A 50,463-nucleotide genomic window follows, 5' to 3' on the forward strand; every position below is an offset into this window, starting at 1 on the left:
ATCACTACCTGCGCCACCACACGAGGTGGTCTCCACGGGCGCTCGCCGACGGCGGCATCGAGTGGACCAGCCCGCTCGGGCACGTGTACGTCACCGAGCCCGAACCCCGACGACGACACCACGCCATCCACGACCCCCAGCCCCCACCCGAACCCCCACCCTTCTGAGACAACCCAACCCCCACCATCCCCCACGCGCGCCTTTGCGCGGGTGCCACGGATCTGCTGTGCTGGGCGGATGGCGATCACCCTCATGCGACCCACGCTCGAGCTGTTCGACAGCTGGTCGGCCGCGATCGACGAGTTCGGCGGCGTGCATGTGGACGGATCGGGGCTGACGCCGCCGACGTCGGGAGACCGGGCGACGTGCGAGAAGCTCGTCGCCAAGGCCGCGGAGATCGCGGACACCTCGCGCGTCCTCCCGGGCGGTCTCGTGCACAACGACCTCTACTGGATCGTCGACGAGGGCGACGTTGTGGGCTTCGTGTCGTTCCGGCATGCTCTGAACGACTACCTGCGCCGGGTCGGCGGGCACATCGGCTATTCGGTCCGCCCCTCCCGCCGGCGGCGCGGCTACGCGTCGCGGGGGCTCGCTCTCGCGCTCGAGCGTGCGCGCGAGATCGGCCTCGATCGGGTGATGCTCACGTGCGATGACGACAACGTGGGCTCCGCGCGGACGATCGAGGGCGCCGGGGGCGTGCTCGAGGATGTCTCGGACCAGTCGGCGCACGGCCATCCGCTGCTGCGCCGGTACTGGATCGAGCTGTAGGGCGGAGTCTTCCCGCCAACGAGAAGCCCCGGCGAACCGGGCCTTCACGAAGTGGCTCGGATGGGCGTCGATCCCGCCCATGGCTCGCGACTTGACAAGATTTCTGTCCGTCGTTGGACAGTTCCCCTCGCTGCGGACATGTACTGGGTATCGGCGGCCTGAAGGGACTCTCTGATGAATGACGGCGAACTCGGAACGCGGCTGCGTGAGGCGGCGCCGCGCGTGACCGTTCCTCTCGGCCTTTCCTCTCATCGTGAACGCATTCTCCAGGAGGCGCGGCAGCGGCGCGGGCACGGGCTGCGGCTGTGGTCGGCCGGCCTCGCGGCGTCTGCGCTCCTTGTCGGCGGTGGCTCGGTCGCGTTTGGCGGCGATGGCAATCTCACACCGTGGGGCTGGGTCGCAGACCAGGTCTTCTCTTTTGAGAGTGCCACTGGGTCGATCTGTGTTCAGGGCATCCGCGTCATGCGGGAAGGGTCGGGCGACGACGATCCACTCCTCGCCGAGGCGAAGGCATTCATCAGCGATCTCGACCTGGAGTCTCTCGATACGTCCCGAGCGGAAGAACGGATCCGCAGCGGCCGGGAACGTCTCGGCCGGGTGGTTTCGGACGGAGACATCAAGCAGCTGGCGATCCACGACGTCGTGGCGGACCTGCTCTGGGCGCACCTGGATGACCGAGCAGAGAACCTGGACCCCGAGAAGGAGTTCTACCTGAGTTCGGTCACTGAGGCGTGCGAGTGATGGAGATGCGGCGCCTCAGACGGCACAAGGAGTTCGAAGCCATAATTCGCGACAACGAGGAAGACCTGCTCCGGTACTTCCAGCGGCGCATCCTGAACGGCGAAGATGCCGCTGAAGCGTTCGGCGAGCTGCTCCTGCAGGCCTGGAAGCTCCGGCGACGGATGCCGGTGGAACCGGTGCCGGCCCGCATGTGGCTGTTCGCCACCGCCCGCAACGTCATGCTCAACTCTCGGCGATCGCTCGCGCGTCGATCCGCGGCCGTGGCGCGCCTTGCGGACGAGATGCGTGCGAACGCCGTGGCAGAGAGGCAGGACGAAGGGTCGGTCGCGGTTCGTGCGGCTCTTGAGTCGTTGCCTGAGGAAGACGCGGAGTTGGTTCGTCTCGTCTATTGGGATGGGCTCCGCTCCCACGAGGCGGCCGCAGTACTCGGCATCAACCCGTCAACGGCGCGATCGAGGCTCTCGAAGTCGAGACAGCGGCTGCGCGTCGAACTTGGCCCGCCGGAAAGCTCCGCGGCGCTGTCCGGTGCGGCGCGCGATGGGCACCCGTTCCAGCGCTGAGCGCCACGAGACGGAGACAACGGCCGGGGGGGGGGGGCACCGTCGTCCTCTGGGCGTTGAGGGCCGGCTCCTTCCCCGGTCGTTGAGCGAGTGGAACGAGACGAAACGCGCTGCTCCGCCCTGGGGTCACTCGGCGAGATGCGCCGCCACTTCGCTGGGACCGACAGCTCCGGCCGGGGATCAGCTACGACCTGGCTGTATGTGGTCAGCAGCGCGCGGATGTCCGCCGAGCGGTCGGCAAGTTCCATGCTCGCGCACGGCTGTCCGGGAGCGCTCTCAAATCCACGGTGTCGCTGGGCGAGGAGCGCCCACTGCAACGAAGTTTGTCCACTCAGGGACGAGTCCGCCCAGCAACACGATCATGAAGACCCCCGTCACGTGGCGATCGATCGCGCGGAGCAGTTCAAACGCCCCGTGCTGTTCTCCCCGGACGCTGGTGTCGAGCCGAAGCGGGAGAGTTTGGATCGAGACATCTTCAAACGGCACGCGCGCGCGTAGTCGCGCGATCTTCAGGCCGTTGTGCACCTCTAACCCATGTGCGAGGAACTCATAGCCATCCTCAACGATCGGATCTCCCTCGATGGGATGTCCTGGTTGGAAGCGCATGATCAATGTGAGGGCCTCTCGGTCCCGGGTGGTCAAGCGCACCTGGAGCGCGGCGCGATGCTTGTCATCAAGATCCAGCTTGTGCAACAGAGGCAGCGCAAAAGCACGTGGGTCGGAGGCCATGAACGGCTGCACCGACCTGATCCGCGCGAGAACGTCGTCGGGAACGCTCGCCAACGTGGTGCGGGCCAGCTCGTCCCAGCGAGACTCAGTCTTGGCCATCGGGAAGTAGAGCTTGCTGGCAGCATTGGAGTGGGGCCGCGCGCCATCGAGGTGGGCAACCTCCCACGCGAGACCGTCGAGCGCCGAGCGGTAGTTATGGACCGCGTCGCCGTACCTCAGCGCCCAATCGTCAATCGGCGGTTCGGAAGGAAGCGCGGCGCGGAGGAGTGCGGTCTTCCGATCCGTGCTGAACTCTGCTCGGGTGTGAGGCGAGCCCGATTCTCTCCATGCGACGAAGTCTTGGTGGGTCTCAGCCGCCAACTTGTTTGCTCGCGCAAGCTTGAGCATGGGTGTGCGTGAGATCTGCTCGCCGGGGACGATGAACCTGGTTTGGGCCACGGGGGCACCTTATCGCTGGAGGCGCCGGGCTGATCGCGAGCGAAGTGGGGAGGAACCAGCCCTCAACGCCCGGAGGTGGAACCCGCCCTCACCAGGGCAAAGCAAAACCCCCGCGATGTAGAAGCTACGCGAGGGTTTCTGGGACCGTTGTAACGACGGTCCTTGTGGCTCCGACGGGCGTCGATCCCGTGACCTCACGATTTTCAGTCGTGCGCTCTACCAACTGAGCTACAGAGCCGAGCTGCAGAAAAACTGCCGCTTCCTATACGAAAGGCCTTCTCGAAAGAAGGCCCGTCGCTTGGAGCGACCCTGACGGGACTTGAACCCGCGACCTCCGCCGTGACAGGGCGGCACGCTAACCAACTGCGCTACAGGGCCATGAATGTGCTTTCGCACACGATTTTCAATTGTATCAGCTTGAGTGACCCCAACGGGATTCGAACCCGTGCTACCGCCGTGAAAGGGCGGCGTCCTAGGCCGCTAAACGATGGGGCCGCGGTGTGAACCCGGGGCTCACGCTTGCCGACGATCAAGCATACGCAGACGCTCTCCGAAAATCCAAACCGCGCCCGCGCGCCGGGCGTGCCGCGCCGCCGATCCGGGTGAGGATGGCTCTGTTCCGCGCCCCGAAGCGGATCTTTCATAGTGCCAGAAGTGAACGATGTTGCTACTGTTGCGGATGTGATTGGCCGGAGAAGGGTGTGATGGAAGCCGAGAAGAATCTCGCGGAAGAGTGCGGCTGCGCGCCCACCGCCGCTGAGCGACGCATTCTCTGGAACCCCATCTCGCGGCGGAACGCCCTCGTGATGGGCGCGCTCGGCGTCGCCGCCATCGGCGCGGCGACCGCCACGAGCCCCTTCGGCCCCGGTGTCTCCGGCGCGTTCGCCGCGTCGTACAACCCCGACGACTACCCCTCGTGGGAGGACGTCGAGGCAGCCCGCAACAACGAGGCCGCCAAGGCGGCCGAGGTGCAGCGCATCGAGGGCCTCATCGCCGGTCTCAAGCAGCGCGTCGCCGAGACCCAGGCGGCCGCGAAGGCCGCGGCCGACGCCTACTACGCCGCACAGCAGGCCTTCTACGAGGCGGCCTACCGCGCCGACGAGCTCCAGAAGCAGGCTGACGAGCAGGCTGAGAAAGCCGATGCCGCCGCGCTGACCGCGGCCCGCCTCGCCGCGCAGCTCTCGCGCTCGGGCGGAGACGACACCTCGCTCGAGCTCCTCTTCGCCGGCTCGGCCGAGAACGCCGACCAGCTCCTCACGCAGCTCGGCCAGATGGACAAGCTCATCGAGCGCAACGAGTCCGTCTACGCGGAGGCCGCGTCAGCCCGTGACTCCGCGCAGTCGCTGAGCGATCAGGCCGAGGTGGCCCGCGCCGAGCGCGACCGCCTGCAGAAGATCGCCGAGGAGAAGATGGTCGCCGCCCAGGAGGCGCAGCAGGCCGCCGAGGCCGCGCTCGCCGACCAGGAGGAGAACCTCATCACCCTCGAGGCGCAGCTCGCGGCCCTCAAGGACACGACGAGCAAGACCGTCCAGGAGTACCAGGAGGGCGTCGAGGCCAAGCGGAAGTACGAGGAGCAGCTCCGCCGCGAGGCCGAGGAGCGCGCCCGCAAGGAAGCCGAGCGGCAGCGCGAGCTCCTCCGCCAGCAGCAGCTCGAGCAGCAGCGCCAGCTCGAGCAGCAGCAGCAACAGCAGCAGAACAGCGGCGGCGGCGGTGGTGGTGGAGGCGGCGGCCAGCAGGCACCCGCCGACAACGGCGGCGGGGGCGGCACGACCCAGCCCGGAACGGGCGGATGGGTGCGCCCCAACAACGGCACGCGCACGTCGGGCTACGGCCCGCGCTACCAGATCTGCGGTTCGAGCTACTGCTCGTCGTCCTTCCACGCGGGGGTCGACCTCGCCGCCGGCTGCGGCGCGGGCATCTACGCGGCGCACTCGGGCACGGTCGTCTACGCCGGCTACAACGGCGGCTACGGCAACTACATCCACATCGACAACGGCGACGGCACGGGCACGGGCTACGCGCACATCGTCGACGGCGGCGTCCTCGTCGGCTACGGACAGTGGGTCGAGGCCGGCCAGCTCATCGCCCTCGAGGGCAACACGGGCAACTCGTTCGGCTGCCACCTCCACTTCGAGGTCTACGTCAACGGCGCGACGGTGAACCCGATCGACTTCATGGCGGCGCGCGGCATCTGGGTCTGACCGCCGGATACGCGAAGGGCGCCTGCCGGCCGGCAGGCGCCCTTCGCGTATCCGCAGCGCGGGATCAGGAGCGGGAGTCGGGCAGCTCGCCCTCGCCCTGCGTGCGCGTCTGGCCCTCGTGCTCCTCGAAGCGCTCGAACGCCTCCTTGACGAGGCGCTCGGCCTCGGCGGCGTTCGCCCACTCGTCGACCTTGACCCACTTGTTGGGCTCGAGGTCCTTGTAGTGCTCGAAGAAGTGCTCGATCTCCTTGCGGGTGTACTCCGGGAGGTCGTCGACGTCCTGGATGTGGTCCCAGCGCGGGTCCTTCGCGAGCACGGCCACGACCTTGTCGTCGCCACCGGCCTCGTCGCTCATCTTGAGCACGGCCACGGGGCGGACCTTGGCGCTCACGCCCGGGTAGATCGCGTGGTCGAGCAGCACGAGCACGTCGAGCGGGTCGCCGTCCTCGCCGAGGGTGTTGTCGAAGAACCCGTAGTCGGTCGGGTAGCCGAAGGTCGTGTAGAGCACGCGGTCGAGGTACACGCGCCCCGTGCCGTGGTCGACCTCGTACTTCACGCGGCTGCCGCGCGGGATCTCGATGACTGCGTCGTACGCGCCCATGCGAGTGGTGTCCTCTCGTAAGGAAATCTGACGTCAGCAAGCGTAGCCGCGCCCGCGAGCCGCGACGAAGCGGGGTGCGCGGGGAGGGCGATCCGCCGTCGGCGGACTACCGTTGACGCGTGCTCGATCCCGCCATCGCCGCCGTCCGCCTCGCCGTGCGCACCGCGCTCGCTCCGCTGGAGGGATCGGCCGCGACCGTCCTCGTCGCCCTGTCCGGCGGCGCCGACTCGCTCGCGCTCGCAGCGGCCGCCGCCTTCGAGGCCCCGCGGCTCGGCCTCCGCGTCGCGAGCGTCACGGTCGACCACGGGCTGCAGGATGAGTCGGCGGAGGTCGCCGCGCGAGCCGCCGAGCAGGCGCGGATGGCCGGAGTGACGGATGCCCGGATCGTGCGCGTCGAGGTGGGCGCGGAGGGCGGCCCCGAGGCCGCCGCCCGGACGGCCCGGTACGCGGCTCTGCGCGAGGCCGCGGCGGAGACCGGCGCCGTCGCCGTGCTCCTCGGCCACACCCTCGACGACCAGGCCGAGACCGTCCTCCTCGGGCTCGCGCGCGGCGCGGGCGCGGGGAGCCTCGCGGGCATGGCCCCGCGCCGCGACGAGCGCGGACTGGCCTGGATCCGCCCGCTCCTGGCCATCCGACGCGAGCAGACCCACGGCTTCTGCGAGGCCTCGGGGCTCGAGCCGTGGCACGATCCGCACAACGCCGACGCGCGCTTCTCGCGGGTGCGGGTGCGGCGCGCGGTCCTCCCCGTGCTCGAGGCCGAGCTGGGCCCGGGCGTCGCGCTCGCGCTCGCCCGCACGGCCGAGCAGCTGCGCGAGGACAACGAGGCCTTCGCCGAGATGATCGACGAGACGATCGAGGACATCGTCGAGCACATCGAGGCGGGCATCGCGATCTCGGTGCCCGCGCTCGTCGCCAACCCGCCCGCGCTCCGGCACCGGATCATCCGCCACGTCGCGCAGAGCGAGTTCGGCGCGAGCCTCACGCGCACGCAGACCCTCGAGGTCGCGCGGCTCGTCTCCGACTGGCAGGGCCAGGGGCCGATCGACCTCCCGGGCTTCGTCGCCGACCGGCGCGGAGCGCTCATCGCGTTCACGGCCCGCAGCACGGAGCAGGGGAGCGAGGAGCAGGGGAGCGCGGGGTGAGCGGACCGCGTGACACCGAGCCCCTCCCGGTCGGGCCGGCGCTCGCGTTCGCGGCAGGCCTCGCGCGGACGACGGGCGGGGCCTTCGTCGCCTCGGGGATCGTCTTCGTCGTCGTGCTCGTCGCGGGCATCATCGGCGAGGAGGCGTACTCCCTCCCGTCGGTGTTCGACGCGATGCTCCGCGCGCTCATGGGCGGCGTCCTCGTCGTCACGGGCGCCGCGCTCCTCGTCGAGCTGCTCCGCGGCATCGCCGAGCGGAGGATGCGGCTGCGCGCGGCCGAGCGCCGGCACGCACAGCCGCGCGCGCCGCGCGTGCCGGTCGTCGAGGCGCGGCGCCTCCGCGAGGATCCGTACGGCGGCATCATGGTGCTCGCCTGGTTCGCCGTCGTCCTCGGCCCCGTCACGGCGCTCGTCGACCTCGTCTCGGGCTTCGACTACGACGGCATCGCCCTGCTCGCCGGAGTGGGGATCACCCTCGCCGCCGTCGGGCTCTTCGCGCTGCGCGGCTGGCTCGGCCGGCGCTGGGAGGCGCGGGTGAAGCGCCTGCCGGGGCCCGGCGGCGGCGCGCGGATGGCCCATCCGCAGCCTGCGGGCGCCAAGCGGCGCGAAGGACGGTGGGCTGCAGCGGGCTTCGCGCTGCAGCTCGGCGCCTACGTGTTCTTCGCCGGCGTCCTGCTGCGTCAGCCGTGCCGCGACTGCGACCCCGTCGACTACGGCGGCGGCCCGATCGAGGGCGTCATCGATGCGCTGGTGAGCGTCGGCGGGGTGCTGATCCTCATCCCGATCGCCCTCCTGCTGCTCTCGACGGTTCCGTTCCTCGTCCGCACCGCGGTCCTCGAGCGGCGGACGCTCCGTGCCGCGCGCGAGGGCGCCCTCTCGCCGTCCGCGGACGTCGACGCGCAGCTGACCGGAGCCGGCGCGCTCTCGCACCTCGCGTCGGGCCTCACCGTGATCGGCTTCCTGCTCGTCATCCTCGGCGCGACCCCGTGGACCGTGCTCGCGAACGACTCGGCGGGCGACGACGACATCGCGGCGCTCGCGGCCTTCCAGCCGCTCCTCGCCCCCGGCTGGGCGCTCATCGCCGCCGGGCTCGCGGCGGGCATCGCCGGGGTCGTCGAGACGCGTGCGCGCAGGGCCGCGATCCACCGCGCGCTCCCGCGCTACGACGTCGGGGTCGCAGCGGAGGAGTCGTAGGATGGCCTCCATGCGTGCTGCCGACATCTCCGGTGACCTCGACCGCGTTCTCGTGACCGAGGAGGAGATCCAGGCCAAGCTCCGCGAGCTCGCCGCCCAGGTCGAGAAGGACTACGAGGGCAAGAAGCTCCTCCTCGTCGGCGTGCTCAAGGGCGCCGTCATGGTGATGGCCGACTTCATGCGCTGCCTCACGCGCGAGGTCGTCATGGACTGGATGGCGGTGTCGAGCTACGGCACGAGCACGAAGTCGAGCGGCGTCGTGCAGATCCGGAAGGACCTCGACACCGACCTCGAGGGCTACCACGTGCTCATCGTCGAGGACATCATCGACTCCGGCCTCACCCTCAGCTGGCTGCTCAGCAACTTCGCCTCACGCGGCGCCGAGTCGATCGAGGTGCTCGCGCTCCTGCGCAAGCCCGACGCGGCCAAGGTCGAGATCGACTGCCGCTACCTCGGGTTCGACATCCCCAACGAGTTCGTCGTCGGCTACGGCCTCGACTACGCCGAGCACTACCGCAACCTGCGCGACGTCGCCGTGCTCGCGCCGCACGTCTACGCCTGACGTACGCCGTGGGCGAATCCCAGTCGGCGCATAGACGCGCCGGGGTAGCCTGAGACGACTACGCGCTCGTCGCGTCGACGGGAGGAAGTCACCCCAGGTATGGACGTCAAGAAGCTCACTCGCAACCCGCTGATCTACATCCTGCTGGTCGGCGTGCTGCTGATCGTCGGGTTCTCGCTCGTGTCCAACCTGGGCGCCCCGCGCCAGGTGTCCACGCAGGAGGGGCTCGAGCTGCTGGACGGCGACACCGTCAGCAAGGTGCTCATCACGGATGGCGACCAGCGCGTCGACATGACCCTCACGAAGGCCTACGAGGGCGCCACGGACGTGCAGTTCTACTACGTCTCGGCGCGTGCCGAGGAGGTCGTCGACGCGGTCGAGGCGGCGGCTCCCGCCGACGGCTACGACGACGCCGTGCCGCGCGCGACGATCTGGGACAGCCTGCTGTCGCTGGCCATCCCGATCCTCCTGCTCGGCCTGCTCTTCTGGTTCCTCATGTCGAGCGCCCAGGGCGGCGGTCGCGGCGTCATGCAGTTCGGCAAGTCGCGTGCGAAGCTCATGAGCAAGGAGCACCCCGACGTCACGTTCGGCGACGTCGCGGGCGCCGACGAGGCCATCGAGGAGCTCCAGGAGATCAAGGAGTTCCTCAAGGACCCGGCGCGCTTCCAGGCCGTGGGCGCGCGCATCCCGAAGGGCGTGCTGCTGTACGGCCCTCCCGGCACCGGCAAGACGCTGCTCGCGCGCGCGGTCGCGGGCGAGGCGGGCGTGCCGTTCTACTCGATCTCGGGCTCGGACTTCGTCGAGATGTTCGTCGGCGTCGGCGCGAGCCGCGTGCGCGACCTCTTCAACCAGGCCAAGGAGAACTCGCCGGCGATCATCTTCATCGACGAGATCGACGCCGTCGGCCGGCACCGCGGCGCCGGCATGGGCGGAGGCCACGACGAGCGCGAGCAGACGCTCAACCAGATGCTCGTCGAGATGGACGGCTTCGACCCCAAGGTCAACGTCATCGTCATCGCGGCGACGAACCGCCCCGACATCCTCGACCCGGCCCTGCTGCGCCCCGGCCGCTTCGACCGCCAGATCGGCGTGGACGCGCCCGACCTCAAGGGCCGCCTGCGGATCCTCCAGGTGCACAGCCGCGGCAAGCCGCTCGCCGACAACGTCGACCTCGAGGTCGTCGCGCGCAAGACGCCCGGCTTCACGGGCGCCGACCTCGCGAACGTGCTCAACGAGGCGGCCCTCCTCACGGCGCGCTCGAACGCCCAGCTCATCGACGACCGCGCGATGGACGAGGCGATCGACCGCGTCATCGCGGGCCCCCAGCGCCGCACGCGCGTCATGAAGGACAAGGAGAAGCTCATCACGGCGTACCACGAGGGCGGCCACGCTCTCGCCGCCGCGGCGATGAACCACTCCGACCCCGTCACGAAGATCACGATCCTGCCGCGCGGCAAGGCCCTCGGCTACACGATGGTGCTGCCCCTCGAGGACAAGTACTCCGTGACGCGCAACGAGCTCCAGGACCAGCTCGCGTACGCCATGGGCGGCCGCGTCGCCGAGGAGATCGTCTTCCACGACCCCACGACCGGCGCATCCAACGACATCGAGAAGGCGACGAGCATCGCCCGCAAGATGGTCACGGAGTACGGCATGACGACCGCCGTCGGCCCCGTCAAGCTCGGCAGCGGCAGCGGCGAGGTCTTCATGGGCCGCGACATGGGTCACGGCCGCGACTACTCGGAGCGCATCGCCGAGCACATCGACGAGGAGGTGCGCGCGCTCATCGAGCTCGCGCACAACGAGGCGTACGAGGTGCTCAACGCGAACCGCGACATCCTCGACAAGCTCGCCCTGGCCCTCCTCGAGCACGAGACGCTCGATCACGTCCAGATCGAGGAGATCTTCAAGGACATCAAGAAGCTGCCCGAGCGCCCCCAGTGGCTCTCGTCGAGCGATCGACCGGTGTCGGCGCTGCCGCCCATCGATGTCCCGCGCAAGCGCCAGCACGACGGGATCGCCGCGTCGACGACGGCCGAGAGCTCGCCGTCGCAGCCCGCGACCCGGCCGGCGTCCGGTCACGCGCGGCCCGCGACGGCCTGAGGACGCGACGCGTGACCGTCGATCGGGAGCGCGTCGCGGCGCTCACCCGCGAGCTGCTCGTCGCGATCGGGGAGGACCCCGATCGCGCGGGTCTGCGGCAGACCCCGCAGCGCGTCGCCGACGCGTACGCCGAGTTCTTCGCGGGCGTGGGCCAGGACGCCGCCGAGCCCCTCGCGCACACCATCAGCGTCAGCCGCGGCCCCGCGCCGGACACGCTCCCGTCTGGCGCGGTCCTGCTCCGGGGCGTGCGCTTCCGCTCGGTCTGCGAGCACCATCTGCTGCCGTTCATCGGGCACGCCCATATCGCGTACCTCCCCGGTGAGCAGGTGGTCGGCCTCGGCGCGCTGCCGAAGGTCGTCGACGTGCTCGCCGCGCGCCCGCAGGTGCAGGAGCGGCTCGGCGAGCAGATCGCCGACACGATCGCGGGCTCGCTCGACACCCGCGGCGTCGTCGTCGTGCTCGACGCCGTCCACCAGTGCGTGACGATGCGCGGCGGCCGTCAGAGCGACAGCTCGACGGTGACGGTCGCGGCCCGCGGAGAGCTCGCCGAGCCCGCGGCGCGGGGCGAGATCGTGTCGCTCATCGCGCTCGGGGGCGGCATCGCCCACGAGGATCTCGCATGACCTCCATCTGGGGCATCGTCAACGTCACGCCGGACTCGTTCTCGGATGGCGGCGCTCACTACGCGGCCGACGACGCGATCGCGCACGGCCGGCTTCTGCGCGAGGGCGGCGCGACCGTGCTCGACGTCGGCGGCGAGTCGACCCGTCCCGGCGCGGAGCCGGTGGGCGCGGAGATCGAGATCGCGCGCATCCTGCCCGTCATCCGCACCCTCGCGGCCGACCGCGCCACCGTGAGCGTCGACACCTACCGCGCCGCGACCGCCGAGGCCGCGATCGACGCAGGGGCCGCGATCGTCAACGACGTCTCGGGCGGCCTGGCCGATCCGGCGATCCTCGATGTCGTCGCCGAGCGGGGTGTCGACATCGCCCTCGGCCACTGGCGCGGCCCGTCATCCGACATGTACGCGCAGGCGACCTACACGCACATCGGCCGCGAGGTCGCCGACGAGCTCTCGGCGCGCGCGGAGGCCGCGATCGCCGCGGGCGTCGCGCGCGAGCGGGTCATCCTCGACCCGGGCATCGGGTTCGCGAAGCGGGGCGAGCAGAACTGGGCGCTCCTGCGCGAGCTCGACGCGATCGTCGGCCTCGGGTACCGGGTGCTCGTCGGGACATCGCGCAAGGGGTTCCTCGCCTCGGCGCTTGGCGAGGAGACGACCATCGAGCGGCGGGATCTCGCGACCGCGGTCACGAGCGTGCTCGCCGTGCAGGCCGGTGCGTGGGGCGTGCGCGTGCACGACGCGGCGGCGACCCGCGACGCGCTCGCGGTGGCACGGGAATGGAAGGGCTGAGGGCATGAACCCGTTCGACATGATCGAGCTCCGCGGGCTCACCGCATTCGGGCGCCACGGCGTCTACGAGGCCGAGCGCGCGGAGGGGCAGGACTTCACCGTCGACCTGCGGCTGCACGTCGACACCGCCCGTGCCGCCGAGACCGACGACATCGCCGACACCGTGCACTACGGCGAGCTCGCCGAGAAGGTCGTCGCGATCGTCGAGGGCGAGCCCGTCGATCTCATCGAGACGCTCGCGCACCGCATCGCCGACGCGGTGCTCGAGGACGAGCGCGTGCACGGCGTCCTCGTCACCGTGCACAAGCCGCACGCGCCCATCCGCGCGCGCTTCTCGGATGTCTCGGTCACGGTGCACCGCCTGCGTCAGGAGCGCGCATGACCGCCGGCCGCCGCCCTGACCCGCCGCTGCGTCCCCTCGCGGCGCCGCCCGCGCCCCGACGCCGAGAGCCCGTGACCGCCGTCGTCGCGCTCGGCGCGAACCTCGGCGACCGTGCGGCGACCCTCGACGCGGCCGTGCGCGAGCTCGAGCGGCTGCCGCTCACGGATCGGGTGGTCTGCTCCTCCGCCCACGAGTCCGTCGCGGTCACGCTGGACGGCCCCGACGCCGAGGCGCCGGCGTACCTCAACGCGGTGGCGCTCGTGACGACGCGCCTCGCGCCGAGCGTGCTCCTCGGCTTCCTGCACGCGATCGAGGAGCGGCACGGGCGTGTGCGCCGCGAGCGCTGGGGCGACCGGACCCTCGACCTCGACCTCGTGGCCTACGGCGACGTCGTCTCCGACGACCCCCGGCTCACCATCCCGCACCCGCGGGCAGCCGAGCGCGACTTCGTGCTCGGCCCGTGGCTCGAGGTCGACCCCGACGCCGAGCTCCCGCGCGCCGGACGCGTCGACGCCCTTCTCGCGCGACTCCGCGGAGCCGCGCCGTGAGGCGGACGAGCCTCCTCGCGCTCCTCGTCGCCGCCCTGCTGGGCGGAGGCGGCGGCTTCCTGCTCGACCACCTCCTCACCTCGTCGGGGCGCTCGACGTTCGCGCCCTCGCTCATGCTGCCTGTGCTCCTCGTGCTCCTGGGCGCCCTGTGCCTCGCGCTCGCGTGGCCCGTGCGCCGCTCGGTGCGCGACCCCGACGCACCGCGCATCGACCCGTTCCGCGCACTGCGGATCGCGATGCTCTCGAAGTCGGCGAGCATCGTGGGTGCCGCGGTCACGGGCGCGGCGCTCGGCCTCCTCCTGTACGGCGCGACGCGTCCTGTGGCCCCCGCGCTAGGGTCGTTGGGGACGACCATCGCGAGCGCGATCGCGGGCGCACTGCTCGTGGGCGCGGCGCTGCTCGCAGAGCATTTCTGCACGCTGCCGAAGGATCCAGATGAGCGACAGCCCGACGACACCCCAGCCGGACTCGAACCAGACTGACCCCCAGACCCCGGCCCCGCTCACGCGCGCCGAGGCGCGCGCGGCCGCAGCCGCGCCATCCGCAGCCGCACCGGACGCAGCCGCGCCGGAGGTATCCGCCGGACCCGCACAGCCCGAGGTGCTCGACGCCGGCACCTTCACCGCGATCCGCGAGCCCCGCGGCGCCGGCCGACTCGCTCTCGACGGGGCGTGGCATCAGATCTCGCCCAAGTACGTCGTGTCTCAGCTCGTGCAGAACGCGATCTTCCTCGCGATCGTGTGGGCCGCGGCTTTCGTCGTGGCCGAGGTCGCGCGCCTGGGCATGTGGGCGTGGATCGTCGCGGGCGCGATCACGGTCGTCACGCTCCTGACCCTGATCGTGCTGCCGCGGCAGGCGCGCGCGCTCGGGTACATGCTGCGCGACGACGACATCGTGTTCCGCAAGGGCATCCTGTGGCAGCGGATGGTCGCGGTGCCCTACGGCCGCATGCAGCTCGTCGACATCACGCACGGGCCCATGGACCGCGCGTTCGGCATCGCCAAGCTCAAGATGGTGACCGCCGCCGCGACCACGGGCGTGGAGATCCCCGGGATCAGCCAGGCGGCGGCCGAGGCGCTGCGCGACACGCTCATCGAGGTCGCCGAGACCCGCAGGACCGGGCTGTGACCGGTCAGCCTCCCAGCGCGGCGGAGACGGCCGAGGCGCCCGTCCTGCCCGGCGGCGGTTCGTCGTCGCTCGCCGACGGCGCCTGGCACCGGCTCCACCCGCTCACGCCCCTGTTCAAGGGCGGGCTCGTGCTGCTCATCGTCGCGGGCATCGCGATCGGGAATGCGCGCGACCGGATCATCTTCTGGGTCGTCTCCCTCTTCACCCCCGAGGAGGCGCACGTCGAGGACTACGCGGGAGGGGACCCCTTCGACTGGGTGCTCGCGAACAACCTCATCCTCGTGGCGCTCCTCGCCCTCGTGGGCGTGCTCGCGGTGCTCGTCCTCGCGTTCTGGCTCGTCTGGCGGTTCCAGCAGTTCCGGATCACCGACGAGCACGTCGAGGTGCGCAAGGGCATCGTGTTCCGCTCGCACCGGCGGGCCCCGCTCGACCGCGTGCAGGGCGTGAACCTCACGCGCCCGTTCCCCGCGCGCCTCATCGGGATGGCCAAGCTCGAGGTCGTCGGCGCGGGCACCGACGCGAACGTCGCCCTCGAGTACCTCGCCACCCCGCGCGCGGAGGCCGTGCGCGCCGACATCCTCCGCCTCGCCTCGGGAGCGCGGGCCGCGCGGGAGGCCGCGCGCACCGGGCAGCCGGCGCCGCGCCCCGGTGCACGCGGACAGCTCGTCGGACACCTCAACGACGGCGTGAGCGGCCTCATCGAGGGAGTCGACCTCTCCGACGTCGCGCCCGAGAGCGTCGTCAAGATCCCCACGGGCCGCCTCATCGGCTCGCAGGTGATCAGCGGCGTGCTGTGGCTGGTGTTCTTCGGCCTCCTGTTCGCCGTCGTCATGGCCGTCCTGCTCCCGATCGCCCTGGCGGACGGCGAGGGGCTCATCGTGCTCCTCGGCGCGGGCCTCGGCACCGGCATCCCGCTCGTCCTCACGGCGGTCGCGATCACGTGGGCGCAGATCTCGAAGTCGCTGCGCTACGCGATCGCCCCGACGCCCGACGGCGTCCGCATCACCTACGGCCTGCTCACCACGGTCACCGAGACGCTCCCTCCGGGCCGCATCTTCGCGGTCGAGGTCTCGCAGTCGCTCCTGTGGCGGCCGTTCGGATGGTGGACCATCAAGATCAACCGGATGTCCGGCAAGAGCGCCGCGCAGCAGCAGTCCGGCAGCGCGCAGCAGTTCAACGTCGTCCTGCCGGTCGGCAAGCGCGCCGACGTCGAGCGCGTGCTCGCGCTCATCCTCCCCGACGCCCCGGTCGAGGATCTCCCGCTCGTCTGGGAGCACGGCATCCTCGGCCCGATCGAGGGCGACCCGTACCGCACGATGCCCGCGCGCGCCTGGTGGCGCCGCCCGGTCTCGTGGCGACGCCACGGATACGCGATCACCGACTTCGGCCTCCTGCTGCGGCGCGGGCGCGTCTGGCGCAAGCTCGCGATCTTCCCCCTCGCGCGGCTCCAGGGCGTCTCGATCGCGCAGGGCCCCGTCGACCGCCTGCAGCGCGTCGCATGGGGGCAGGCGCACACGGTCGCCGGGCCCATCTCCGGCCAGGTCGTCGGCCTCGAGCGCGACGACGCCATCGCGCTCCTGCAGCGCGCGAGCCGCGGGGCGGTCGAGGCGGCGTCGCGCGATCACACGCATCGCTGGGGCGAGAGGTAGGGCGCGTGCGACGAGACGGACGTCTGGGGGTCGGCATCATCGGGGCCGGTCGGGTCGGCCCCGTGATCGGCGCCGCGCTCGCGGGCGCGGGGCACGCCATCGCCGGCATCACCGGCGGATCCGACGACGATCGCGCGTCGGCCGTGCTGCCCGACGTGCCGGTGCTCGACCCGCTCGAGGTGGTGCGCCGGTCGGAGCTCGTGGTCCTGGCCGTTCCGCGCGCTGAGCTGCCCGGCCTCGTGCAGGGGCTCGCCGACATCGGCGCGTGGCAGATGGGGCAGCTCGTCCTGCACACGGACGCGTCGTTCGGCATCGAGGTGCTCCGCCCCGCGGCCGAGAAGGGCGCCATCCCGCTCGCCGTGCATCCCGCGATGGCGTTCACCGGGACGACGATCGACCTCCGTCAGCTCGCCGCCTCGTACGCCGCCGTCACGGCGCCGCCGGCCGTGCTGCCGATCGCGCAGGCGCTCGCGGTCGAGCTCGGCTGCGAGCCCGTCGTCGTCGCGGAGGACGACCGGCCCGCCTACGCCGAGGCGATCGAGACGGCGTCGGCGTTCTCGCGTCAGATCGTGCACCAGGCAACGGGCCTGCTCCGGGGGATCGGCGTCGAGAACCCGGGCGGCTACCTCTCCGCGCTCGTGCGCTCGACGGTCGACCAGGCGCTCACCGAGGCGACCCCGGCCATCCCCGATCTGCCGCCCGAGGACTGAGCCCGCCCGCAGGGAGCGCCGAGGCCTGCTGACTAGACTTGACGGCAGACTTTCCTGAGGAGCTTTTGCATGTCTGAGACGCCCGCCGAGAACGCCCCCGAGACCGAGGAGGATGTGTTCGAGCAGAAGGCGGTGCGCCTCGCCAAGCGCGAGCGCCTGATCGCCGAGCGCGCCTCCGCCGCGGGCGGCGCCTACCCGGTCACCGTGCCTGTCACGACGACGATCCCGGCGCTGCGCGCGGAGTACGGCGACCTCGAGCCGGGTGCCGAGACGGGCGTGACCGCGGGCGTGGCCGGCCGCGTCGTGTTCAGCCGCAACACGGGCAAGCTCTGCTTCGCGAGCCTGCAGTCGGGCGATGGATCGCGGATCCAGGCGATGGTCTCCCTCGCGAACGTCGGCGACGAGTCGCTCGCGCGCTGGAAGGAGCTCGTCGACCTCGGCGACCACGTGTTCGTGACGGGCGAGGTCATCTCGAGTCGCCGCGGAGAGCTCTCGATCATGGTGACGGACTGGCAGATCGCCGCCAAGGCCGTGCTGCCGCTGCCGAACATGTACACGGAGCTCAGCGAGGAGAGCCGCGTCCGCAGCCGGTTCCTCGACCTCATCGTGCGGGATCAGGCGCGCACGACCGTGCGGGCACGCGCCAAGGTGAACGCGAGCCTGCGCGCCACCTTCGAGCAGCACGACTTCGTCGAGGTCGAGACGCCCATGCTGCAGGTGCAGCCGGGCGGCGCGACCGCGCGCCCGTTCATCACGCACTCGAACGCGTTCGACACCGAGCTGTACATGCGCATCGCGCCCGAGCTCTACCTCAAGCGCGCGGTCGTCGGCGGCATCGACCGGGTGTTCGAGATCAACCGCAACTTCCGGAACGAGGGCGCCGACTCGACCCACAGCCCCGAGTTCGCGATGCTCGAGGCGTACCAGGCGTACACCGACTACAACGGCATCGCCGACCTCACGCAGGAGCTCATCCAGAACGCCGCGATCGCGGTCGCCGGCGACACGAAGGTGACGTGGGCCGACGGCACCGAGTACGACCTCGGCGGGCAGTGGGACCGCGTGCCCATGTACCCCTCGCTCTCGGAGGCCGCGGGCGTGGAGATCACGCCCGAGACCTCGCTCGACGAGCTCGTGAAGCTCGCCGAGGCGAACGGCGTGGACGTGCCCCCGCACGCGACCCACGGCAAGCTCGTCGAGGAGCTCTGGGAGCACTTCGTCAAGCAGCACCTCACGCGCCCCACGTTCGTGATGGACTTCCCCGTCGACACGAGCCCCCTCGTCCGCGAGCATCGCACGACACCCGGTGTCGTCGAGAAGTGGGACCTCTACGTGCGCGGCTTCGAGCTCGCGACCGGCTACTCCGAGCTCGTCGACCCGGTCATCCAGCGCGAGCGCTTCGTCGAGCAGGCGAAGCTCGCCGACCGCGGCGACGACGAGGCCATGCGCATCGACGAGGAGTTCCTCCGCGCGCTCGAGCACGGCATGCCGCCGACCGGCGGCATGGGCATGGGGATCGACCGCCTGCTCATGGCGATCACGGGGCTCGGCATCCGCGAGACCATCCTCTTCCCGCTCGTCAAGTAGCGTCACGGGCGCTCGAACGCCCACGGCGGCAGGTAGCTCGCCTCGAGCATCGACGCGATGATGCTCGCGAGGCCGTGCTCGGGGTCGATCTCGGCCACGAGGGCGACGTAGCGGGCCGCGTGCGTCGCCCGGCCGAGCGCCCAGCTGAGCCAGGCCGCCGCGACGAGCGGGCCCACGCGCGCCTCGCGCGGTGCGGCCGCCGCGAGCCTGCGGACGAGTTCGAGCGCGCGCTCGAGCCGGTCGGCGTCGGGTCGCGGGCCCTCGCCCATGAGGCGGACGGGGCCGGTCGGCTCGGCCCGGTGCCCCGCCCGCCAGCGCTCGTTGAAGGCCAGCGTCTCGTACCCCTCCTCGATGTCGGCGCTCCACTGCGAGAGCGCGACGTCGCGGAAGAACGGGCGGTTGAGCGCCCACGCGACCGCGCCGGCGAGGTACGGCTCGAGGGCCTCGACATCCCAGGCCAGGCTCTCCTCGAACACCTCGGGGATCTGCCCGAGGAGGCATGCGGTCGCGAGCGCGCGCGGATGGATGCCGGCGATGCCGCTCTCGTCGCCGTCGCTGCCGAGGGCCGCGCACGCGCGGTCGATCTCGGCGAGCGCGCGGCCCAGGCGCTCCTTCTCAGCGAGGTCGCATGCGGGCAGCTCGGCGCCGTCGCCCTGATCGGCCCGCACGGGTGTCGGCTCGACACCCTCGGGCAGCGCTCCCTCGAACGCGATCTCGTCGAGGGGGCGCCCGTGCTCGGGTGAGGGATCGTCGAGGTACGAGCCCCAGCCGTCGGCCGCGACGCACAGCGCGTCGACGACCTCGACGCCGCAGTGGTCGGCGCGCTCGCGGAGGTAGCCCATGAACCCCTCGAACGCGATCGCACCGTCGCGGTCGACGAACGGGTCGTCGGTGTACACGACCGCAGCGAAGCGCCCGGCGTCGGGCAGGCGGCACACGATGCCGAGCGCGGTCGCGGCGACCTCTCCCCACGCCTCCTCGTCCTGCGGGAGGTCGAGCCGTGCGACGCCGGCGGTGCGGCCGTCGACGATGGGGACCACGACGAGGCTGAGGCGGGGCACGTAGCCGCACACGTGGGGGAGGACCGAGAGGAACTTCTGCGCGGATCGCGCGGGGATGATCGTCGTCATGCTCCGAGGCTCGCGCGCCGGGTGGCCGCGGACCCCGATCCGCCGGGTGCTGTGGAGGCCCGAGCGGAGCGTCGCGGTGCTGTGCACGCGGCGTCGATCCGCTCACGCCCGGGTTTCTCTCGACCACGCCTCGTAGGATGGGCCCGTGGACAGTTTCTGGGTGGCGGCGCTGTGGTCGCTCGCGCCCACCGTGGCGATCGCGATCGTGTTCTGGCTCATCCTCCGGAACATCCTCCGATTCGACCGCACCGAGCGCCGCACGTACGCCGCGATCGAGGCCGAGGAGCGCGCCAAGCGCGGACTCCCGCCGCGCGCGGACGGCGAAGCGGGCTAACGCCCGGCCGCGCGGCCTGTCAAGGCACTCCCGCGCGGGCCGTGTGCACGCGACCCTGGAGGCCATGTTCATCGGCTACCACGCGTCGCACGAGCAGCTCGCCCCGAGCGAGCTGCTGTCGTCCGTCCAGCTCGCCGAGCGCGTCGGCTTCCACGGCGCCATGTGCTCCGACCATCTCGCGCCGTGGGGCGTCGCGCAGGGGCACTCGGGGTACGCGTGGTCGTGGCTCGGCGCCGCGCTCGCGCTCACGCGCTTCGGCTTCGGCGTCGTCACGGCGCCGGGCCAGCGCTACCACCCTGCCGTCGCCGCGCAGGCGATCGCGACCCTCGCCGAGATGTTCCCCGGGCGGTTCTGGGCCGCTCTCGGCAGCGGAGAGCTGGTGAACGAGCACGTCACGGGCGATCCGTGGCCCGAGAAGGGCGAGCGCGACCGGCGTCTCGACGAGAGCGCGTCGGTCATCCGCCGCCTCCTGCACGGGGAGCGCGTCGACCACGACGGCGCCGTCCGCGTGCACGACGCACGCGTGTGGAGCCTGCCCACCGCGCCGCCCCTGCTCGTCGGGGCCGCGATCTCCCCCGGCACGGCCGAACGGGTCGCGGCCTGGGCGGATGGCCTCATCACGACCGGCACGGACGCCGCGGCGCTCGCGGACGCGATCGGCGCCTACCGCGCGGCCGGAGGGCGGGGCGAGGTGAGCCTCCAGGTGCACCTGAGCATCGCGCGGACCGCCGACGACGCGGCGGCGCTCGCGCGCGACCAGTGGCGACATGGGGCCGTGACGCGCGTCTCGCCCTGGGATGTCGCGCAGCCCGAGGACTTCGACCGGCTCGCGGCGGAGTCCGACGCCGACCCCGCCGAGTCGGTCATCGCGGGGGTCGAGCCTCACGAGATCGCCGACCGGGTGCGCGCGCTGTGCGCCGGCGTCGACCGCGTCTACCTGCACCACATCGGGAAGGATCAGCGGCGGTTCGTGGAGGAGGACGCCCCCGCGCTCATCGCCGCGCTGGAGGAGGCCTCATGAGGCGGGAGAACATCGCGGACCTCTGGTGGCGGTCGTCGGTCATCTACTGCCTCGACGTCGAGACGTTCCTCGACGCGGACGGAGACGGCACGGGCGACCTGCAGGGGCTCGCGCGCGCGGTCGACTACATCGCCGATCTCGGGGCGGACGTCATCTGGCTCATGCCGTTCTACCCGACGCCGAACCGCGACGACGGCTACGACGTCACCGACTTCTACGGGGTCGACGCGCGCTACGGCACGCACGGCGACCTGCTCGAGGTCATCCGGCTCGCGCACGATCGCGGGATCCGCGTGATCGTCGACCTCGTCGTGAACCACACCTCCGACGAGCATCCGTGGTTCCAGTCCGCGCGCAGCTCCCGGAAGTCGCCCTACCGCGACTTCTACGTGTGGCGCGACGAGAAGCCCGAGAACGACGCCAACACGGTCTTCCCCGGCGAGGAGTCGAGCATGTGGGAGTGGGAGCCGCGCACGCGGCAGTACTTCCTGCACAGCTTCTACCGCCATCAGCCCGACCTGAACTTCGGGAACCCGCGCGTGCGCGACGAGATCGCGAAGGCGATCGCGTTCTGGCTGAGCCTCGGGATCGACGGCTTCCGCGTCGACGCCGTCCCGTTCCTCATCGACGTGCCGCACGAGGGCGTCGCCGATCCGCACGAGTACCTGCGCGACATCAAGCGCTTCCTGCGGCGGCGCTCGCCGCAGGCCGTCCTCCTCGGCGAGGTCGGTCTCGATCACGCGGGACAGGAGCCGTACTTCGGGGCCGGAGGCGACGAGCTCGATCTGCAGTTCGACTTCGAGACGAACGTCGCGATGTACCTCGCGCTCGTCCGCGAGGATCCCGAGCCGATCGTCCGCGCCATCCGGAGCCGCACGGCGCCCTCGTCCGACGTCGGCTGGGCGGTGTTCCTCCGCAACCACGACGAGCTCTCGCTCGAGCTGCTCGCCGAGGACGAGCGCGCCGAGGTGTTCGATGCGCTCGCGCCCGACGAGGATCAGCGGGTGTACGGGCGCGGCATCGTGCGGCGGCTCCCGCCCATGCTCGGCGGCGATCCGCGGCGCGTGCGACTCGCGTACAGCCTGATGTTCTCGCTGCCCGGCGCGACCGCGCTGCTCTACGGCGAGGAGATCGGGATGGGCGAGAACCCCGCGCTCGAGAAGCGCCGGGCCGTGCGCACGCCCATGCAGTGGACCGCGCAGGGCGGCTTCTCGACGGCGGAGGCGGCCGAGCTCGTCGCGCCGTTCCCCGAGGGCGGCTACGCGCCCGAGCACGTGAACGTCGCCGACCAGCGGCGCGACCCCACGTCGCTCCATCGCTTCATGCGGGCGATCATCGCGGCGTACCGGGCGACGCCCGCGATCTCGTGGGGCGCGTTCGAGGTGCTCGAGCACGACGCGCCGTCCGTCCTCGTCCACCGGATGCGCTCCGACGTGGGCGACGCGCTCTTCGCGCACAATCTCGGCGGAAGCCCGGCGACCGTGCGGATCCGCCTCGACGAGGCCGACGACGCGGTGCTCATCGACCTGCACGGCGAGAGCGCGCCGCTCGAGGTGAGCGACCCCCTCGAGCTCGCGCTCGACGGCTACGGGTACCGGTGGTTCCGGCTGCGCAGGGAGTCCGACATCGGCCCCGACGAGGCGGGGCCGACCGTGCGCGGGCACGCACCCTGAGCGCAGGGGTGCCCCGCACCCGCGGGGAGGAGCGGGCACGGGGCGGATGGCGTCAGAGCGAGATCTGCTCGACCGTCTCCCCGGTCTCGACGGGGGCCAGCGCGAGCGCGATGTCGGCCTGGCTGACGATGCCGACGAGGAGGTGGTCCTCGATGACGGGGAGCCTGCGCACCTGGTGGTCCTGCATGAGCGTGAGCGCGTCGCGGATGTCCTGATCCGCGTCGACCGTCACGGGCTTGCCCTCGGCGAGCTCTCCCGCGGTCGTCGTGGCCGGGTCCGCTCCCTTCGCGAGGCCCTTCACGACGATGTCCCGGTCGGTCAGCATGCCCTTGAGCTTCCCGTCGTCGCCGCAGATCGGCAGCGAGCCGACGTCGAGGTCGGCCAGCAGCCGCGCCGCCTCGGTGAGGGACTCGTGCTCGCCGACGCAGCGCGGCGACGGGGTCATGATGTCGCGTGCCGTGGTCATGATGTCTCCTCTCTCTTCTCATTCCGTGTTCGCGGGCGACGATACGAGGCGCGAGAGCGCCGGGCAGGGCGGTTGACAGATCCGGATCGCGTGATCTCGCGACGAGCATCCCGCGCCGCCCGCGCGCAACCCCCTGTCGCGGGCCCGCGGCCGCGGATACTGTCGCGCCATGACCGTCACACTGACCGGCCTCGCGACCGTCGTGCCGCCGACCGTGCTCCATCAGGACGAGGTGAGGGAGGTGTTCGCGGCGCAGCCGGGGCTCACCCGCCTCTCGCAGCGGATCGTCAGCACGTCGTTCGGCGTCTCGGGCATCGAGCGCCGCTACACCGTTCTCACCGAGCTCGGCGACCGCACGGCCGAGCCGGGCGCCGAGCGCCGCTTCTACGACCCGACCACGGGCGAGCTCGCCTCTCCCGGCACGAAGCTGCGCAACGACATCTACGCGGTCGAGGCGAGCCGTCTCTACGTCGAGGCCGGCCGCGCCGCGCTCGCGCAGCAGGAGGACTTCTCGGCCGACGACGTCACGCACGTCATCACGGTGTCGTGCACGGGGTTCTACGCGCCCGGGCCCGACTTCGTCGTGGCGCGCGACCTGGGCCTCCCGGCCGACGTCCAGCGCTTCCACCTGGGCTTCATGGGCTGCTACGCGTCCCTCCCCGCGCTGCGGCTCGCGAGCCAGCTCGCGCAGGCCGACCCCGACGCCGTCGTCCTCGTGATCAGCGTCGAGCTGTGCACGCTGCACCTGCGGACCTCGAACGACCCCGACACGATCGTCGCGACGTCGCTCTTCGGCGACGGAGCCGGGGCGGCGCTCGTCACCTCCCGTCCCGTGTCGGCCCACGAGCCCGGCTTCGAGCTCGAGCGCTTCGCGTCGCGCGTCGCGCCCGAGGGCGAGAGCGACATGGCGTGGCGCATCGGCGACCACGGCTTCGAGATGGTCCTGTCGAACGCGGTCCCCGCGATCCTCGGGCAGCACGTGACGGGAGCCGTCCGTCCGCTCTTCGCGCCCGAGCCCCGTCTCGAGCGCGCTCTCGACGAGCGGCGGGCGGGCGAGGCCATCCCGCACTGGGCCATCCATCCCGGCGGCCGGAGCATCCTCGACAAGGTGGAGTCGGCGCTCGAGCTGAGCGAGGCGCAGCTGCTGCCCGCGCGCGCCACGCTGCGCGACTTCGGCAACATGTCGAGCGCCACAGTGCTCTTCGTGCTCCGGCACATCCTCGACTCGCCCGCCGCATCGGCCGGCGAGCGCGTCGTCGCGATGGCGTTCGGCCCCGGCCTCACGGTCGAGTCGGCGCTGCTCACCCTGCGGGGCTCGTGATGCCGGGGCGGCTCGCCGTGCGCGACGCCGTCGCGACCGAGCGGATGGACGACCCGCACTGCGACCCCGACCGGCTCGCGCGGACGTACGCGCGCTTCGGCCTCGTCAACGCGGTCGTCGCGTCGCCGCGAGCGACGTACCGCCGCTGGATCGCGCCGCGCCTGAGGCAGGGCGACGTGCGCCTCCTCGACATCGGCACGGGCGGGGCCGACTTCCCTCACGCGGTGTGCCGATGGGCGCGCCGCGAGCGCGGCCGGCTCGACGTGCTCGCGATCGACCCCGACCCGCGCGCGTTCGCGTTTGCGGCGCGTGGTCCTCGGGGGCGCGGGCTGCGGGTGCGGCAGATGGATGCGGCGGCCGTGATCGCGACCGGTGAGCGCTTCGACGTGGTCGTGTCCAACCACGTGCTCCACCACCTCTCCGACGCGGAGGTCACCGCGCTCCTCGAGGAGTCCGCGCAGCTGCTGCGGCCGGGCGGCGTCGCCGTCCACCGCGACATCGAGCGCTCGCGGGGTGCGTACCTCGCGTTCTGGATCGGGACGCTGCCCTTCGTGCCGTTCGTCCTGCGGGGCACGTTCCTGCGCGAGGACGGTCTCACGTCGATCCGCCGCAGCCGGACGGCGCGCGAGCTCGCGCAGCTCGTCCCGACGGGCTGGCGCGTGGAGAGGGGATGGCCCGCGCGCGTCGAGGCGGTGCGCGAGGCATGACGCGCGTGCACGACGCCGCGATCGTCGGCGCGGGGCCGGTGGGCCTGCTCGTCGCCGCGTTGCTCGCGCAGGGCGGCGCCGACGTCGTCGTCCTCGAGCGGGCGCAGGCGCCATCCGCCAGCACGCGCGCGATCGGCATCCATCCGCCCGGGCTCKCGGCGCTCGACGCGGCGGGCGTCGGCGACCGCGTCCGCGGCGAGGCGGCGCTCGTGCGCGGCGGCGAGGCGCTCCGCGACGGCCGGATGCTCGGCGCGCTCGCGTTCGACGAGCCCGTCCGCACCCTCCCTCAGCACCGCACGGAGGCCATCCTCGTGCAGCGCCTGCGCGCGCTCGCCCCCGACGCGCTCCGGCGCGGCGAGAGCGTGCGGGGCCTGCGCTCCGTCGCGGGCGGCGTCGAGCTGCGGACGGATGGCGGCATCGTGCGCGCCCGCGCGGTCGTCGGCGCCGACGGCACGCGCAGCGCGGTCCGCACGGCCGCGGGGATCGGGTGGGAGCGCCGCGATCCCGACACGCGGTGGGTCATGGCCGACGCCGACGACACGACGGGGCGCCCCGAGACGGCGCTCCTCCACCTCGAGCGCGACGGCGTCGTGGAGTCGTTCCCGCTCCCGGGCGGCCGACGCCGATGGGTCGTGCGCGTCGACGACAGCGCGGGACCGGAGACGGCGGCGGGCTTCGCGGCTCTCGTGCGCGAGCGCGTGGGCGTCGACCTCGAGGGGCTGGAGGAGCCGAGCCGATTCGCCGCGCGGCAGCGGATGGCGCGCGCGTTCGCGCGGGGACGGATCGCGCTCGCGGGCGATGCGGCGCACGAGATCAGCCCGATCGGCGGGCAGGGGATGAATCTCGGATGGCTCGACGCGCTCGCACTCGCCGAGGCCTTCGCCGCGGCCCGCGCGCGGGGAGCCGAGGGGGAGGAGCCCTGGGCGGGCTGGGCGGAGGAGCGCAGGGCCGCCGCGCGCCGCGCCATGCGCCGAGCCCGCTTCAACATGGCGATGGGCGCGCCTCGCGACGGCGCGGCGCTCGCGGTGCGCGACGTCGCCGTGCGCGCGCTCTCATCCGCGCCCTTCCGCCAAGCGCTCAGTGCGGCCTTCACGATGCGCGGACTCTGACGCGGCGGCGCGGTGTCAACCCCCTGCCGCGGGTGCGCCGTGCGCGGTTGCCTGGGGGAACGGCAATCACAGCAGAGGAGACACAAGAATGAGCGACAGAACCGTGAACAGGGTCCGGTACGCCGGCACGGCCATCCAGAAGGCCGCGCTCGTGTTCGGCATCGTGTTCCTGCTCGTCGGCATCGCCGGGTTCATCCCCGGGATCACGACGGGGACCGACCAGCTCGAGTTCGCCACGCACACGTCCGGCGCGATGCTGCTGGGGATCTTCCAGGTCTCGGTCCTGCACAACCTCGTCCACGTCATGTTCGGCGTCGCGGGGCTCGCGCTCGCCGGGTCGACGCCGGGGTCGAAGGGCTACCTCATCGTGGGCGGCGCGCTGTACGCGGTGCTCTGGGTGTACGGCCTCGTCGTGCCGCACGACCACGCGGCGAACTTCGTCCCCCTCAACGCAGCGGACAACTGGCTCCACCTCGTCCTCGCGGTGGCGATGATCGCGCTCGGCGTCTTCCTCGGGCGGGACGCGCGCAACCGGGTCTGATGTCCAGGCACGCGCGAGCCGCCGTCCGCCGTGCGCGGGCGGCGGCTCGCGCGCTGTGCGCGGGGCTTGCGATTGGCGCGCTCCTCGCGGCGCCCGGATGCGGCCTGCGCGTTCCGGAGGACCCCGACGGCACGCTCGACCGCGTGATCGCGGACGGCGTGCTCGAGGTCGGGGCGACGGTCGAGGAGGGCCTCGTCGAGGAGGGGCCGGACGGCGCGGCGGAAGGGCCCCTCGCCGACCTCGCGGAGGGGTTCGCCGACGAGGTCGGGGCGCGCGTGGAGTGGACATGGGCGAGCGAGGAGTCCCTCGTGGGCCTGCTCGAGCGCGGGAGCATCGACCTCGCGGTCGGCGGCTTCACCGATCAGACGCCGTGGGTCGACCGCGTCGGCGTCACGCGCGGCTACCCCGGCGTGCCGGGCGCCGAGGGGCGGTCGATCGTCATGCTCGTCCCGCTCGGCGAGAACCGGCTCCTGTCGGCGCTCGAGAGCCACCTCGACGAGGAGGTCGGCGGATGAGCGAGACCTGGCGGCGCTTCGGCCGCGCCGACCTGCCGGATGAGCAGCGCGGCGCGCTGCGCAGCGCCGTCCGCTGGGAGATCTTCACGATCTGCTACACGACGGTCACGATCGCCCTCGTCGCCCTCGTGGTCGGCAACTCGCAGGCCATGCGGACCGCGTGGATCGAGGACATGCTGTCCCTCATCCCGCAGCTCGCCTTCCTCGTCGCCCTGCCGTTCGTGCGGAGCGCGCCCTCGCGCCGGTACCCCTTCGGCAAGCACCGGGCGATGGGCGTGGGCCACCTCGTGGCGGGCGTCGCCCTGCTCACGGTCGGCCTGAACCTCGCGGTCGAGGCCGTCGTCGGGCTCGTCTCTCAGGAGCATCCGACCATCGGCACGGTGCGGCTCTTCGGCCACACCGTCTGGCTCGGCTGGCTCATGGTGGCCGTGATGGTCGTCATCGTCGTCGGCCCGGTCTTCCTCTACGGCCCGGCCAAGGCGCGCCTCGCGCCTGTGCTCCACAACAAGCTGCTGTACGCCGACGCCGACATGGCGAAGGCCGACTGGCACACGAACGCGGCGTCGATCGTCGGCGTGCTCGGCGTCGGCATCGGCATCTGGTGGCTGGACGGCGCCGCGGCCCTCTTCATCTCCGTCGGCATCGTGTGGGACGGCGTGCGCAACACCCGCTCCGCGGTCGTCGACCTCATGGACCGCCGCGCGCTCACCTACGACGACGCGGCCCCGCATCCGCTCGCGGCCGCGGCCGTGACGCGGCTGCGCTCCCTGCGCTGGATCGAGGACGCCGCCGTGCGCGTGCGCGACCAGGGGCAGGTCCTCCACATCGAGGCCTTCGTCATCCCGCGTCGCGGCCGGGTCGCCGTCGACCGGCTCGTGCGCGCGTCGCAGGCCGTGGCGGCGCTCGACTGGAAGATCCGCGACGTGCAGGTCATCCCCGTCGACGTGCTCCCCGAGGAAGCCGACCCGGCGCGCTGAGTCGGCGCGGCGCGGGGCCTCGGTCCCCGCTTCGCTAGGCTGGCGGGGACGAGGAGGATGCCGATGGACTGGTGGGCGAATTCCGCGTTCTGGTTCGGTGTCTACACGGTCGTCGACATCATCGTCCGCATCCTCGCGCTCGTCGTCGTGCCCGGCAACCGCAAGCCGACCTCGGCGATGGCGTGGCTGCTCGCGATCTTCCTCCTGCCGATCCCGGGCATGCTGCTCTTCCTCCTCATCGGCAACCCGCGTCTGCCGCGCAAGCGCCGCAGGATGCAGACCGAGATCAACGCCGTGCTGCGCGAGGCGAACGAGCACCTCGAGCGCGGGACGCTGCGGCCGCACGAGCCGGAGTGGTTCACGTCCCTCGTCCGCATGAACCGCGAGCTCGGCGCCCTTCCGCTCTCGGGTGACAACGGCGTGCGCCTCGTCACGGGATACCAGGAGAGCCTCGACGAGATGGCCGAGGCCATCCGCTCGGCCCGGCGCTACGTGCACGTGGAGTTCTACATCCTCAAGTCGGACCGGTCGACGGAGAACTTCTTCCGCGCGCTCGAGGAAGCGTGCGCGCGCGGCATCCCCGTGCGCGTGCTCATGGACCACTGGGCGAACCTCTCCAAGCCGCTGCATCGCCGGACGCGCGACCGCCTCGAGCGGATGGGCGCGGACTGGCACTACCTCCTTCCGCTGCGGCCGCTTCACGGCCGCTGGCAGCGCCCCGACCTGCGCAACCACCGCAAGCTGCTCATCGTCGACGGCGAGGTCGCGTACCTCGGCTCCCAGAACGTCACGGACGCGAGCTACAACGTGCGCGCGAACATCAAGCGCGGCCTGCAGTGGGTCGACCTCATGGTGCGGCTCGACGGGCCCGTCGTCTCGAGCGTCGACGCGGTCTTCCTGAGCGACTACTACAGCGAGACCGGCGAGACGCCGGCGGGCGTCGACCTGCGCGAGATGGACGCCGGGTCGGGCGACCTCGACTGCCAGGTGGTGCCGTCGGGCCCCGGGTTCGAGGTCGAGAACAACCTGCGCCTGTTCCTCGGGCTCATGTACGCGGCGCAGGAGAAGATCATCATGATCAGCCCGTACTTCGTCCCCGACGAGGCGCTCATGCTCGCCGTCAGCGCGGCGGTCTCGCGGGGCGTCCGGGTCGAGCTCTTCGTGTCGGAGATCAGTGACCAGGCGATGGTGTTCCACGCGCAGCGGAGCTACTACGAGGCGCTGCTGCGGGCCGGCGTGCGGATCTACCTCTTCCCGCCGCCGTACATCCTGCACACGAAGACGCTCTCGATCGACGACGAGGTCGCCGTCATCGGATCGAGCAACATGGACATGCGCTCGTTCGGCCTCAACTTCGAGGTCTCGCTGCTCGTGCGCGGCGAGGAGTTCGTGCAGCAGCTGCGCCGCGTGGAGGACGACTACCGCGACCGCAGCACGCGGCTCTCGCTCGTGGACTGGGTGCGCCGGCCGTTCGGGAGCCGGGTGCTCGACAACCTCGCGCGGCTCACGTCAGCGCTGCAGTGATCGGTCAGAGCCGGTCGGTCGGGTGCCCCTTCGGCACGGCCATGAGCAGGGCGCCCTTCTCGATGCGGCAGTAGACGCGCGTCGCCTCGCCGAACTCGTCTCCGTCGAGCTCGACCGGCTGCACGTCGACCGACGCGGTCTCGATCCCCTCGCCGCGCAGGAACCGCACCGACGTGTCCCTGCGCCGCTCGACGACGCGGCGGCCGAGCCGAGAGCGCCGCAGGACGGAGTTATCCCACCACACCTTGCGGAAGACCCCGAGCCATCCGAAGGGGCCGGATGGCTGGATGATCGCGATGTCGAGCTGGCCGTCGGCGACCGAGGCGCCGGGGATGAGCTCGATGCCGGCCGGGAGCGCGCCGCAGTTCGCGAAGAGGACGCTCTGCACCTTGGCCGCGTGGAGGCGGCCGCCGTCGAGCTGGTACACGACGCGGAACGGCTCGGCGCCCGGGAGGGACCGCGCGGCGCCGTCGACGTAGGCGACCCAGCCGACCTGCTTCTTCAGCTTCGCGTTCGTGTTGGCGATCATCGCCGCATCGAGGCCGATGCCCGCCATCACGACGAAGGCGTGGTCCTCGACGGCGCCGTCGGGGCGGCGCAGCCGCGCGATGCCCAGGTCGATCGCGACCGTGTCGCCGTCGACCGCGGCCCGCACCATCTCTGCCGGGTCGGCGAGGGGGAGACGGAGGTTGCGCGCGAGGAGGTTGCCCGTGCCGCTCGGGACGATCGCGAGCCGCACCCCCGTCCCGTTCATCGCCTCGGCGACCGCGCGCACCGTGCCGTCGCCGCCCGCGACGAGCACGGCCGAGACGCCCTCCCTGAGCGCCCGTCGCGTCGCCTCCTGCCCCGGATCCTCGATCGTCGTCTCGAAGATGAGCGGCGGAAGCCATCCCGCCTCGTGGGAGACGAGCGCGACCGCCGACCGGAGGGCGTCGGACGAGGCGACCTTGACCGGGTTGTAGACCAGCGCGGCCCGCTGCGCGGAGGCGGCGGGGGCGGTCATGGTCACACTCTAAGGTGCGCTCTGCACCGGGGGCCGGACGGTCGGCCACTCCTCAGCGAGCAGGGCGTAGGTGAAGCCGTCGAGCCACTCGCCGGACCGGTGCAGGCTGCTTTTCAGACTGTGCTCTTCGCGCCGCATGCCGATGCGCTCCATGAGACGCCACGAGGGCTCGTTGTCGGCGAAGCACGCGGCGAGCACACGGCGTACGCCAATCGGGCCGAAGCAGAGATCGATCGCCGCTCGCACCGCCTCCGTCGCATAGCCTCGCCCGCCGTACGCGGGATGCAGCGTCCAGCCGAGCGAGGCCTGCGCTCCGCGCGCGGGAGCGGTGAGCTCGCGCTGAGACCAGGCGTCCTCGACTCGGAGCATCAGGTCTCCGACGACCTCTCCGTCGTCCGCCCGCTCGATGATGAGCGTGACCGCGAGCTTCGCAGGGTCCGTCATGATCGTGCGGAAGTCGTCGAGCGTCTCGGGGCCGGTCGTGATCCATTGCGAGACCTCCGGCAGGCGGCGGTGGCGCCAGAGCGCATCGACGTCGGCCTCGGCCGCTCTGCGCACGATCAGCCGCTCGGTGCGGACGGGCCAGGCCACGGAGTCGAGCGGGTCGCGCATGCTTCTCAGGATAGGGACGACAGCACCTCCGTCGCGGCGGCGAGCCCGGGCGCGCCCCGCGCCTAGACTCGTAGGGTGATCGACCCCGTACTCCTCCGCGAAGACCCCGAGCTCATCAAGCGTTCTCAGGTCGCGCGCGGCAGCTCGCCCGACACGGTCGACGCGGCCCTCGCCGCCGACGCGGCGCGCCGTGCGGCGATCACCGCGTTCGAGGAGCTGCGCGCCGAGCAGAACGCGTTCGGCAAGACCGTCGCGAAGGCCCCCAAGGACGAGAAGGCCGCGCTCGTGGCGCAGGCCAAGGAGCTCGCGGACCGCGTGAAGGCCGCCCAGGCCGCCGCGAACGACGCCGAGGCCGCGTTCCGCTCGGCGATGGACGCGATCCAGAACGTCGTCATCGAGGGCGTGCCGGAAGGCGGCGAGGACGACTTCGTCGAGCTGCGCCGCGTGGGCGAGATCCCCGCGTTCGACTTCGAGCCGCTCGATCACCTGGCGCTCGGCGAGAAGCTCGGCGCGATCGACATGGAGCGCGGCGCGAAGGTCTCGGGTGCGCGCTTCTACTTCCTCACGGGCATCGGCGCGCGCCTCGAGCTGGCGCTCATGAACTACGCGCTGAACACCGCCCTCGAGCACGGGTTCACGCCGATGATCACGCCGACGCTCGTGCGGCCCGACATCATGGCGGGCACGGGCTTCCTCGGCGCCCACGCCGACGAGATCTACCGGCTCGAGGAGGACGACCTCTACCTCGTGGGCACGAGCGAGGTCGCGCTCGCCGGGTACCACAAGGACGAGATCCTCGACCTGCAGGGCGGTCCGATCCGCTACGCCGGATGGTCCACGTGCTACCGCCGCGAGGCGGGCTCGCACGGCAAGGACACCCGGGGGATCATCCGCGTCCACCAGTTCAACAAGCTCGAGATGTTCGTCTACACGGCGCCCGAGGACGCGGAGGCCGAGCACGAGCGCCTGCTCGCGCTCGAGGAGCAGATGCTCACCTCGCTCGGCCTCGCGTACCGCGTCATCGACGTGGCGGCGGGCGACCTCGGCTCGAGCGCCGCGCGCAAGTTCGACACCGAGGCCTGGGTGCCAACGCAGGGCGCGTACCGCGAGCTGACGTCGACGTCGAACTGCACGACCTATCAGGCGCGCCGTCTCGACATCCGCCACCGCCCCGAGGGCGGCCGCACGCAGCACGTCGCGACGCTGAACGGCACGCTCGCGACGACCCGCTGGATCGTCGCGCTGCTCGAGACGCACCAGCGCGCCGACGGCTCGGTCGTCGTGCCCGAGCCGCTGCGCCCCTACCTCGGCGGCCTCGAGGTCATGGAGCCGATCGCGTGACGATCCCCGCGCCCGAGGAGGAGCGCCTCTTCATCGCGCTCGACATCGACGGAACGGTGCTGCTCGAGGACGGCTCGTACAGCCCCGGCGTCGAGGAGGCGGTCGCCGAGGCTGCCGAGCGCGGGCACCTCGTGACGCTCGCGACCGGGCGCAGCTGGGAGTCGACCCATCCCGTGATGACGCATCTCGGCATCCTGCCGCCGTACGTCGTGTGCGCGAACGGGGCGACGATCATGTCGCGCGACCCCGATGACCCGACCGGGTACATCCGCCACACGATCGAGACGTTCGATGCGACCGAGGCGCTGCGGTTCATCCGCGAGCACCTGCCCGGCGCGAACTACATGGTCGAGCTCGCCGACGGCACGCGCCTCTTCACGGAGTACATGGACGACTGGGACCTCAACCGCCCCGGCGCGCGCCACGTCGCGTTCGACGAGATGCTCGGCTTGCAGGTGACCCGCGTGGTCGTCGTCTCTCCCGAGCACGACGGCGACGAGTTCAACGCGTTCGTCGAGCGGATGGGGCTGCAGCAGGTGACCTACTCGGTCGGCTGGTCCGCGTGGCTCGACATCGCGCCGCAGGGCGTCAACAAGGCGACAGCGCTCGAGAAGGTGCGCGAGTGGCTCGAGATCGACCCCTCGCGCGTCGTCGCGATGGGCGACGGCCGCAACGACATCGAGATGCTCACCTGGGCGCACGAGGGCGGCGGTCGCGGCATCGCGATGGGCCAGGCGCCGGACGAGGTGCAGGAGTGCGCGACGCAGCTGACCCTGCCCGTCGAGGGCGGGGGAGTGGCCGCCGCGCTCTCGGAGCTGGGCGCCGCGACGTCCACGATCGCGTGAGGCGCTGACAGGGCTCGCCCAGGGACCGCGTCGACAATAGCGGGAAGGCCGGTCGACTAGACTCGACGCCAGTCCGCGCGCGAGCGGGGGCACGGAGGGTTGTCCGAGCGGCCGAAGGATCCGGTCTTGAAAACCGGTGGGCAGCAATGTCCCGTGGGTTCGAATCCCACACCCTCCGCAGAGCGGGGCGCGCGCCCCGAGGTCGGAGCACCGTTCGTCCCAGCCCGAGAGGACTCGAGTGAGCGAGACCCCGAAGCACGCCGTGCGGCGCACGATCGCCCGCCACGGGCAGCTCTCCTCGCCCGGACCGGTGCAGCAGCTGCTGCGCGTGCTCGGCGTCGCCCTCGCCGTCGTGATCGTGAGCGCGTTCGGCGTGGTCGGCTACGCCGCGTACGACTTCGGCGCGACCTTCAGCGCGGACGCGGTCGTGCTCGAGGGGCAGGAGGCCGCCCCGCCGGACATCGGCGAGCTCGACAACAAGGGCGTGAACATCCTCTTCGCGGGCCTCGACGCGTGCGAGGAGGAGTACAAGCAGTACTTCGGCGGGCGCTGCCCCGACGACGCGGCCTACGACCCCGAGTCGCGCGAGGCTGTTCTGAACGACGTCAACATGCTCGTGCACATCTCGCCCGAGCCGCGTCGCGTGACGGTCGTGAGCTTCCCCCGCGACCTCATGGTCGAGGGGCCGGAGTGCACCGACCCGCAGGGCGACGTCGCCTCCGCGCTCTCGCGCACACAGCTCAACGAGGCGTACTACCGCGGCGACCTCGGCTGCATCGTGAAGACGATCGAGGAGCTGTCGGGCCAGACGATCGACTACGGCGCGACCGTGACGTGGGGTGGCGTGATCGAGATCACGAACGCGATCGGCGGCGTCGACGTGTGCGTCGGCGGAGAGGGCATCTACGACGAGCACACGGGCCTCGCGATCCCGCCGTCGGAGAAGTACACGCTCGCGGGCGTCGAGGCCCTGCAGTTCCTCCGCACGCGCTACGGCGTGGGCGGCAGCGACCTCAACCGCATCAGCAACCAGCAGGTGTACATGTCGGCGCTCGCGCGCAAGCTCACGAGCGAGGAGGTGCTGTCCAATCCCAGCACGCTGCTCACGCTCGCGCGCACGACGCTCGAGAACGTCGACCCGTCGTCGAGCCTGACGAACCCGGTCACGCTCGTGCAGATCGCGATGGCCGCGAAGGACGTGCCTCTGCAGGACTTCACGTTCGTGCAGTACCCGGTCGTCGACGACCCGTACGACAGCAACCGCGTCGCTCCGGACTACGCCTCGGCCGAGGCGCTGTGGGCCGCCCTCGAGCAGAACGTCCCGCTGCAGATCACGGGCGACACCGGCGGCGGCGCCATCCTCGCGGAGGGCGAGGAGGGAGCGGAGACCCCCGCTCCCGAGGACACGCAGGCGCCCGTGGAGACCACGACGCCCGAGACGCCCTCGATGACGGAGACGCCGGCCCCGACCGACACCCCGGCGAGTGGCGAGCTGAGCGCCAACGTGCACGGCTCCGACGCGAGCCAGGTCACCTGCTCCAACGGCGTCGGCTGAGCCGGAGACGCGGATGGCGCAGCGGCGGGGCGTGCTCTGAGCCGCGGTTCGCAGCACCCCCTCGGACCCGTTAGGATGGTCTACGTGTCTGCGTGCAGGCACCTGGAGACGTCGCATAGTCAGGCCTAGTGCACCACCCTGCTAAGGTGGAGTCCCCTTTAAGGGGACCGAGGGTTCAAATCCCTCCGTCTCCGCCAGACGTCAGAGCCCGGCCCCGTGATCACGGGGCCGGGCTCGTCGCGTATGCGCTGCGAGGGCGGCGCTAGTCCGCAGCAGGCGCCGACTCGGCGCCACCGCCTGCGGCCAGCAGCTCCTCGCTCAGGTGCCACAGCCGTCGAGCGGCATCGGGATCGATCGCGTGCGGCGCGACATCGGTGGGCGGCGGGCCGTCGAACGCGACGGACATCGGCGTTGCGTCGACCGCGGAGATGTCGTTGTCCTTGAGGTAGACGCCCCCGATGCCCTCGAGCAGGGGACTCGTCGCCGCGAACACCATGGTGCTCGCACCCTGCGCGACGGTCTTGAGTCCGTGCTCCGGCGCGATCACCGGCCGCCCTTCCGCGTCGATCAGGCCCTGCGCGCGCTGGAGCTCCTGCGGGGCCTCGATGCGCTCGCCGACTGCGCGCGCCGGCCCGAGGGACGTGCCGACGATGATGCCGGGGTGCACGGCGTAGCCGCGGATGCCGACCTCCGCCCACCGGCGGTCGAGCTCGACGGCGAACAGCACATTGGCGGTCTTCGACTGGCCGTAGGCGACGTGCCCGTCGTAGTCGTCGACGAGGAAGTTCGGATCCTCGAAGCGGATGCCCGTGAGCCGGTGGGCGCCGGAGGTCATGTTCACCACGCGGGCGCCGGCCGCTGCCCGCAGCGCGGGGAGGAGGCCGATCGTGAGCTGGAAGTGGCCGAGGTGGTTCGTGGCGAGATTCGCCTCGTAGCCGCGCGCGTCGCGCACGAGCGGGCCGGCCATGATCCCGGCGTTGTTGATCAGGATGTGGAGCGGACGACCCGACCCGAGGAAGCTGGCGACGAAGGCGTCGATCGAGGCCGGGTCCAGCAGGTCGAGCTGCGCGGTCTCGACGCGGGCGATGCCCTCGAGCGCGACGGCGGCGCGCTCCGGATCGCGTGCAGCCACCGTGACGGATGCTCCTGCTGCGCTGAGGACGCGGGTCGCCTCGCGGCCGAGGCCCTGGTGCCCGCCGGTGATGATGACGTTCTTCCCGGCGAGGTCGATGCCCACGGCGACCTCCTCGGCGGTGGAGGCGGGTGAGAAGCCGGTTCCGATGGGGTGCTGGGTGCTGGTCATGAGAGTTCTCCTGTCGTGAGTGCGGGGAGGGGGAGGAGGGCGCGGGTCAGCGCGACGGCGGCCAGCGCGACCGCCGCCGACATCACCACGGCGGTCGCGAGTCCATCGCCGCCGAGGGTTCCGACCGCGGGTGCCGTGAGCGCGCCGCAGGTGAACTGCGCCGCGCCGATGACGGCGGCTGCGGTGCCTGCCGCCTCGCCGTGGCGCGAGAGGGCGGCCGCCGTCGTGTTCGGGATGACGAGCCATCCGCCGGCGAGCATCACGGCGACGGGGAGCAGGAAGCCGAGGACACCGCCCACCTGGAGCAGCTGCAGGGTGATGAGCACGACGCCGGCGACGAGGACGGCCGCGAGTGCGGCGGCGGCGATGCGCTCGGGTCGGTGATGCCGCAGCAGCACGGGGTTCACCTGGGAGCTCGCGATCATCACGACAGCGCAGGAGCCGAAGATCGCGCTGAACTGCTGCTCGTCCATGCCGTACTGCCCCTGCAGGACGAAGGACGAGCCCGCGACGAACGCGAACATCGCCGCGAAGCTCAGCGCCGTCGTGGCGACGAGCAGTCGGAAGTGGGGATCGTCGAGGATCGCCCGGTACGACGCGAGCACCTGCCGGACGCCGAGCGTGCGCCGCCGTGCGGGAGGGAGGGTCTCCGGGAGGGCGAGAGCGGCGAGCACGATGACGCCGATCCCGAGCACGGCGAGGACAGCGAACACCCACCGCCAATCGCCGACGACCAGCACGGCGCTCCCGAGCGTCGGCGCGAGGACGGGCGCGACGCCCATCACCAGCATGAGGCGGGAGACGGCTGCGGCCGCCCGGTGCCCGTCGAAGAGGTCGCGGACGATCGCCATGGCGACGACCGTCGCCGCCGCGGCGCCGAGCCCCTGCAGGATGCGCAGCGCGCCCATCGCGGCGAGGTCGGCGGCGCACGCGGTGAGCGCGGAAGCGATGACGTGCACGGCGACGCCGGCGAGGAGCGGACGACGGCGCCCGAGGGCGTCGGACAGCGGGCCGATGGCGAGCTGACCGAGCCCGAGGCCCAGCAGGGTCCCGGTGAGAGTGAGCTGGACGAGGGCGTCAGACGCTCCGAGGTCGGGGACGACGCGCGGCAGCGCGGGCAGGTACATGTCGATCGTGAGCGGGCCGAGCGCGACGAGCGCGCCCAGCACCGCGATCACGCGGGCAGAGCCCTGGCGTGTGGAGACATCCGGCGGGGACATCACGGCTCCCATCTGATTTCGGTGCGGTGCCTCCACCGTCGCGGGCGCTCCGGGATGCAGGAAGGCCCGCTTCATCCAGGGACGACCCGTCCCTGGATGGCTCAGAGCGCGCGAACGATACTGGGGTCATGATCGACCGCGCCGGGCTCGCCGCCTTCCTCCGCCGTCGTCGGGATCAGCTGCGCCCCGCCGACGTCGGTCTGGCCGACGGCGTGCGGCGTCGGGCGCCCGGCCTTCGGCGCGAGGAGGTCGCCCAGCTCGCGGGCATCTCGAGCGACTACTACGCGCGGATCGAGCAGGCGCGCGGGCCCCATCCGTCGGAGCCCATCATCGCGTCGCTCGCGCGGGCGCTGCGTCTCGACGTGGACGAGCGCGACTACCTTCTCCGCCTCGCCGGCTTCGCGCCTTCTCAGCGAGGAGGACATCACATCAGCCCGGGGCTGCTCCGCCTCGCCGATCGCCTCGCCGATGTCCCCGTGCTGATCGCGACCGATCTCGAGGTCGTGCTGTGGCAGAACCGCCTCGCGGCGGCGCTCGTGGGGCCGAGGAATCAGTCGCCGGGAGTCGAGGCGAGCGTGACCTGGCAGTGGTTCATGCGGCCGGAGACGCGGGCGATCTTCCCGCGGGAGGACTGGGAGCGGCACTCCGCGGCTCACGTGGCCGACCTGCGCGCGACCTCTGCCCGCCGCGGCGGCGATGCCGATGTGCGGCGGCTCATCCGGAGCCTCCAGGAGAGCGAGGAGTTCCGCCGGCTGTGGGAGCGGCATGACGTCGCCGTGCGCCGCTTCGACCGGAAGACCTTCCTCGTTCCGAGCATCGGCGAGATCGCGCTGACCTGCGAGGCCGTGCTGAGCGCCGAGACGGACATCCGCCTGCGCGTGTTCTTCCCGGCCGAGGGGAGCGACGCGGGCGAGAAGCTCGAGCTGCTCGCCGTGATCGGCACTCAGAGGTTCGACGCCACCGCGCTGGGCTGAGCCGCAGCGCGGTGGCGTCGAACGGGCTCAGCGAGCGCTCACCTCGACCCTCAGGATGCGGTCGTCGCCGGGTCGCGGCTCAGTGCCGCCCCACGTCGCGCCGTCCGTGTTGGACGTGATCAGCCACAGCGAGCCGTCGGGTGCGGCCTCGACCGTGCGGATGCGGCCGTACTCCTCGACGAGATGGGCGATCGGCTCGGCCGCGGCCGTGCCGCCCTCGACGGGCAGCTGCCAGAGCCGCTGCCCGCCGAGCGCCCCGATCCAGAGCGATCCGCCCGCGTAGGCGACGCCGGATGGACTCGCCTCGTCGGGGTGGATCGTCGTGATCGGCGGCTCTCCTGTGTCCCCCGCGATGCCCTCCGTCTCCGGCCAGCCGTAGTCCGCGCCGGCGCGCAGGACGTTGACCTCGTCCCACGTGCGGTGGCCGAGCTCCGTGGCATAGGCCGTGCCATCGGGGCCGAAGACGATTCCCTGGACGTTGCGATGGCCCGAGGAGTAGATGGGGGAGTCCCGCGGATTGTCCTCCGGGATGCTCCCGTCCACCGCGATGCGCAGGATCTTGCCGTTGAGCGAGTCGGCCGTCGCTGCGTTCTCGGGCTCGAACGCGTCGCCGGTGCCGATCCAGAGGTGCCCGTCGGGGCCGATCGCGATCCGACCGCCGTGATGCCGGTCGGCGGTCTCGATGCCGTCGAGGAGCACGCGCTCGACGCTCAGGGAGCGCCAGTCGTCGGCCACCCTCACCGCGACGACCTGATTCTCATCGGCCCCGGACCGGTAGGCGAAGACGGTGCGGTCCTGTTCGAACGTCGGCGACGCGACGATGCCGAGGAGGCCCCCCTCCGACGAGACCTCGACGTCGGGGACGACGCCGACGGGCTGCGCCGACCCGCCCCCTGCCGGGATGCGGAGGATCCGCGCGGTGAGACGCTCGGTGACGAGGGCGGACCCGTCGGGCAGGAACGTCAGTCCCCATGGAGAGCGCAGTCCGGTGGTGAGCTCGACGGGATCGGACAGGGTGGCGATGGCGGCCCTGTCGGGTGCCGCAGCGGGCCGACTCGGCCGAGCCGAGCCATCCGCGTCGTCGGCGTCTGCCGTGCCCGTGCACGCAGTCAGCATGCCGAGCACGAGAGCCAGGGCGGCGGCGGGAAGCGCCCTCGTCGCGCGGACCCGGCGTCGGGTGTTCATGCGTCTTCTCTCCTCGACGGCGGCTCAGGCGGCGCCGCCGTTGACGAAGATGTTCTGCCCGTTGACCCACCGGGCGGGGCCGGCGAGGAAGGCCACCGCCTCGGCGATGTCCTCCGGCGTGCCGAGCCGCTGGAACGGGTTGCCGCCGGCGATCTGGTCGATGAGCTCCTGGCTCTTGCCCTCGAAGAACAGGGGCGTCGCCGTCGGGCCCGGTGCGATCGCGTTCACGGTGATGTCCCGACCCCGCAGCTCGCGGGCGAGGATCAGCGTGATGGCCTCGACCGCCCCCTTCGACGCCGCGTAGGCAGCGTAGGCCGGGTACTGGAGCCGCGTGATCGATGTCGAGAAGTTGATGATCGCGCCGCCGCGGCGGATGCGCTGAGCGGCGAGCTGGTCGACGACGAAGGTGCCGCGCACGTTGACCCGCTGGACGCGGTCGAAGACCTCGAGGTCGAGCTGCTCGAGCGGCGACAGCGGCATGATCCCGGCGGTGTGCACGAGGACGTCCACGCCACCGAACTCCTTCTCCGCGAGGTCGAAGAGCGCCTTCGCCTCGGCTTCCTCGGCGATGTCCGCCGAGGCGGCGATGGCGCGCCCGCCGTCGGCCTCGATCGCCGCGACGACCTCGTCGGCACCCTCCCGGTTGCTGCCGCAGTGCACGACGACGTCCATGCCCTCGGAGGCGAGGCGCCGAGCGGCGAGACCGCCGATGCCGCCTGAGCCGCCCGTGACGATGGCCACACGGTCGCTGATGCTGTTCATGAAGACTCCGTTCCTTATATGGACAGTTTGTACATTACCGTGTCGCGGAGGAAATGGACAGAGGGTCCAGATGTATTCTCGGACGATGCGAGATGAGGCGAACACGCCGCAGAGGCCGGCGACGCCGCGGCGCGGGCGAGGTCGTCGCCCCGCCGCCGAGGTACGTGCGGAGGTGCTCGCCGCGACCGGTCGCGTCCTTCTCGGCGAGGGACTGTCGGCCGTGACGTTCGGCCGAATCGCGGACGAATCCGGCGCGAGCAGGATGACGCTGTACAAGTGGTGGCCGTCGCCGGGCGCGCTCGCGGCGGAGGCGTACTTCGCGCAGAGCGCCCCCGTGCTCGACTTCCCGGATACGGGCGACGTGCGCGAGGACCTCGTCGCCCAGCTGACGGCGTTCGTGCGGTGGCTGACGGGTGGCGCGGCCGCCCCGGTCTCGGAGCTCATCGGGGCGGCGCAGCGGGATCCGGACGTCGCAACGGCGTGGGCCGAGAGCTACGCTCGCCCGCGGAGAGAGCTCGCGCGCAAGCGGCTGCAGAGAGCTCAGCAGCGGGGCCAGCTCCGGCCCGACGTCGACCTCGACGTCATCGTGGACCAGCTCTGGGGTGCGTGCTATCACCGGCTCCTCGTGCTCAAGGTGCCGCTGGACGAGGAGATCGTTCCTCGCCTCGTCGACCAGGCGCTCTTCGGCGCGGCCAGGCCCGATGCCACAGCCCGGTGACCCTGTCAACCGAGTGCGCCCGGCGACCCGCGCGCGTAGCGTCGCACGTGATCCCACCTCGAGACGACGGAGGAGCACATGCAGGAGACGCCGCACGCGACCGACGAGGACCTCGCCCGCATCGCCGGGATCGTGAAATCCGCCAAGATCGGGCTGCTCACGACCACCAGTCCCGAGCGGCAGCTCCACAGCCGCCCGCTCGCCGCGCAGGACGTCGAGTTCGACGGCGACCTCTGGTTCTTCACCCAGGACCCGAGCGAGAAGGTGCGCGACATCGCCGTGCACCCCGCCGTGAACGTCGCGTTCGAATCGGGCAAGGGCTACCTCTCGGTCGCCGGCACCGCGGAGGTCGTGCACGACCGGGCGAAGGTGGACGAGTACTGGACCCCCGCGGTCGAAGCCTGGTTCCCCGAAGGGCGGGAGGATCCGACCGTCGCGCTCATCCGCGTGCGCGCAGAGTCCGCCGAGTACTGGGCGACGGATGAGCCCGGCATCGTATCGGCGTTCAAGATCGCGAAGGCCGTCGTGACGCGCACGCAGCCCGACGTCGGCGAGAACCGCGCCGTCGAACTCTGAATCGAGAGGAGCACATCATGGCGGATGCCCAGAGCCAGCCCGAGGAGAGCGTCGACGAGGAGGCGGCCGACACCATCCTGGACGACCCCAGCACGGAGAAGGACCCGGGTGAGGAGCCCAAGGCACCTCAGCCGCAGGAGGGGGAGCCGAGCCACCACGCGGTCGGCATCGGCGTCATCGACGCGAAGATCCCGGGCGAGGAGGAGTAGTCCTCACCACGCGGCTCGGCGCCCCACGGCGGCGAGCCGCGTGAGCGCGTCGGCGGGATGTCTCAGCAGGGCGCGAGACTCGGCGGACGAGGTCAGCACCTCGACGATGCGCTGCGCCGAGCGCACGTGCGACCGCCGGTAGCCAGCGATGTAGTGCGGGTCGACCTCCCACGTCACCTCGTCGCCCGAGGTGACCGTGAGGACGACCGGATACCGCTCGACCTCGCCCAGCGGGCTGACGTCGCCGAGCACGGCGAGCAGCAGCGAGCCGACCGTCTCCTGCATTCCTGGCCACGGCCAGATCGTGGTGGGCGGGCTGAAGCGCAGGGCGCGGATGTCCGACCATGGCAGCACGGCCCTCGGCGCGTCTCCGACGCACTCCGCGACTCCGTCCGCGCGGAGCCGGACGTGGCGCGCGGCGACGTCGCCGATCGCGAGGCCGTCGGGGGTCGCGGTGAGGGGGCCGTGTCGAGACGCCATGCCTCGATCCTCACACGGCCCCCGCCGCCGCCGATGTCAGGGGAGGTCCTCGACCTCCACGCGGTCGTCATCGTCCTCCGCATCGTCGCGCCCGGGGCCGCGGATGGCATCGGGCGGCACCTCGCCGTCGCTCGAGCCGAGCCCGGGCGCGCCCTCGTCGGGGAGTCGGTCGGGGTCGCTCACGGCGTTCTCCCGCGCGAGGTCGGAATCGGACGTCTTCTTCTCTTCTGCGCTCATGTCGCGATCCTCGCGCGGAGCGGCGGATGGCGCGAGGGCGTTGACAAGCCCGGGATGCGCGGCGACGCCTTCGCGCTATCGCCAGACGGCCCGCGGCGCAAGGGGATGACGTCGCCCGGTCGCCTCCCGCAGGGTGGAGAGGACCCGACGAGGAGGACACCATGGGCAGGGAAGACGAGATCAAGCGCCAGGAGGACGAGGGCGAGTACACCGACGTCGAGGTGCCGGAGGGCGAGCGACGGCCCGACCGGGTCATCGAGGAGCCCGGTCAGTACACCGACGTCGACCGTGACGAAGAGGTCTGAGCGGTCGGCATGACGGCGCCCGGGGCGAGCAGGTCGACACGTCGGGCGCCGCACCGCGTGCAGCGCACGTAGAGGACGACGCCCTCGGACGTCGGATGGCGTGACTCCGTGCGCCATCCGTGCTCGCACGTGCGCGCGGTCGCGAGGTCGACGAGGTGCTGGCTGCGCGGGGAGGTCATGCGACCAGCGTGATGTAATGCTCTTATGCATCTCAACCCTTACGGCGAGTACGCGGTGCTCCTCGCGGCATCGCTCGCGAACGCATGGCCGCACGATCGCGCGGGCATCGAGAGCCGCACGCGCGACTTCGGGATGACGATGCCGTTTCCCGAGCGCCCCGATGACCACGCCGCGACGCGCGCGGTGGTCGACCGCTGGCTCGCGGTGGTCGACGCGGATTCGCCGGATGAGCGCGCCCGTTTGCTGAACGGGCTCATGAAGGAGGCGACCGCGTACCCGCGTCTGACCGACCATGACGGCGAGGGATGGCACCTCCACTACCGCGACGACGACCAGTCGCTCGCGCACGTGCTGCTCGCCGTCATCTCCGTCGGGACCGCTCTGCACCTGACGACCCGCGGGATGACCCGGCTCGGGCGGTGCGCCGCGGGCCGCGCGCCCGGCGATCCGTGCCGCAACGTCGTCGTCGACATCACCAGGAACGGCCGGCAGCGCTACTGCTCCGTCCGCTGCGCGAACCGCGACGCCGTGCGCCGCCATCGCGCCCGGCTTCGGTGAGCCTCGAGACTACTTCTTGCCGTTGCCCTGGCCGCCGTTGCCCTGGCCGCCGTTGCCCTGGCCGCCGTTGCCCTGGCCGCCGTTCCCGCCGCCCTGATTCCCGTTGCCCTGCCCGCCGTTGCCCTGGCCGCCGTTCCCGTTCCCGGGGTCGCCGTCGCCCTCGCCTTCACCGCCGTCGCCACCGTCGCCGGCGCCGTCCTCGGCAGGCGGGTCTGACGGGAGGACAACCGGCTCCTCGCTCGGAGTCGGCGTCGGAGACGGCTCGGCGAGTCGCTCGAGGTCGGCGCGGACGGCGTCGATCGCCTCCCGGATGCCGACGGCGCGCGCCGCGTCGATCCGCCCGTCCACGAGGGCCTCGTCGACGTCGGCCTCGAGCCTGTCGAGAGAGGCGAGCGCCCCCGCGGCGTCGCCGTCCGCGGCCTGCTCGGCGACGGTCGCCACGGCGTCCTGGAACGCGGCGGTCGGGGTGTCGGAAGGCGCGCAGCCGGTCAGGACGACGGCTGCGACGATCAGGGTGGGGAACAGGAGGCGTCTCATGGCGTGACCGCCTCCATGAGGTCGTCGAGATGGCCGCGCAGGGGCTCGTCGAGCGCGGGCAGGGCGGGCGGCGCGGGTTCCTCCTGCGGGAACATCGTCGGCGCGCCGAGCGCCAGCGCGAGCGCGATCAGGGCGACCGCCGTCATCACCGCGACCATCGCGAGGATGCGCCGAGGGCGCCGGCGCGGAGCCGCGGCCGGCGGCTGGAGCGTGCCCAGCGGGATCGCGGCGGTCGGCGCAGGGCGGGATGGCAGGGGCGCGGTCGCCTGCGCGACGGGGAATGGCCGCGTCTCCTGCTCGTGGACGGCGGCCGACCGCGGCGTGAGCGGCTCGCTCGGGTCGGCCGCGATCTCCCGCGCGGCCGCGGCGACCTCGCGCGCCGTGGGGCGCCGCGCCGGGTCGCGGTCGGTCATCGCGGTGAGCAGGACGCGCCATCGCGGATCGAGCTCGTCGGGCATCTCCGGCTCGCCCGCGATGCGCGAGGCGAACAGCTCCTGCGCCGTGCCGGAGGGGAAGGGATGGCGGCCGATGAGGAGCTCGAGCAGCACGAGCCCGAGGGAGTAGATGTCGGATGCGGGGGCCGGCTGCATGCCGCGGACCTGCTCCGGGGAGAGGTAGGCGGCCGTCCCGATCGTCGTTCCCGGCGTCGTGATGCGGCTCGAGTCGAGCAGGTAGGCGATCCCGAAGTCGGCCAGCGTCGCCGCGCTCGTGATGCCCGGCAGCTTCGGCGCCCGCATGAGCACGTTCGACGGCTTCACGTCGCGGTGGACGATGCCGGCGTCATGGACGACGGCGAGAGCGTCGGCGAGCGCGGCCGCGGTCTCGGCGACCTCCCGCCCCGAGAGCGGGGCTGCGGCCATCCGATCGCGCAGGGTCGGGCCCTCGACGTACTCCATCACGAGGTACGGATGGTCGTCCTCGTCGACATGCGCGTCGAACAGCGTGACGAGGGACGGATGGTTCAGGGCTGCGAGCAGGCGGGTCTCCGCGAGCCGACGCTGTCGCGACTGCGGATCATCCGGCATCGGGCGGAAGAGCTTGACGGCGACGTCGCGGCCGAGCAGCTCGTCGCGCGCGCGGTACACGGTGGCCATGCCGCCGGCACCCACGCGCGCGACGAGCCGATAGCGGCCGTCGAGCACCTCTCCCGTGACGGGCTCGTCGAGGAGGTCGGACATGCGCGCTCAGGCGAGCGGCTCTCCGTTGTCCGTCGTCCGCCGCGTCGTGATCTGCTCGCCGCTGGCCGGGTCGACCGCCGTGCGCTGAGTGGAGACAGCGCTGCGGCGACGGAGCATGAGGACGAGGCTGATGAGGAAGACGACGGCACCGGCCGCCATGAGGATGTACCCGATGAGGGTGAGGTCGACCGCTCCGCCGAGGTCCACGTTGATGGCGAAAGCGATGATCGCGCCGATCGCGATGAGGGCGATTCCGGATCCGATTCCCATGGTCGTGCTCCTTCCAGGCGCTGGGCCCTGCGGCCGCTGACGGACGGGCTCGGGTGGCTCGTCACCGCGTCAGCGGGTTCCTTCAGGTGTACCGTCCGCGTCGTCCTGGCGTCTCGCGGTTGACACGGCGGCGACGGGACGGTAGCCGCGCATGCCCGGCATCAGTCCTCGACGGTCGACGGCGGTGTGCCGAGCTTCTCGAGCTCGGGCCAGAACTCGTCCGGCACGTGCGTCGCGCAGAGCTCCTCGAGCTCGGCGATGCGCTCGGGCCGGCCGACTCCCACGACCGTCGAGTGGACGCCGGGATGCCGCAGGGAGAAATGGAGGGCGGCGGCCGGGACCGAGAGCTTCCATTCCGCGCAGAGCTCGCGGACCCGGGCGAGCCACGCGAGCAGATCGGCGGGCGCCTCGCGATACGCGTAGCTCGTCGACGTTCCGGCGAGAAGCCCGCCGCCGAACGGCGCGGCGTTGAAGACGCCCATGCCGCGCTCGTTGGCCTCCGCGATGAGCTCCTCGGCGCTGCGGTCGACGATCGTCATGCGGTTGTGGGTGAGGACGGCGTCGAAGATGCCCGTCCCGACATACGCCTTCTCGAGGCTGATCTCGCCGACGGCGATGCCGATCGCTCCCGCCAGACCCTGCTCGCGCAACTCGATCATCCCCTGGACCGCTCCGCCGGGAGCGAGCGCCTCCTCCACCGTGACAGCCCACGGGTCGTGGAGGTGCACGAGCGGGAACCGCTCGAGCCCGAGCTTCTCGACGCTCTCCTCGAAGGAGCGCCACACGCGGTCGCGGTCGAATCGTCCGTCCTTCCCGACGTCGACCTTCGTGACGATGCTGTGGCCATCCGCGAGCCCGCCCCGGGCATCCAGCGCCCGCCCGAGCACCCGCTCGCTCTCGCCGCCCGCGTAGTTGTTCGATGTGTCGACGACCGCGAAGCGGGAGGACAGCATCGCCTCGGCGACCTCGAGCGGGTCGGAGGCCGAGCGCTGCGGATCGCCCAGCGACGAGGCGCCGAGCGTCACGGAGCTCACGACGAGAGGAGTCGCGCCGAGCGGGCGGGGGTCGAGCACGGATGACATGGGGCCTCCATCGGTCGCAGGTGTCCTCACCAGCATGGCGCACGGGTCCGCGGATGTCTGCCGCCCACAATGGACTCGTGCCCATCATCGACAACGCCGTCTACGTCGACGGGCGGCGCATCGCCGACCCGGCGAGCCTCGACCAGACCTTCGAGTACATGCGCGACCAGAAGGGGATGGGCTGGATCGGCCTGCTGCGCCCGACCGACGACGAGCTGATGACCGTCGCGGCCGAGTTCGAGCTGCACGCGCTCGCCGTGGAGGATGCGCGCAAGGGGCACCAGCGCGCGAAGCTCGAGCGCTACGGCGACACGCTGTTCCTCGTGCTGCGGCCCGCCTGGTACATCGACGAGACCGAGACGGTCGAGTTCGGCGAGCTGCACGTGTTCGTCGGACCGGACTTCGTGCTCACGGTCCGTCACGGCGAGGCTCCGGACCTCTCGCGCGTCCGGCAGCGGATGGAGGCCGATCCGGCTCTCCTCGCGCGCGGGACCGAGGCCGTGCTCTACGCCATCCTCGACGAGGTGGTCGACCAGTACACCCCGGTCATGCGCGGCGTCGAGAACGACATCGACGAGATCGAGGACGCGCTCTTCACCGACACCGCGACATCCCTCTCCCGCAGGATCTACGAGCTCTCCGGTGAGGTGATCGCGTTCCAGCGCGGCACGCAGCCGCTCGACGGCATGCTCGCCGGCCTGCTGCGCGGAGGCGAGAAGTACGGTGTCGACCTCGAGCTGCAGCGCCTGCTGCGCGACGTGCACGATCATGTGCTGCGTCTCAACGACCGCATCGCGTCCTTCCGGGCCATCCTCGACAACGCGCTCACGGTGCACGCGACGATCGTCACGCAGCGGCAGACCGAGACGTCGCTGCAGCAGAACGAGCAGGTCAAGAAGATCTCGGGGTGGGCGGCGATCCTCTTCGGCCCGACGCTCATCGGCGGCATCTACGGCATGAACTTCGATCACATGCCCGAACTCCACTGGGCGTGGGGATACCCGCTCGCCCTCGCGCTCATGGCGGCGACGAGCGTCACCCTGTGGGCGCTGTTCAAGTGGCGGAAGTGGATGTGAGGACGACCGTGGCGTGCGGCTCGAGCCGCAGCGTGTCGCCGCAGCGGAAGCTCGCGATGCCGCGCGTGCCCACGTGGACATGCTCGCCGGATGCTCCGGACATGCCGGTGCCCGACAGATCGAGCTCGATGGGCTCATCCCACTTGCTGACCAGGAGCAGCGACCTGCTGCCGTCGGGGCGCGTGAGGCCCTGCGCATGCAGGCGGGCGTCGGGGAATCCGGGATAGCCCGTCGACGTCGGAACGGCGCGATCTCCCGGAGCGAAGTGGCGCAGGAGGAGCTGCGTCACGGCGTACCGGGCATTCGGCTCGCCGGTCTCCCAGTCGAGGAGCGACGTGCCGGGGATCATGCCGGGGTAGTCCATGAACTCCGCGATGCCGAGCAGGTCGATCCCCATGGGCAGCAGCCGCGCCCAGAGGTAGGCGTGGATCGACCCGCTGAGGGCCCAGTAGAACGCCGGGATCTGCGGAGCGGGGTTCATGATGTCAGCCGGGTACGTCCCGATCTCATTGAGGAACATCCGCGCGCCAGGCGCCAGCCGCCGCGCGATGGACTGGATGTACGCCACGCTCTCCACGAAGGCATCGGCCTGCGCGAAGAAGGTGCTGCGCCACGTGCTCGGGTCGGCGTTGCCTTCCGGCCCGAACGGGTTGACGATCTCCGGCGACGCATAGAAGTGGCAGGAGAAGGCGTCGATGGGGATGCCGTCCTGGTGATTCGCGGCGTCGAGGAAGTGCCAGAAGTACTCGGGGTCGTGGTGCACGTGACTGAGGGACAGGCCGATGAACTTCATCTCGGGGTCCAGGGGCTGCAGCCGCTCGACCACGGCGTCGTACAGCCGGGTGTAGACCTCGGGCGGCATGCGCCGGTTGAGGTCGGGCTCGCAGAGCACCTCCCAGTACGCGAAGCGGTATCTGTGGCCCGACTCGTGCCAGCGACCGAGCTCGTCGGTGAAGCCGCCCGCGATGTACCAGCTGGCGAGTCGGAAGAAGTAGTCCGCGACCTCGGCGAGCGTCTCGTCGCGGAAGTCCGATCCCTGCTCGTACTGCCAGTGGATCTCGTCGGGGTCGCGCGAGACCACGACGTCCTCGGCGCCCTCGAACATCCAGTGCGGGATGGTCGCGAAGTTCGCGACGACCGGTCGCCCCTCGGCCGCGGCCATGAAGTCCTCGACGAACGGATCGAGGTGCGAGAAGTCCCATGAGGTGGTCGTCTCGGTGGGCGGCTCCAGGGCGGGCACGGAGAGCACCGGATGCGAGAACCAGGGGAGGAAGCGCGCGCAGTCGGCCTTCAGATCGCGGAGAGCCGCGAACGCGCGATCGTGGATCGGCGACTCGCGGCGGAGGGGCGGTGCGGCCCAGAGGTGCGTGGTGAGAACCGTCTGGTTGACGTGGAACGCGCCATCCCACGACACCGTGACGGGTACGGCGATGCTGCCGGCGTCGGGCGACACGGGCGGGGTCTGCTCTGCGGACATGAGGCTCCTCGAGAGTTTGATACATGCGTCTTATACGTATGTATAGCACGCCCGTACAGGGTGCGCCGTATGCTCGAGGAATGGGGCAACGTGAAGCGCTTCTCGCGGGAGCGAAGCAGTGCCTGGTCGAGCGCGGGTACGCGCACACCACGGCGCGCGACATCGTGGGCGTCACTGGGGCCAATCTCGCTGCGATCGGATATCACTTCGGCTCGAAGGACGCTCTGCTCAACGCCGCCGTCATCGAGACCTTCGAGGAGTGGGGCGATGCCGTCGCCAGGAGTGTGACCGCCGACCTCGACGGCGGCCCGGGGCGACGCCTCGAGCACTTCCTCGCGGGTCTGCTCGCCGCGGCGCCGGATAAGCGCAGCGTCCTCGTCGCCAGTGTTCAGGCCTACGCCCAGGCGGAGTTCGCCGAAGAGGTCCGCAGGCAGCTTCTCCGCATCTATGCGGAGAGTCGCCGCGACCTCGCCGCGCTCGTGCTGGAGGTCGACCGGGACGAGGTCTCCGCGGATGACGCTCGCACCGTGGGTTCGCTTGCGCTCGCCCTCATCAACGGCGTGATGCTGCAGTGGATGCTGGACCCCTCCGCGACTCCGTCGGCAGAGGAGCTGTCGCGCGCGATCCGGGCGGTCGCGGCGTAGGTCGATCGACGGGCGCGTCGGCGTCCTGCCTCCACACTGTCTCGTCTTTATCTCCGAATGTGGAGTTATCCACAGGTCTGGATTGCTCGGTGGAATGTCCGATGGGGTGGGTAGTGTGGGGGTATGTCGAGGACGATGCCGCGGGAGGATGCGGGGGTGGGTTGGGAGCCCACTCCGGCGGAGGTCGCGGTGACGCGTTCGGCGGTGGAGCGGGCGCGTCGGGCGCGGGCTTTGCGGGCGGAGGCGGATGCGCTGGAGATTGAGGCGCTGGCTGAGGCGGGGGAGGTCGCGCGGGCGCAGCTGGCGAGGTCGGGGGCGGTCTCGTCGCGGTATGACTTCCCGTTCCGGGCGATGGCGGGGGAGTT

At 71.6% G+C, this 50,463-nt stretch carries 57 protein-coding genes and 5 tRNA genes; 41 read left to right on the forward strand and 21 right to left on the reverse strand.

Annotated elements, in window-relative coordinates:
* Positions 1-237 precede the first annotated feature (237 nt).
* The 3 genes from ACOWU6_RS14870 (at position 238) to ACOWU6_RS14880 (ending at position 2,069) form a co-directional block, all read left to right on the forward strand.
* Complete coding sequence (locus tag ACOWU6_RS14870; protein ID WP_421076169.1) at positions 238-768, forward strand: GNAT family N-acetyltransferase; 531 nt, start codon at positions 238-240, stop codon at positions 766-768.
* 174 nt (positions 769-942) lie between these two features.
* Positions 943-1,509: a hypothetical protein gene (locus ACOWU6_RS14875; RefSeq protein ID WP_421076170.1), complete on the forward strand. Its 567-nt coding sequence runs from the start codon at positions 943-945 to the stop codon at positions 1,507-1,509.
* Positions 1,509-2,069, forward strand: coding sequence for an RNA polymerase sigma factor (locus ACOWU6_RS14880; RefSeq protein WP_421076171.1), 561 nt, complete (start codon positions 1,509-1,511; stop codon positions 2,067-2,069). Before ACOWU6_RS14875 ends, ACOWU6_RS14880 begins: the two co-directional genes overlap by 1 nt.
* Before the next feature lie 276 nt (positions 2,070-2,345).
* Here the strand turns inward: ACOWU6_RS14880 and ACOWU6_RS14885 are convergent, their stop codons facing one another.
* From ACOWU6_RS14885 to ACOWU6_RS14900, 4 genes are all read right to left on the reverse strand, one after another.
* Positions 2,346-3,236 carry a hypothetical protein gene (locus ACOWU6_RS14885; RefSeq protein WP_421076172.1) on the reverse strand — a complete coding sequence of 297 codons (891 nt, stop codon included), beginning with the start codon at positions 3,234-3,236 and terminating at the stop codon, positions 2,346-2,348.
* A 165-nt stretch (positions 3,237-3,401) separates the two neighbouring features.
* Positions 3,402-3,474 (reverse strand) — tRNA-Phe (locus tag ACOWU6_RS14890).
* A gap of 66 nt (positions 3,475-3,540) precedes the next feature.
* Positions 3,541-3,614: transfer RNA gene (locus tag ACOWU6_RS14895), tRNA-Asp, on the reverse strand.
* Between the two features lie 44 nt (positions 3,615-3,658).
* A tRNA-Glu gene (locus ACOWU6_RS14900) sits at positions 3,659-3,731 on the reverse strand.
* 209 nt (positions 3,732-3,940) lie between these two features.
* On the opposite strand from ACOWU6_RS14900, the gene ACOWU6_RS14905 reads away from it, so the two are divergent.
* A complete protein-coding gene (locus ACOWU6_RS14905; protein WP_421076173.1) occupies positions 3,941-5,437 on the forward strand; it encodes a peptidoglycan DD-metalloendopeptidase family protein in 1,497 nt (498 codons plus the stop codon).
* Between the two features lie 64 nt (positions 5,438-5,501).
* Here the strand turns inward: ACOWU6_RS14905 and ACOWU6_RS14910 are convergent, their stop codons facing one another.
* The gene (locus ACOWU6_RS14910) at positions 5,502-6,038 is read right to left on the reverse strand and encodes an inorganic diphosphatase (RefSeq protein ID WP_271174647.1); all 537 of its coding nucleotides are present in this window, start codon (positions 6,036-6,038) and stop codon (positions 5,502-5,504) included.
* Between the two features lie 119 nt (positions 6,039-6,157).
* Here ACOWU6_RS14910 and tilS point away from each other — a divergent pair, with 119 nt between their 5' ends.
* From tilS to lysS, 13 genes are all read left to right on the forward strand, one after another.
* Entirely contained in the window at positions 6,158-7,180 is a 1,023-nt protein-coding gene (gene tilS / locus ACOWU6_RS14915; RefSeq protein WP_421076174.1) for a tRNA lysidine(34) synthetase TilS, read from the forward strand.
* Positions 7,177-8,373: a hypothetical protein gene (locus ACOWU6_RS14920; protein ID WP_421076175.1), complete on the forward strand. Its 1,197-nt coding sequence runs from the start codon at positions 7,177-7,179 to the stop codon at positions 8,371-8,373. The genes tilS and ACOWU6_RS14920 overlap by 4 nt, the downstream gene beginning before the upstream one ends.
* Before the next feature lie 10 nt (positions 8,374-8,383).
* On the forward strand, positions 8,384-8,935 hold the full coding sequence (gene hpt, locus ACOWU6_RS14925) for a hypoxanthine phosphoribosyltransferase (RefSeq protein WP_271174690.1): 552 nt from the start codon (positions 8,384-8,386) through the stop codon (positions 8,933-8,935).
* 99 nt (positions 8,936-9,034) lie between these two features.
* Positions 9,035-11,038: an ATP-dependent zinc metalloprotease FtsH gene (gene ftsH, locus ACOWU6_RS14930; RefSeq protein ID WP_271174650.1), complete on the forward strand. Its 2,004-nt coding sequence runs from the start codon at positions 9,035-9,037 to the stop codon at positions 11,036-11,038.
* A gap of 11 nt (positions 11,039-11,049) precedes the next feature.
* Positions 11,050-11,661, forward strand: a complete 612-nt coding sequence (folE, locus tag ACOWU6_RS14935) for a GTP cyclohydrolase I (RefSeq protein ID WP_271174651.1) — start codon at positions 11,050-11,052, stop codon at positions 11,659-11,661.
* The gene (folP, locus tag ACOWU6_RS14940) at positions 11,658-12,449 is read left to right on the forward strand and encodes a dihydropteroate synthase (protein ID WP_421076176.1); all 792 of its coding nucleotides are present in this window, start codon (positions 11,658-11,660) and stop codon (positions 12,447-12,449) included. The genes folE and folP overlap by 4 nt, the downstream gene beginning before the upstream one ends.
* A gap of 4 nt (positions 12,450-12,453) precedes the next feature.
* A complete protein-coding gene (gene folB, locus ACOWU6_RS14945; protein WP_271174653.1) occupies positions 12,454-12,831 on the forward strand; it encodes a dihydroneopterin aldolase in 378 nt (125 codons plus the stop codon).
* Positions 12,828-13,379 carry a 2-amino-4-hydroxy-6-hydroxymethyldihydropteridine diphosphokinase gene (gene folK / locus ACOWU6_RS14950; RefSeq protein WP_282980427.1) on the forward strand — a complete coding sequence of 184 codons (552 nt, stop codon included), beginning with the start codon at positions 12,828-12,830 and terminating at the stop codon, positions 13,377-13,379. The genes folB and folK overlap by 4 nt, the downstream gene beginning before the upstream one ends.
* Positions 13,376-13,861: a DUF3180 domain-containing protein gene (locus tag ACOWU6_RS14955; protein ID WP_271174655.1), complete on the forward strand. Its 486-nt coding sequence runs from the start codon at positions 13,376-13,378 to the stop codon at positions 13,859-13,861. Before folK ends, ACOWU6_RS14955 begins: the two co-directional genes overlap by 4 nt.
* Before the next feature lie 118 nt (positions 13,862-13,979).
* Complete coding sequence (locus ACOWU6_RS14960; RefSeq protein WP_421076202.1) at positions 13,980-14,507, forward strand: PH domain-containing protein; 528 nt, start codon at positions 13,980-13,982, stop codon at positions 14,505-14,507.
* The gene (locus ACOWU6_RS14965; protein ID WP_421076177.1) at positions 14,504-16,156 is read left to right on the forward strand and encodes a PH domain-containing protein; all 1,653 of its coding nucleotides are present in this window, start codon (positions 14,504-14,506) and stop codon (positions 16,154-16,156) included. The genes ACOWU6_RS14960 and ACOWU6_RS14965 overlap by 4 nt, the downstream gene beginning before the upstream one ends.
* Before the next feature lie 5 nt (positions 16,157-16,161).
* Entirely contained in the window at positions 16,162-16,866 is a 705-nt protein-coding gene (locus tag ACOWU6_RS14970) for a DUF2520 domain-containing protein (RefSeq protein ID WP_421076178.1), read from the forward strand.
* A gap of 69 nt (positions 16,867-16,935) precedes the next feature.
* On the forward strand, positions 16,936-18,453 hold the full coding sequence (lysS, locus tag ACOWU6_RS14975) for a lysine--tRNA ligase (protein WP_271174658.1): 1,518 nt from the start codon (positions 16,936-16,938) through the stop codon (positions 18,451-18,453).
* A 2-nt stretch (positions 18,454-18,455) separates the two neighbouring features.
* On the opposite strand, the gene ACOWU6_RS14980 is transcribed toward lysS, so the two are convergent.
* Entirely contained in the window at positions 18,456-19,583 is a 1,128-nt protein-coding gene (locus ACOWU6_RS14980) for a DUF4192 family protein (protein WP_271174659.1), read from the reverse strand.
* Between the two features lie 145 nt (positions 19,584-19,728).
* Between ACOWU6_RS14980 and ACOWU6_RS14985 the strand changes: the two genes are divergently transcribed.
* The 3 genes from ACOWU6_RS14985 (at position 19,729) to ACOWU6_RS14995 (ending at position 22,611) form a co-directional block, all read left to right on the forward strand.
* Positions 19,729-19,917: a hypothetical protein gene (locus tag ACOWU6_RS14985; RefSeq protein WP_271174660.1), complete on the forward strand. Its 189-nt coding sequence runs from the start codon at positions 19,729-19,731 to the stop codon at positions 19,915-19,917.
* A gap of 64 nt (positions 19,918-19,981) precedes the next feature.
* A complete protein-coding gene (locus ACOWU6_RS14990) occupies positions 19,982-20,938 on the forward strand; it encodes a TIGR03557 family F420-dependent LLM class oxidoreductase (RefSeq protein WP_421076179.1) in 957 nt (318 codons plus the stop codon).
* Positions 20,935-22,611 carry an alpha-amylase family protein gene (locus tag ACOWU6_RS14995; protein WP_421076180.1) on the forward strand — a complete coding sequence of 559 codons (1,677 nt, stop codon included), beginning with the start codon at positions 20,935-20,937 and terminating at the stop codon, positions 22,609-22,611. Before ACOWU6_RS14990 ends, ACOWU6_RS14995 begins: the two co-directional genes overlap by 4 nt.
* Positions 22,612-22,663: 52 nt before the next feature.
* Here the strand turns inward: ACOWU6_RS14995 and ACOWU6_RS15000 are convergent, their stop codons facing one another.
* Complete coding sequence (locus ACOWU6_RS15000) at positions 22,664-23,077, reverse strand: CBS domain-containing protein (protein WP_271174663.1); 414 nt, start codon at positions 23,075-23,077, stop codon at positions 22,664-22,666.
* A gap of 169 nt (positions 23,078-23,246) precedes the next feature.
* Here ACOWU6_RS15000 and ACOWU6_RS15005 point away from each other — a divergent pair, with 169 nt between their 5' ends.
* The 7 genes from ACOWU6_RS15005 (at position 23,247) to cls (ending at position 29,771) form a co-directional block, all read left to right on the forward strand.
* Positions 23,247-24,398, forward strand: coding sequence for a type III polyketide synthase (locus ACOWU6_RS15005; RefSeq protein WP_421076181.1), 1,152 nt, complete (start codon positions 23,247-23,249; stop codon positions 24,396-24,398).
* Positions 24,398-25,105 carry a methyltransferase domain-containing protein gene (locus ACOWU6_RS15010; RefSeq protein WP_421076203.1) on the forward strand — a complete coding sequence of 236 codons (708 nt, stop codon included), beginning with the start codon at positions 24,398-24,400 and terminating at the stop codon, positions 25,103-25,105. Before ACOWU6_RS15005 ends, ACOWU6_RS15010 begins: the two co-directional genes overlap by 1 nt.
* The gene (locus ACOWU6_RS15015) at positions 25,102-26,214 is read left to right on the forward strand and encodes an FAD-dependent oxidoreductase (RefSeq protein WP_421076182.1); all 1,113 of its coding nucleotides are present in this window, start codon (positions 25,102-25,104) and stop codon (positions 26,212-26,214) included. Before ACOWU6_RS15010 ends, ACOWU6_RS15015 begins: the two co-directional genes overlap by 4 nt.
* Before the next feature lie 88 nt (positions 26,215-26,302).
* Complete coding sequence (locus ACOWU6_RS15020) at positions 26,303-26,755, forward strand: DUF4383 domain-containing protein (protein WP_421076183.1); 453 nt, start codon at positions 26,303-26,305, stop codon at positions 26,753-26,755.
* Positions 26,755-27,270 (forward strand): hypothetical protein, encoded by a 516-nt coding sequence (locus ACOWU6_RS15025; RefSeq protein ID WP_421076184.1) that lies wholly within the window; start codon positions 26,755-26,757, stop codon positions 27,268-27,270. The genes ACOWU6_RS15020 and ACOWU6_RS15025 overlap by 1 nt, the downstream gene beginning before the upstream one ends.
* On the forward strand, positions 27,267-28,247 hold the full coding sequence (locus ACOWU6_RS15030) for a cation transporter (protein WP_421076185.1): 981 nt from the start codon (positions 27,267-27,269) through the stop codon (positions 28,245-28,247). The genes ACOWU6_RS15025 and ACOWU6_RS15030 overlap by 4 nt, the downstream gene beginning before the upstream one ends.
* 63 nt (positions 28,248-28,310) lie before the next feature.
* Complete coding sequence (gene cls / locus ACOWU6_RS15035; protein ID WP_271174669.1) at positions 28,311-29,771, forward strand: cardiolipin synthase; 1,461 nt, start codon at positions 28,311-28,313, stop codon at positions 29,769-29,771.
* A gap of 4 nt (positions 29,772-29,775) precedes the next feature.
* On the opposite strand, the gene ACOWU6_RS15040 is transcribed toward cls, so the two are convergent.
* Entirely contained in the window at positions 29,776-30,774 is a 999-nt protein-coding gene (locus ACOWU6_RS15040) for a diacylglycerol/lipid kinase family protein (protein WP_271174670.1), read from the reverse strand.
* A gap of 9 nt (positions 30,775-30,783) precedes the next feature.
* Positions 30,784-31,386 carry a GNAT family N-acetyltransferase gene (locus ACOWU6_RS15045; protein WP_421076186.1) on the reverse strand — a complete coding sequence of 201 codons (603 nt, stop codon included), beginning with the start codon at positions 31,384-31,386 and terminating at the stop codon, positions 30,784-30,786.
* Between the two features lie 75 nt (positions 31,387-31,461).
* Between ACOWU6_RS15045 and serS the strand changes: the two genes are divergently transcribed.
* The 5 genes from serS to ACOWU6_RS15070 all read left to right on the forward strand — a co-directional run bounded on the left by serS (position 31,462) and on the right by ACOWU6_RS15070 (position 35,324).
* Positions 31,462-32,727, forward strand: a complete 1,266-nt coding sequence (serS, locus tag ACOWU6_RS15050; RefSeq protein WP_271174671.1) for a serine--tRNA ligase — start codon at positions 31,462-31,464, stop codon at positions 32,725-32,727.
* A complete protein-coding gene (locus ACOWU6_RS15055) occupies positions 32,724-33,572 on the forward strand; it encodes an HAD-IIB family hydrolase (RefSeq protein ID WP_421076187.1) in 849 nt (282 codons plus the stop codon). The genes serS and ACOWU6_RS15055 overlap by 4 nt, the downstream gene beginning before the upstream one ends.
* 93 nt (positions 33,573-33,665) lie before the next feature.
* Positions 33,666-33,750, forward strand: a tRNA-Ser gene (locus ACOWU6_RS15060).
* 60 nt (positions 33,751-33,810) lie between these two features.
* Entirely contained in the window at positions 33,811-35,127 is a 1,317-nt protein-coding gene (locus tag ACOWU6_RS15065) for an LCP family protein (RefSeq protein WP_282980447.1), read from the forward strand.
* Between the two features lie 104 nt (positions 35,128-35,231).
* Positions 35,232-35,324 (forward strand) — tRNA-Ser (locus ACOWU6_RS15070).
* 65 nt (positions 35,325-35,389) lie between these two features.
* Here the strand turns inward: ACOWU6_RS15070 and ACOWU6_RS15075 are convergent.
* Both ACOWU6_RS15075 and ACOWU6_RS15080 read right to left on the reverse strand, forming a co-directional pair.
* The gene (locus ACOWU6_RS15075; RefSeq protein WP_421076188.1) at positions 35,390-36,430 is read right to left on the reverse strand and encodes an SDR family NAD(P)-dependent oxidoreductase; all 1,041 of its coding nucleotides are present in this window, start codon (positions 36,428-36,430) and stop codon (positions 35,390-35,392) included.
* Positions 36,427-37,650, reverse strand: coding sequence for a multidrug effflux MFS transporter (locus ACOWU6_RS15080; protein ID WP_421076189.1), 1,224 nt, complete (start codon positions 37,648-37,650; stop codon positions 36,427-36,429). The genes ACOWU6_RS15075 and ACOWU6_RS15080 overlap by 4 nt, the downstream gene beginning before the upstream one ends.
* A gap of 128 nt (positions 37,651-37,778) precedes the next feature.
* Between ACOWU6_RS15080 and ACOWU6_RS15085 the strand changes: the two genes are divergently transcribed.
* A complete protein-coding gene (locus tag ACOWU6_RS15085; protein WP_421076190.1) occupies positions 37,779-38,624 on the forward strand; it encodes a helix-turn-helix transcriptional regulator in 846 nt (281 codons plus the stop codon).
* A gap of 27 nt (positions 38,625-38,651) precedes the next feature.
* On the opposite strand, the gene ACOWU6_RS15090 is transcribed toward ACOWU6_RS15085, so the two are convergent.
* The gene (locus ACOWU6_RS15090; protein WP_421076191.1) at positions 38,652-39,809 is read right to left on the reverse strand and encodes a PQQ-dependent sugar dehydrogenase; all 1,158 of its coding nucleotides are present in this window, start codon (positions 39,807-39,809) and stop codon (positions 38,652-38,654) included.
* 24 nt (positions 39,810-39,833) lie between these two features.
* Positions 39,834-40,571 carry an SDR family oxidoreductase gene (locus ACOWU6_RS15095; protein WP_421076192.1) on the reverse strand — a complete coding sequence of 246 codons (738 nt, stop codon included), beginning with the start codon at positions 40,569-40,571 and terminating at the stop codon, positions 39,834-39,836.
* A gap of 85 nt (positions 40,572-40,656) precedes the next feature.
* Between ACOWU6_RS15095 and ACOWU6_RS15100 the strand changes: the two genes are divergently transcribed.
* From ACOWU6_RS15100 to ACOWU6_RS15110, 3 genes are all read left to right on the forward strand, one after another.
* Positions 40,657-41,289 (forward strand): TetR/AcrR family transcriptional regulator C-terminal ligand-binding domain-containing protein, encoded by a 633-nt coding sequence (locus ACOWU6_RS15100; protein WP_421076193.1) that lies wholly within the window; start codon positions 40,657-40,659, stop codon positions 41,287-41,289.
* Positions 41,290-41,367: 78 nt separating this feature from the next.
* Entirely contained in the window at positions 41,368-41,865 is a 498-nt protein-coding gene (locus ACOWU6_RS15105; protein ID WP_421076194.1) for a pyridoxamine 5'-phosphate oxidase family protein, read from the forward strand.
* A 17-nt stretch (positions 41,866-41,882) separates the two neighbouring features.
* Positions 41,883-42,074 (forward strand): hypothetical protein, encoded by a 192-nt coding sequence (locus ACOWU6_RS15110; protein WP_421076195.1) that lies wholly within the window; start codon positions 41,883-41,885, stop codon positions 42,072-42,074.
* A 3-nt stretch (positions 42,075-42,077) separates the two neighbouring features.
* On the opposite strand, the gene ACOWU6_RS15115 is transcribed toward ACOWU6_RS15110, so the two are convergent.
* Both ACOWU6_RS15115 and ACOWU6_RS15120 read right to left on the reverse strand, forming a co-directional pair.
* Entirely contained in the window at positions 42,078-42,554 is a 477-nt protein-coding gene (locus ACOWU6_RS15115) for a hypothetical protein (RefSeq protein ID WP_282980452.1), read from the reverse strand.
* Positions 42,555-42,590: 36 nt separating this feature from the next.
* Positions 42,591-42,791, reverse strand: a complete 201-nt coding sequence (locus ACOWU6_RS15120; RefSeq protein ID WP_282980453.1) for a hypothetical protein — start codon at positions 42,789-42,791, stop codon at positions 42,591-42,593.
* A 161-nt stretch (positions 42,792-42,952) separates the two neighbouring features.
* On the opposite strand from ACOWU6_RS15120, the gene ACOWU6_RS15125 reads away from it, so the two are divergent.
* Positions 42,953-43,096, forward strand: coding sequence for a hypothetical protein (locus ACOWU6_RS15125; protein ID WP_421076196.1), 144 nt, complete (start codon positions 42,953-42,955; stop codon positions 43,094-43,096).
* Here ACOWU6_RS15125 and ACOWU6_RS15130 read toward each other — a convergent pair.
* Positions 43,060-43,275: a hypothetical protein gene (locus tag ACOWU6_RS15130; RefSeq protein ID WP_271174680.1), complete on the reverse strand. Its 216-nt coding sequence runs from the start codon at positions 43,273-43,275 to the stop codon at positions 43,060-43,062. The two genes, ACOWU6_RS15125 and ACOWU6_RS15130, sit on opposite strands and share 37 nt — an antisense overlap.
* Positions 43,276-43,300: 25 nt before the next feature.
* Here ACOWU6_RS15130 and ACOWU6_RS15135 point away from each other — a divergent pair, with 25 nt between their 5' ends.
* Positions 43,301-43,834, forward strand: coding sequence for a CGNR zinc finger domain-containing protein (locus ACOWU6_RS15135; RefSeq protein ID WP_282980456.1), 534 nt, complete (start codon positions 43,301-43,303; stop codon positions 43,832-43,834).
* Positions 43,835-43,843: 9 nt separating this feature from the next.
* Here the strand turns inward: ACOWU6_RS15135 and ACOWU6_RS15140 are convergent, their stop codons facing one another.
* The 4 genes from ACOWU6_RS15140 to ACOWU6_RS15155 all read right to left on the reverse strand — a co-directional run bounded on the left by ACOWU6_RS15140 (position 43,844) and on the right by ACOWU6_RS15155 (position 46,901).
* A complete protein-coding gene (locus tag ACOWU6_RS15140) occupies positions 43,844-44,371 on the reverse strand; it encodes a hypothetical protein (protein WP_421076197.1) in 528 nt (175 codons plus the stop codon).
* The gene (locus tag ACOWU6_RS15145) at positions 44,368-45,549 is read right to left on the reverse strand and encodes a serine/threonine-protein kinase (RefSeq protein WP_421076198.1); all 1,182 of its coding nucleotides are present in this window, start codon (positions 45,547-45,549) and stop codon (positions 44,368-44,370) included. The genes ACOWU6_RS15140 and ACOWU6_RS15145 overlap by 4 nt, the downstream gene beginning before the upstream one ends.
* A gap of 6 nt (positions 45,550-45,555) precedes the next feature.
* Positions 45,556-45,819: a DUF6458 family protein gene (locus ACOWU6_RS15150; RefSeq protein ID WP_271174684.1), complete on the reverse strand. Its 264-nt coding sequence runs from the start codon at positions 45,817-45,819 to the stop codon at positions 45,556-45,558.
* A 161-nt stretch (positions 45,820-45,980) separates the two neighbouring features.
* A complete protein-coding gene (locus ACOWU6_RS15155; RefSeq protein WP_421076199.1) occupies positions 45,981-46,901 on the reverse strand; it encodes an aldo/keto reductase in 921 nt (306 codons plus the stop codon).
* 77 nt (positions 46,902-46,978) lie between these two features.
* Between ACOWU6_RS15155 and corA the strand changes: the two genes are divergently transcribed.
* Complete coding sequence (corA, locus tag ACOWU6_RS15160; protein WP_271174686.1) at positions 46,979-47,977, forward strand: magnesium/cobalt transporter CorA; 999 nt, start codon at positions 46,979-46,981, stop codon at positions 47,975-47,977.
* Here the strand turns inward: corA and ACOWU6_RS15165 are convergent.
* The gene (locus tag ACOWU6_RS15165; protein WP_421076200.1) at positions 47,955-49,454 is read right to left on the reverse strand and encodes a hypothetical protein; all 1,500 of its coding nucleotides are present in this window, start codon (positions 49,452-49,454) and stop codon (positions 47,955-47,957) included. The two genes, corA and ACOWU6_RS15165, sit on opposite strands and share 23 nt — an antisense overlap.
* 80 nt (positions 49,455-49,534) lie before the next feature.
* On the opposite strand from ACOWU6_RS15165, the gene ACOWU6_RS15170 reads away from it, so the two are divergent.
* Positions 49,535-50,098 carry a TetR/AcrR family transcriptional regulator gene (locus ACOWU6_RS15170; RefSeq protein ID WP_421076201.1) on the forward strand — a complete coding sequence of 188 codons (564 nt, stop codon included), beginning with the start codon at positions 49,535-49,537 and terminating at the stop codon, positions 50,096-50,098.
* Positions 50,099-50,254: 156 nt separating this feature from the next.
* The coding region (locus tag ACOWU6_RS15175) for a hypothetical protein (RefSeq protein WP_421074897.1) at positions 50,255-50,463 on the forward strand (209 nt) is incomplete at its 3' end.

Source organism: Microbacterium sp. SA156 (assembly GCF_049065455.1).
Lineage (GTDB): Bacteria > Actinomycetota > Actinomycetes > Actinomycetales > Microbacteriaceae > Microbacterium > Microbacterium barkeri.

What these genes read in the sequence shown, in the direction of transcription:
- ACOWU6_RS15010 (WP_421076203.1), top strand. Translation starts at nt 24,398, where the DNA reads ATGCCGGGGCGGCTCGCCGTGCGCGACGCCGTCGCGACCGAGCGGATG.
- ACOWU6_RS15040 (WP_271174670.1), bottom strand. Translation starts at nt 30,774, where the DNA reads ATGACCGCCCCCGCCGCCTCCGCGCAGCGGGCCGCGCTGGTCTACAAC.
- ACOWU6_RS14980 (WP_271174659.1), bottom strand. Translation starts at nt 19,583, where the DNA reads ATGACGACGATCATCCCCGCGCGATCCGCGCAGAAGTTCCTCTCGGTC.
- ftsH (WP_271174650.1), top strand. Translation starts at nt 9,035, where the DNA reads ATGGACGTCAAGAAGCTCACTCGCAACCCGCTGATCTACATCCTGCTG.
- ACOWU6_RS15155 (WP_421076199.1), bottom strand. Translation starts at nt 46,901, where the DNA reads ATGTCATCCGTGCTCGACCCCCGCCCGCTCGGCGCGACTCCTCTCGTC.
- ACOWU6_RS15080 (WP_421076189.1), bottom strand. Translation starts at nt 37,650, where the DNA reads ATGTCCCCGCCGGATGTCTCCACACGCCAGGGCTCTGCCCGCGTGATC.
- ACOWU6_RS14910 (WP_271174647.1), bottom strand. Translation starts at nt 6,038, where the DNA reads ATGGGCGCGTACGACGCAGTCATCGAGATCCCGCGCGGCAGCCGCGTG.
- ACOWU6_RS15125 (WP_421076196.1), top strand. Translation starts at nt 42,953, where the DNA reads ATGGGCAGGGAAGACGAGATCAAGCGCCAGGAGGACGAGGGCGAGTAC.
- ACOWU6_RS14870 (WP_421076169.1), top strand. Translation starts at nt 238, where the DNA reads ATGGCGATCACCCTCATGCGACCCACGCTCGAGCTGTTCGACAGCTGG.
- ACOWU6_RS15025 (WP_421076184.1), top strand. Translation starts at nt 26,755, where the DNA reads ATGTCCAGGCACGCGCGAGCCGCCGTCCGCCGTGCGCGGGCGGCGGCT.
- ACOWU6_RS15105 (WP_421076194.1), top strand. Translation starts at nt 41,368, where the DNA reads ATGCAGGAGACGCCGCACGCGACCGACGAGGACCTCGCCCGCATCGCC.
- ACOWU6_RS15030 (WP_421076185.1), top strand. Translation starts at nt 27,267, where the DNA reads ATGAGCGAGACCTGGCGGCGCTTCGGCCGCGCCGACCTGCCGGATGAG.
- ACOWU6_RS15165 (WP_421076200.1), bottom strand. Translation starts at nt 49,454, where the DNA reads ATGTCCGCAGAGCAGACCCCGCCCGTGTCGCCCGACGCCGGCAGCATC.
- cls (WP_271174669.1), top strand. Translation starts at nt 28,311, where the DNA reads ATGGACTGGTGGGCGAATTCCGCGTTCTGGTTCGGTGTCTACACGGTC.
- ACOWU6_RS14905 (WP_421076173.1), top strand. Translation starts at nt 3,941, where the DNA reads ATGGAAGCCGAGAAGAATCTCGCGGAAGAGTGCGGCTGCGCGCCCACC.
- ACOWU6_RS15130 (WP_271174680.1), bottom strand. Translation starts at nt 43,275, where the DNA reads ATGACCTCCCCGCGCAGCCAGCACCTCGTCGACCTCGCGACCGCGCGC.
- ACOWU6_RS15115 (WP_282980452.1), bottom strand. Translation starts at nt 42,554, where the DNA reads ATGGCGTCTCGACACGGCCCCCTCACCGCGACCCCCGACGGCCTCGCG.
- ACOWU6_RS14880 (WP_421076171.1), top strand. Translation starts at nt 1,509, where the DNA reads ATGGAGATGCGGCGCCTCAGACGGCACAAGGAGTTCGAAGCCATAATT.
- folB (WP_271174653.1), top strand. Translation starts at nt 12,454, where the DNA reads ATGAACCCGTTCGACATGATCGAGCTCCGCGGGCTCACCGCATTCGGG.
- ACOWU6_RS15085 (WP_421076190.1), top strand. Translation starts at nt 37,779, where the DNA reads ATGATCGACCGCGCCGGGCTCGCCGCCTTCCTCCGCCGTCGTCGGGAT.
- ACOWU6_RS15045 (WP_421076186.1), bottom strand. Translation starts at nt 31,386, where the DNA reads ATGCGCGACCCGCTCGACTCCGTGGCCTGGCCCGTCCGCACCGAGCGG.
- ACOWU6_RS14875 (WP_421076170.1), top strand. Translation starts at nt 943, where the DNA reads ATGAATGACGGCGAACTCGGAACGCGGCTGCGTGAGGCGGCGCCGCGC.
- ACOWU6_RS15135 (WP_282980456.1), top strand. Translation starts at nt 43,301, where the DNA reads ATGCATCTCAACCCTTACGGCGAGTACGCGGTGCTCCTCGCGGCATCG.
- ACOWU6_RS15145 (WP_421076198.1), bottom strand. Translation starts at nt 45,549, where the DNA reads ATGTCCGACCTCCTCGACGAGCCCGTCACGGGAGAGGTGCTCGACGGC.
- ACOWU6_RS15110 (WP_421076195.1), top strand. Translation starts at nt 41,883, where the DNA reads ATGGCGGATGCCCAGAGCCAGCCCGAGGAGAGCGTCGACGAGGAGGCG.
- ACOWU6_RS15140 (WP_421076197.1), bottom strand. Translation starts at nt 44,371, where the DNA reads ATGAGACGCCTCCTGTTCCCCACCCTGATCGTCGCAGCCGTCGTCCTG.
- ACOWU6_RS15095 (WP_421076192.1), bottom strand. Translation starts at nt 40,571, where the DNA reads ATGAACAGCATCAGCGACCGTGTGGCCATCGTCACGGGCGGCTCAGGC.
- ACOWU6_RS14995 (WP_421076180.1), top strand. Translation starts at nt 20,935, where the DNA reads ATGAGGCGGGAGAACATCGCGGACCTCTGGTGGCGGTCGTCGGTCATC.
- ACOWU6_RS15100 (WP_421076193.1), top strand. Translation starts at nt 40,657, where the DNA reads ATGCGAGATGAGGCGAACACGCCGCAGAGGCCGGCGACGCCGCGGCGC.
- ACOWU6_RS14990 (WP_421076179.1), top strand. Translation starts at nt 19,982, where the DNA reads ATGTTCATCGGCTACCACGCGTCGCACGAGCAGCTCGCCCCGAGCGAG.
- folP (WP_421076176.1), top strand. Translation starts at nt 11,658, where the DNA reads ATGACCTCCATCTGGGGCATCGTCAACGTCACGCCGGACTCGTTCTCG.
- ACOWU6_RS15000 (WP_271174663.1), bottom strand. Translation starts at nt 23,077, where the DNA reads ATGACCACGGCACGCGACATCATGACCCCGTCGCCGCGCTGCGTCGGC.
- hpt (WP_271174690.1), top strand. Translation starts at nt 8,384, where the DNA reads ATGCGTGCTGCCGACATCTCCGGTGACCTCGACCGCGTTCTCGTGACC.
- ACOWU6_RS15005 (WP_421076181.1), top strand. Translation starts at nt 23,247, where the DNA reads ATGACCGTCACACTGACCGGCCTCGCGACCGTCGTGCCGCCGACCGTG.
- ACOWU6_RS15090 (WP_421076191.1), bottom strand. Translation starts at nt 39,809, where the DNA reads ATGAACACCCGACGCCGGGTCCGCGCGACGAGGGCGCTTCCCGCCGCC.
- ACOWU6_RS15150 (WP_271174684.1), bottom strand. Translation starts at nt 45,819, where the DNA reads ATGGGAATCGGATCCGGAATCGCCCTCATCGCGATCGGCGCGATCATC.
- ACOWU6_RS15120 (WP_282980453.1), bottom strand. Translation starts at nt 42,791, where the DNA reads ATGAGCGCAGAAGAGAAGAAGACGTCCGATTCCGACCTCGCGCGGGAG.
- ACOWU6_RS15170 (WP_421076201.1), top strand. Translation starts at nt 49,535, where the DNA reads ATGGGGCAACGTGAAGCGCTTCTCGCGGGAGCGAAGCAGTGCCTGGTC.
- ACOWU6_RS15075 (WP_421076188.1), bottom strand. Translation starts at nt 36,430, where the DNA reads ATGACCAGCACCCAGCACCCCATCGGAACCGGCTTCTCACCCGCCTCC.
- lysS (WP_271174658.1), top strand. Translation starts at nt 16,936, where the DNA reads ATGTCTGAGACGCCCGCCGAGAACGCCCCCGAGACCGAGGAGGATGTG.
- ACOWU6_RS15020 (WP_421076183.1), top strand. Translation starts at nt 26,303, where the DNA reads ATGAGCGACAGAACCGTGAACAGGGTCCGGTACGCCGGCACGGCCATC.
- folK (WP_282980427.1), top strand. Translation starts at nt 12,828, where the DNA reads ATGACCGCCGGCCGCCGCCCTGACCCGCCGCTGCGTCCCCTCGCGGCG.